A 57,421-nucleotide genomic window follows, 5' to 3' on the forward strand; every position below is an offset into this window, starting at 1 on the left:
CGCTCTCGGCGTGACGCATTATTTCGCCGTGCCGCAGATGGCCTCAGCATTGCGTGTGTCGCCCCATTGGAACCCCGCTGCCCTGAAAGCCCTGAGGGCCATCTTCATCGGCGGCGCGCCGCTTTCGCCTGCCCTGATCGAGGGATTTCTCCAGGATGATATTGCCCTCGTCAACGGCTACGGCATGAGCGAAGCGGGTACCGTCCTGCACATGCCGCTCGACAAGGACATGATCGCTGCCCATCGCGGCAGCGTCGGCTTTGCCGCGCCACTGACCGATGTGCGCCTCGTGTCGCCGGACGGCACGGATGTTACCGATGGCGAAGTAGGTGAGATCTGGCTGCAGGGACCGGCCGTGACACCGGGCTATTGGAACAAGCCAAAGGAGACGGCAGCCGCCTTCGTCGATGGATGGTATCGAACCGGCGATCTCGGCAGGCGTGACGAGACAGGCCTGATCTACATACCTGACCGATTGAAGGACATGTATATCAGCGGTGGCGAGAATGTCTTTCCGGCCGAGGTCGAGGCTGTCATCGCGACGCATCCAGCCGTGCGCGATGTCGCCGTCATTGGCCTTCCGGATGCGCGTTGGGGCGAGAGCGGCGTTGCTTTCGTCGTACCCGTTTCACCCCAGGCGCTCGCCGAAGACATCCTCAGCCACTGCGCCGCCTGCCTTGCTACCTTCAAGCGCCCGCTGCGCGTCGTCTTCGTTGAAACCATTCCGCGCACTGCATCCGGCAAGGCGCAGAAACACATCCTCAGGCAATCGCATGTCGACGCCGATCCACGGCCGCTCTGACAGCCGGGCAAAATTCCAGAAACAACGAACATGTGCAGGAGAAACAGATGACGGAAACTGAGAAGACAACGGCCGATCCGGTGCTCGTCGAATTCGACGGCGGCATCGCCTTCGTGACGCTCAATCGCCCCGATAAGCGCAATGCGATGAACCCCGCACTCAACAGGCGCATGCTCGAGGTGCTGGACGATCTCGAAGGTGACGAGCGTTGCGGCGTTCTGGTGCTGCGTGGTGCCGGCTCATCCTGGTCAGCCGGCATGGATCTCAAGGAATATTTCCGCGACAATGACGGCAAGCCACGCGATGCGACGCTGAAGAGCCGCAGACAATCCGGCGGCTGGTGGAGCCGGCTGATGTATTTCGAGAAGCCGACGATTGCCATGGTCAACGGCTGGTGCTTCGGCGGCGCCTTCACGCCGCTGGTCGCCTGCGACCTGGCAATCGCGGCCGACGAAGCCACCTTCGGTCTTTCAGAAATCAACTGGGGCATCCTGCCCGGCGGCAACGTCACACGCGCCGTTGCCGAAGTGATGAACCACCGCGACTCTCTTTACTACATCATGACCGGAGAAACCTTCGGCGGGCAGAAGGCCCGGGACATGGGCCTCGTCAATGAATCCGTGCCGCTCGATCAGCTCGAAAGCCGTGTCCGCACCATCTGCTCGACACTTCTGGAAAAGAACCCGGTCGTGCTCAAGGCCGCAAAGGACACATTCAAGCGCGTGCGCAACCTGCCCTGGGATCTGGCCGATGACTACATCTATGCCAAGCTCGAACAGATGCTGTTTCTCGACAAGACGAGAGGACGCGACGAGGGCCTCAAGCAGTTTCTCGACGACAAGGCCTATCGGCCGGGCCTTGGTGCCTACAAGCGCTAGCCGGTAAAGGTAGAATTCGCGGCGGCCAATCAGCCATTCGCCGCCGCAATTTCGTTCGATCAGAACGGATAGTGCTGAGCGGAATCCTCGATGGTGATCCATCGGAGATCGGTGAACTCGGCAATCGCCGCCTTGCCACCGAAGCGGCCATAGCCGCTGCCCTTGACGCCGCCGAACGGCATCTGCGCTTCATCGTTCAAAGTCGGGCCGTTAATATGGCAAATGCCGGACTGGATGCGTCCAGCGACGGCAAGAGCCCTCTGCACATCACGGCTGAAGACAGCCGACGAGAGGCCATATTCGGTGTCGTTGGCAACGCGCACCGCCTCGTCTTCATTGGCAACACGTATGATCGGCTTCACTGGTCCAAACGATTCCTCGGCATAGACGCGCATATCCGGCGTGACGAAATCCAGCAGCGTCGCTTCGACCACCGTGCCCGTGCGCTTGCCGCCGGCGACCAGCTTTGCACCCTTCGCCTGCGCGTCGGCGATCAGCTCCTCCATCTTCTTGGCCGCATCGAGGCTGATCAGCGAACCCAGCACCACATGGCCGCGCGGATCGCCGGCCGGCAGCGCACTGGCGCGCGCCGCAAGCTTGGCGACGAAGGTATCGGCAATCGCCTGATGTACGATGATGCGCTCGGTCGACATGCAGATCTGCCCCTGGTGCATGAAGGCGCCAAAGATCGCCGCGTTGACGGCACCGTCGATATCGGCATCCTCAAGCACCACCAGCGGCGCTTTGCCGCCAAGCTCCAGTAGCGCGGGCTTCAGATGTTTGCCGCTGAGTTCGGCGATGATCTTGCCCACCTTGGTCGAGCCGGTGAAATTGACGCGGCGCACCACCGGATGTGCGATCAACGCCTCGACGATTTGAGGCGCGTCCTCCGGCGCATTGGTGATGACGTTGATGACGCCCGCCGGCAGGCCGGCTTCCGTCAGGGCCGTCGCGATCAGCCGCTGTGTGCCGGGGCACTGTTCGGAAGCCTTCAGGATTACCGTGTTGCCGCAGGCAATCGGCATGGCGATGGCGCGTGTTGCCAGGATGACAGGCGCATTCCACGGCGCAATCGCCAGGCAGACGCCGGCCGCCTGGCGAATACCCATGGCAAGCGTGCCGGGCTTGTCGGACGGGATGATCTCGCCACCAATCTGCGTCGTCATGGCCGCCGCCTCGCGCAGGATATTGGCAGCGAGCATGACGTTGAAGCCGGCCCAGGGCGCGGTTGCCCCCGTCTCTTCCATCATCAGCGTCGTGAACTCGCCGACCTTGGCATCCATGATATCGGCCGCCTTTGCCAGGATCGTGCGGCGCTGGCCGGGGCCGGTGCTCGACCAGGCCGGAAAGGCGTTCGATGCAGCTTCGATTGCTGCCGCCACATCCTCAAGCCCGGCCGCCGGTGCCCGGCTTGCCAGCTTTTCTGTGAAGGGGTCCAGACGATCATAGGTTCGGCCGCTGGCGGCTGGTCTGTCGACGCCATTGATGAGAAGGGAAATATTCATCTCGTGTCTCCTGATGCGAAGGATGTCTAAAAGCCGAGCACATCGGCATTGATGGAGGCTTCAAGCCCGCCATCGGTGGGAAGATTGGCGCCATTGATCCAGCGCGCCCCGTCCGAGCACAAGAACAAAATGGCGGGTGCGATATCGGCAGAGGTACCCGCCCGGCCTACGCGCGTGATATCGCTATCGACGCGCGCATCGCCAAGCACGGCGCGGAACTGCTTGAGGATCGGCGTCTCCACTGGGCCGGGGCTGACGGCATTGACGCGAATTCCGCGATCCCTGAAAAGCGGCTGGTGCGCGGCCCGCATGGTCCAGAGCAGCAGAAGTTCCTTGGACAAGGGATAACCCTCCTCGTCCTTCAGCCCATGCTCGCGAACAACGGAGGCGACATCGGGAAATCCCTCAATTGCCGTCAGCGCCTTCGCCCGCTCCAGATTGGCCCGCCAGCCATAACCGGCGATCGAGGCGACATTGACGATCGCCCCACCCTCGCGCAAGCGGGGTGCGACCGCCTCGGATAGCGCGCGCAGGCCGTAGAAATTGACAGCGAGCGTCGCCGTGACGCCGGTACTTCCGGAAAGCCCTGCAACATTGGCCAGCGCATCGATGCGGTTGGGCAGTTGCCGGACGATGTCTGTGACACCGCCGGCGGTCGAGATATCGCCCTTGATGAACGAACTGATGCCCGAGGGCGGTTCACGGACGTCGACGCCGATGACATCGGCGCCCATTTGTCCCGCAAGTTCGGCGGTACGCGCACCGATGCCCGAAGCAACCCCGGTGACGAGGATGGTCTTGCCGAAAAGCATGATTTCACCTTTCTCATGAAATGCGACGACAGCTGTCGCCGCTATTGTTTGTCCTTGAACAGATCCGAAAATGTCAGCCGATATCCCACAGGCAGCAGTTGCAGATCGAACCGCCGCTCGATCGCGCCCCAAAGGCCCTGCGGCAGATAGAGGGAGAACAGCAGCGCTGCGGCGCCAAGGCCGACCAGATACCAGACACCCGTTCCGCCGAAGACGGTCTCGACGACAAAGAACAGCACGGCGCCCAGGATGGCGCCCTCGAACTTGCCGATGCCACCGACGAGGACCATGAAGATCATGTAGGCGGTCCACTGCACGCTGAAATAGGTCTTGGGTTGGAAGGTGACAGCGGTTGCCAACCAGAGACCGCCGGCAACGGCGATGCCGAAGGCGGCAAGCACGAAGAGCAGCCGCTTGGTGGCAGCCACCCGCACGCCGACGGAGGTTGCCGCGTCCTCATTGTCGCGGATCGCCTGCATCGCAGCGCCGGCGCGGCTGCGCATGAGGACAAAGAGCGCACCGAGCAAGGCAATCATGGCGGCAAGCGCCAGCCAGTAGATCACGACGCGCCGTGTGCCGCTCTCATAGGCGTTGAGTGCGATGAGCGAGGTGCCCGTTTCTCCTTGAATGAGCCGATCGAGATTGACGAGCAGATGGGCAAGCTCGGCGATCACCCACATGCCAATGGCAAACTCCCCGCCCTTTAGCCGCAGCATGAACCATGAAAGCGGAACGGAGAGAATGCCAGTGATAACAGCAGCGACGAACAGCGAGACGAAGGGATCGAGCCCTGCGTCCGCCAAACGGATGGTGAAATAGGCACCAAGGCCGAAGAAGACCTGCTGGCCGACGGAAACGAGGCCGCCAAAGCCTGCGAGCGCATTCCACATGGCGGCGAGGATCACGTAGATGAAGAGCGCAGTCATCCGATCGATGGCGCCGGCTCCCAAGAAGGCCGGCGATGCGGCCAGCAGGATTGCCGCGACTGTCATGGCAGCCAATGTCAGGCGGGACGATGCCGTCCAGCGTTCGACTGAAATTCCGGGTGCGATCACGGTCATGTCGGGCTCCGAAGAAGAGCACGGATCCTGCCAAGCCCGGGCATGCCGAACCGGTGGAGCCGAACGAAGAGGACGAGGAGAAAGGCGACATGGCCGCCGATCAGGAAGCCTTGCGGATGGATCTGTGCGCCGATCGATTGCGCCAAGCCGAGAACAATGCCGCCAACCAGAGTTCCCCACAGCGATCCCGCGCCGCCGATCACGGCCGCCTCGAAGGCGAACAACAATTGCGGGCCACCCGAATAGGGATTGAAAGTCGCACGCATCGCCAGGAAGGCGCCGGCAATACCGACCGTGACCATGGTGATCGCTGTCGCAACAGCGTTGACCTTGCGGGGATCGATACCGACCAGTCCCGCCGTATCCGGGTCCTCCGCCGTCGCGCGGATGGAACGGCCGAGCGCGAAACGGCTCAAAAAGAACTGAAGCCCGCCGAGGATAACGATCGCAATCACCATCGTCAGCGCGGCGAGTTTGCCGACGAAGATATGGCCCGGCAACTGCCATGAGGCGTAGGACAGATTGCCAATGAATGGCGCCAGCGAGCGCGTGTCGGCGCCGAATTGTTCGAACAGCAGATTGTCGATGACGATCGACAGGCCGAAGGTCGTCAGGATCGGCAGCAGCGTGCCTCCGCCAGCACTGCGCTCCAGCACGAAGCGCTGCAGCAGCCAGCCGAGCACGGCCATGACGGGCAAAACGATCAGCAGGCCGACAAAGGGCGGGACGCCGAGCTTCGCGGCGAGCAGCCAAAGGCCATAGGCGGCGACGACGGCAAGGCTGCCATGGGCGAGATTAATAATGCGCATGACCGAGAACATGAAGGACAGTCCGCAGGCAATGACGGCATAATAGCCGCCGAGCAGAATGCCTTGAATGAGGGTGTTGATCATGAGGCATTCCTTTCAGCGGCTTGCCTGTGGAGCCCGAAATAGGCCTGTGTGACCTCTTCGCGCGTCACGCCATTGGCCGGCCTGTCGAGCACGATGCGCCCTTCCAGCATGCAGATGACGCGGCTTGCGACGCCCATGGCGCGCGCCAGATCCTGCTCGACGAGAATGATCGTCGTGCCTGATGACAATAGGCTTTGCAGCTGCTGATAGACACGGTCGACCACCAGCGGCGACAGGCCGAGCGATACTTCGTCGAGCAACAGGATATCGGGATTGCTCATCAGTGCCCGGCTAATCGCCGTTGCCTGCTGTTCGCCGCCGGAGAGATGCCCGGTCTTGGCGTGGCGGCGCGGCTTCAGGTTCGGAAAGGCATCGAAGATCCGCTCGACAGTCCACTCCCCCTTGCGTCCGGCGCTTTTGCCGAGCAGTAGATTTTCCTCGACTGTCATTTGAGAAAACAGCCGCCTTCCCTCCGGCACCAGGGCAATGCCCCTGGCGATCCGCTTGTGCGAGGGAACGGCGGTAACATCCTCGCCATCGAGCAGGATCTGGCCGCCGACCGGAAGATGAGCGCCGGCGATGGAGCGCAGCAATGTCGTCTTGCCGGCGCCATTGGCACCGACGAGCGCCAGCACCTCGCCCTTGGCCAGATTGAAGCTGACGTCGCGCACGGCCTGCAACAGACCGTGGCGGACATCCAGATTGTGAATGGAAAGAATGCTCATGCGGGCGCTCCTCCAAGATAGGCGCGCACCACGTCGGCGTCACTCATCACTGCCTTTGGATCACCATCGGCAATGATCTTGCCGGCATCCATACAGATCAGCCGTTCGACGACCTGCAGCAGGATATGGACCATATGCTCGATCCAGACGATGCCGATGCCGCGGTGCCGCAATTCGAGAATGGTCTCCACCAGCTCGCTCGCCTCGCCATCAGTCAACCCGCCGCCGATTTCGTCGAGCAGCAGCAGCCGGGGGCCGGTCGCAAGCGCCCGGGCGAGCTCCAGCCGCTTGCGGTCGAGCAGGCCGAGCGTATCGGCACGGCGATTGGCAACGCCGAGCATGCCGCAGAGCCGCAGGGAATCGGCGACTCGCTCATAGGCCTCCTCGCGGCTTGATGTTTTGCCATGCGAGGCGGCAACAAAGACATTCTCGAAGGTCGTCATGCCGCTGAAGGGTTTCGGGATCTGATGGGTTCTGACAAGCCCGGAGCGGCAACGGTCAGCCGCCGTCAGCGCCGTGACGTTCTGGCCGCCAAAGGTGATGGTTCCCGCGTTCAATGGAAATGCACCGGCCAGCGCGCTCAGGAAAGTCGTCTTGCCGGCACCGTTCGGACCGACGATGCCGACGGCATCGCCTTCGCCCATCGAGAAGTCGAGGTTTTCCAGAACCACAAGCGCTCCGAAGCGCTTGTGGATCCCTTTGGCTGACAGGAAATCCTGTCCCGGCCGCTGTTGTTCTCTAACCTGCACGATGCGTTATCCGTTGTAAGCGATGAGTTTGGCGCCGACCGGCACGTTCGGATCGGTGGCGTGCTCGGTCACGACATAGTCGAGCGCGAATTTCGAGCCGGCCGGTGCCTTGACCCATTGCGTGCCGATGATCGGTCCCGGAGAGACGTTGGCGACCGGCCCGCTGGTGAAATCGACCTTGCCGGCGATCGTCGTGGTCTTCAGCGTGCTCATCGCCTTGGCGACGGCCTCCTTGCTCTTTGCGTCGGAAGCAGCCTTCAGCGCGTCGAAGCCGGCATCAAGCAGCGACAGGCTGGCACCGAGCTGCTGGGTCCATTGCTTGCCGCTTGCGGCCTCATAACCATCAGCCAGTTCGTTGCCGGAAACACCCGTCAGCGACGACTTGTAGGGGAAGGCCTTGTGCCAGTAGGCGGCGCTGGCGATGTTCATGCCGAGATCGCCCAGCGCTTCGATATCCGACGGGAAGAGGCCAGTCTTGGCGACCTGGCAGATCTTGATCTGCTGTGTCAGGCCCTGCTGCGCCGCCTGCCGCCAGAAGGCCGCGAAATCCGGCGGGATCGGGAAGCTGTTGAAGATTTCGACGCCTTCCTGCCGGAAGAGCGCGATCTGCGAGGAGAAGTCGGTCGTGCCCGTCTCATAGGCACCGGGGTCGACGATGGTGAAGCCGGCCTTGGCAAGTGCGGGCGCCAGATTGGCGCGGATCGCATTGCCATCGGCATCGTTCGGATACATGACACCGACCTTCTTGTTGGTCTCGATCAGATTCCATTGCGAAATATAGGTCTTCAGGAATTCACCGACGCCGAAGCCGAAATGGTAGGTCCACTTGAAAGGCGACGGCGCGCCGGGCTTGGCGCCGCGGCCGAAATACCAGGCCTCCCACGGCATGACTGTCGACAGGCAGGGCACGCCCGCCGCCTCGCAGGCATCTGCCACAGGATTGATCGTTTCAGGCGTCGAGACCACCAGCATCAAGTCGATGGCCTGATTGTTGATCAGGTCCTTCGCCAGTTGTCCGGCGCGGGACGGATCGGATTGCGTGTCGCGGTCGAGGATCTCCACCTTCCATGTCTTGCCGCCGGCCTGAATGCCACCTGCCAGCGCCTTGCGCGCCAACTCCAGAACATAGCCGTCCGTCTCGCCGAAGCCGCCAAGCGGGCCGGTGCGCGGGCTGATGAAGCCAACCTTTAGCGTGTCATCGGCGGCAAATGCCTGCCGGCCACCCAAAGCCATGGCGGCAGTGCCTGCTGCTGTGGCGGCCATAAAGCTGCGCCGTGTCAATCCACCGTTCAATATCGGCCTGTTGAAACTACCAGTCATGAAATAATCCTCCTTTGTTGTCGGAGCCCTCTTACTCCGCATGTCCCAGTCTTTTGCCGATCAGGCGCCCCGGAAGGCTCAGATCGGATATTCCCGTTTGCCCGACGCAAGTGTGATCCAGCGCAGCTCCGTGAACTCGTCGATGGCCCCTTTGCCGCCGAAGCGGCCATAGCCGCTCGATTTGACACCGCCGAACGGCATTTGCGGCTCGTCGGCAACTGTGGCTTCGTTGATGTGGCAGATGCCGGTCTCGATGCGCCTTGCAACCGAAAGCGCCTGGTTGATATCGCGGCTGAACACAGCCGAAGACAGGCCGTATTCGTTGTCGTTGGCGACGGTGATCGCCTCGTCAATGCTGTCGACCCGGATGATGGCGGCGAGTGGCCCAAAGCTCTCCTCGCGGTAGATCCGCATTGCCGGCGTCACCTGGTCGATGACAGTCGCATCGATCAGCGTGCCATGCGCCTGCCCTCCGCAAACCACGACCGCACCCTTCTGGGTCGCGTCCTCCACCAACGCACGTACGCGCCTTGCAGCCTCCGCGGTGATCATCGTTCCGAGCGGCGTATTGCCATCGCGCGGATTGCCAGCAACAAGCGTCATAGCCTTTGCCTTGAATTTCTCGACGAACTCGTCGGCGATCTCTTCCATGAGGATGATACGCTCGGTCGACATGCAGATCTGGCCCTGGTTCATGAAAGCGCCGAAAGCGGCAGCCCGCACCGCCTCATCGATATCGGCGTCGGCAAGCACAATGAACGGCGCCTTGCCGCCAAGCTCCAGCAGACAGCGTTTGAGATGGCGCGCCGACGCTTCCGCAATCAGCCGCCCGACGCGCGTCGAGCCGGTGAAGTTGATCCGGCGCACGGCCGGATGCGCGATCAAGGTCTCGACGATCGCGGCCGCATCCTTGGGCGCATTGGTGATGACATTGACGACGCCCGGCGGGAAGCCTGCCTCACGCATGACCTCGCCGATCAGGCAATGGGTTCGCGGGCAAAGTTCGGATGCTTTCAGGATGACGGTGTTGCCGCAGGCAAGTGGCAGGGCGATGGCACGTACGCCGAGGATGATCGGTGCATTCCACGGGGCGATGCCGAGGCAGACCCCGGCCGGCTGGCGCACCGCCATGGCGAGGCTGCCCGGCTCATTGGACGGAATGATCTCGCCAGCGACCTGTGTTGTCATGGCGGCCGCCTCGCGCAGGATATCAACGCCGAGATTGCAGTTGATCCCGGCCCAGAGCGCGGTCGCGCCGGTTTCACCGACCATCGCCTCGACAAAATCGGCCGTGCGGGCGGCGAGAATATCGGCAGCCTTGTTCAAGAGCGCCCGCCGTTCGCCCGGCCCTGTCTGCGACCAGGAAGGAAAGGCCGCCGCAGCGGCGCAGGCGGCGCGAGACGCGTCTGCAACGGAAGCGGCCGGCGCGATGGTTGCGACATCGCCGGTTGCCGGATCGAGGGATTCGAAGGTGGCGGCGTCGGACGCATCCAGCGCTTCATCATCGATTAGCAGTTTTGCCACGAACATGGCGCTCGTCCGCTGTTGGCAGGCTCTACCTGCAGTGATCTGAATGGGAGAAAGCGCGCACGGCCAAACACGGCCGGGATGCAGCCTTGCGTGACGAAATCTTTTGTGCGGAGGCCTCCTCCCAAAGGCTCATAAGAGAAGATTACGCTGTTGCTGCACGCTTTGAATGTGATTTTCTGGGTTAATATTGTAATTATCTGGCAATCATGTCACGTTCTCGTCATGCCATGCGGAGGAGGATGCATTGGTTTCCGACAGCGGCATCCATCTTCATGCGCGCGGGGAATGGCGCGAGCCCTCGTTGACGCCTCGCACGATCCGTTTCCAAAAGGGCCTCTACACCCAGTTCCATCACCTGTTCCTGCTGCAGGTGGGGACGGCAACGCTCATTCTCGAGGGGGAAGACCGAAGGGCCTTGCTTGGGCCGACCATCGCCTATCTGCCGCCGCAGTCACGCTGCGAGCTGCACATGGCGGCCGGTGCCGCCGGTTTCATCGTCGGCGCCTCCCCACAGATTGTGGTCGACGCGATCGGTGACCGGGCGGAATCCTACGCGCTCAGAATCTTCAGCGAAAAGCCCTGGTTCATGGCAGAGCCGGACGCCGCTGCCGTTGGCGAGGTGCAACCGCTCCTGGCCGGCTTCGTTCGTGAACTCGGCGATCCCGCGCGCGCATCATGGATGGCGATTGCAGCCTATATGCGGCTGATCCTGATGGCGCTTTGGCGGGCCGGCGGCGCGGAAACCGCCGAGCAGCGCGGACGCGGCGCAAGCGCATCGGTGCTGCAGAGATACCGGCAGTTGGTCGAAATCTGGTTCCGACAGCATCGACCGATGACGGATTATGCTCGCGAACTCGGCGTAACCACCGATCGCCTGCACTCCATCTGCCGTAGCGCGCTCGGTCGCTCGCCGGTGCAGCTGCTGCATGAAAGGCTCGTGCAGGAAGCGAAATTGCGGCTGGAGCGCTCGGCACGAACGGTCCAGGAGATTTCCGATGGGCTCGGCTTTCGCGACCCCACCTATTTCAGCCACTTCTTCAAGAAGAAGACGGGTTTTTCGCCGGCCACCTATCGAGACGTCGCCCGTAAGAGCGAGGTCTCGGAAGGCACCCTCTCTTCGGGCTATGCCGACTGGCCGTGACGGCGGCTATCATCAAGCGATCAGCCCCTTCATCGGCAGGACATGATCGGAGCCGGGGAAGACGTCGCGGGTCAATATCGCCGGCGAGGCACCGAGCAGATCGACGGCGATGCCCTTGATGACCGCGCGCAGATCGGTCGTGGCGGCAAGATCGCGGCCATCGCGCAGTTGCGCCGGCTTGAGGCCGGGCCAGTCGGCGATTACCCGACCACCCTTGATCGCACCACCAGCGAGGAATGCCGTCGTTCCGGTGCCATGATCCGTACCCTCGGTGCCGTTGACCTGTGCGGTACGGCCAAACTCCGTCGCAACCACGATGGCCGTGTCCTTCCAGGCGGGGCCGAGCTCCTGCTGGAACGCGGCAAATGAATTGTCGAGACCAACAAGCAATTTGTTCAGCCGATCGACCTCGCCGGCATGGGTGTCCCATCCTTCGAAGGCAAGTGCTGCCACGCGAGGACCGTCATCCTGCGCCAGCAGGCGCGCGGCACCCCTTGCCATCTGCTCCATCCCGGTGGGATCGCCGGGGCCGCCTCTTGCCTTGACATCAAGGCCGGCCGCAATTTTGCCGGTGGAAATGCCCTCGGCAAGGATCTTTGCAAACAGGGGGTCGGTGTGGTTGTAGAGATCCATCAGGCGCGGCGGCAGGTCGTCGCTGACGGGCTGCAGGTTGGACGGCGACCAGCCCAGCACCGGCGCCTTGCCGCGAATGACCAAAGGCGCATTGGCTCCGACAGACAATCCACGAATGCCGGAAGAGCCGGGCGAGACCTTGTCGCCCTTGGGCAAGCCCTCCAGCATGCGGTTCAGCCAACCGGAATCGACGCGACCGGGCATCTCATAACCGGATTCCAGCACATCCTGACCGTCGAAATGCGAACGATCGCGATAGGCTGTCGCGCTCGCATGAACGACGGCCGCCTCCCCTGCGCGGTAGAGACCATTGAAGTTCGGCATCGACGGATGCAGCGCGAAAAAGCTGTCGAGCGGCAGCGCCGCGTGAGGGCCGCTCGTCGTCATGGCAATCGCTTGGCGAAGCGCCTTATAGTCCGGATCGCCGACAGGTGGCACAGCCGTCAGGCCATCGAGCGCGCCGCGCAGGATGATCGTGATGAAACGCGGATCGCGGCCGCCTGCTGCATAGGCAAAGCGGGGAATGAACGCCCAGGCAAACAAGGCGCCGGAAGCGCCAAGAACGGCACGGCGAGTGGGAGTCATGAGTTCGCAAGTCATGGTCAGCGCCTTTGAAATTCGGGGGAAAGATAGGTGATTGCAAAGCCCTGGTTGCGGGTCTCCGCGCGAGATACGGCCTGCAGCGTCTCGTTCGAAAGAAGCGGGCCGAGACTGTCCGAGACGAAGCGCCTCGGGTCGATCTGCGGCGGCACGGCATTGGCGATCATGCTGGCGACATCCATCCGCATGCTGAGGCTTTCGCTGGACGCCCAGACATCGGCGGTGTCGGCAAAGCCGTTGGGACCGGCCGGAGCCCAAAATGGTTGGCCCATGGCGGTGAGCGTACCGAGGATGACATTCGGCTTCGGCGTCTCGCCACTCGCCCGCAACAGAGCCACCATGAATTCCAGCGGCGAACGAACCTTGACGAGAGCGGGGTTCCAGGATTCTTCCGAGGCGAGCAAGGCCCGATAGACCGCCGAAAGATCGCCGTCCGTCTTGGTGAAGGTCGCCGAAACCGTCTGCACGAGTGCCGGCGGCGGCACGTCGGCGATGAAATGCCGGACGAGCTTGGTGGCAATGTGCTGCGCGGTTGCGGGATGACGGGCAAGGTCGCGCAGCGCTTCCCGCCCCTGCCCGACGCCGTTGTCGCCATAAGTCAGGCCGAGCAAAGTCTGGTCGCCTGGCTCGTGAGCTCCCGCATTGAAGACGAAGGTGCCGGGAGCGCCGAGCTTTCCTTCCGCGCGCGCCACGGTCCAGCCGGTGATGATTTTCGCAAGCGTTGTTACGTCGGTCTGCGTGTAGCCGCCATTGACGCCGAGCGTGTGCAGCTCCAGCGTTTCGCGGGCAAGGTTTTCGTTGAGGCCGCGCTTCTTGTTGGCATTGGCTTTCGAGTTCGGCCCTATAGACTGCTGATTGTCGAGATAGCCGAGCATCGCAGGATGCGTCTCGACCGCAAGCAGCATATCCGCAAAGCGCCCGAAGACATGCGGCCGGATGGCTTCGCGCTCGAAAGCGCCGGCCAGAATGTGACATTCCTCGCTCTTCGAGGTCGCCACGGCAAAATGATTTGCCCAGAACATCGCCAATCGTTCGCCGAAGCCGATGAGCGGTTGACGAATGGTGCCGTTGAAGCGCGCATCCGCCTCTGCCATCAGGATCTGCTGGGGAAGATAGGGCACCGAGGGTTTTTCCAGCTTCTCGACCACCTTGGTAATCGCACCCGCCATTTCCTGAGCGGCAGGTTGTTTGGCGGCGAGCTGGGCGCGCATCGCGGCGGGGAGTTGCGGTCCCTGCTGCGGAGCTTGTCCCGGCTTGTCCGGCGGGGTGGCCGGAACTGCTGTCTGCTGGCGGGCTTCCTTGCGCTGATCCTGGAAAGCATAGAGGGCAACAAGCAGATCGGATGTCGACTGCAATTGCGGCCCGACCGGAACCGGGACGAAGCGCTCGGTGATTTCTTCAAGCAACGCACCGCGCGGATCCGACTGGATCGAAGCGATGCCGTTATGGTCCGCTCCTAATCCAAACCGGGAAAGAGCGAGCGCGGCATAAACATCATTCGACTGCTGAGCCATGTTCTTGCCACCTCCTGCATCAAACATGCTCCTTTAACGCAGGCGTCTTGCCGATCCGTCGGTCGGCAAGTGTGATCATTTTATGGCAGGGACCTTCGGCACATTGCGGCGGATCAGGCTTTCGGCAAGCGCGCGCCGCTCGTCATACGAGAGTGTGGCGGCAAAATCGACGGCGCGTTGCTCCACCTTCGTCCTCAAGGCAACATCGGCATTGCGGGCCCTCGCCAGCGCAGCTGACAGCGCTTGCGTATCCAGCACCGGCTGCCCGAGAAGAGAAGCCGCATCGATCTTGGCCTGCTGCGCCTCGAGAATGGTTTGGCGCTCCTCCCTGCGCGCCTCGTTAAGAGCCGCACGCAGGGCCTTTCTCTGGGAGGACGGCAGCTGCTCGCCACCCAGGGGCATGATGCCGGCACCTGGGCGCGAATTGCGTATCCATGTCAGCCCGCCACCGGCAAGCGCCCCGATCAGAAACGTATTCAGCACCAACAGGGATATGACCAATATTCGGAAGCTTCGATCTGTCATTGGCTTTCCTGCGTTATGGTCACATCGGGTCCGATATCGCCGAACATGGTGCTGGTCCCGTCCGACGCCATTGTTGTCTCCGATGTGAGGCTGGGCGCCAATACGGCGATGGCGACGCTACCGGCCAGAGCGCCGGCAATACCGATGCCAACAAGGCCAACGCCGGCCGAGCCAAAGCGGAACCAGTTACGGATTTTCGACCGGCGGGCAAGCTTCGTGGCTATCCGGGCACCCAGATCCTGATGCGCGGTTTTCAGCACATAGGTATCCAGCAGCGCATCCAGGTCGGCAGCGCGCCGCAACGCGCCGTCCAAATCGGAATTTTCCGCATATTCGCGCGCAGCCGCGCGCTCCGGCTGCGGCCATCGGCCGATATCGCCGCCATAGGCGTCGGCCAGTTCAGCAAACCGTTCAGCACTCATCGGACCTGCGACTTGTTCAGTCATCGCTCTGTTCCTTCAACAAAAGCATCTGCAGGGAACGCCTTCCACGCGCCAGCAGGCTTTCCAATGCATCCACGCTCACATCCATGATCGCAGCCGCTTCCGCATTCGACAGCGCCTGATAGTAAACCAGAATGATCGCCTCCCGCTGCCGGGGAGCAATCATCTGCATGGCCCGCTCCACCCGCCGAGATGGATCGTCTTCATTCAGCAGCCCGGCGTCCGGCGCCGGACCTTCGTACTCGATATCGGGCGGATGCTCGGCAAGCACATCCTTGCGTCGGCGCAGCCGGTCGTAGCAAAGGTTGATCGCCACGCGATGCACCCAGGTGCTGAAGCGGGCGTTGCGCTGGCGCCAGCCGCCGGCGTTTCGCCACACGCGCAGGAACGTCTCCTGAGCGATATCCTCGGCCTCGGCGGCATCGCCAAGCATGCGTGTCGCCACCGAAAGGATACGCGGCAACTGCCGTGTCACCATCATCCGCATCGCCGGCACGTCGCCAGCAGCAATGCGGCCCAGCAAATCTCCATCCGGGTCGCCATTCTCGGGCGTGCGATCCGTTTTCATCGACAATCGCCACCGTTCCAATTTCGTGCGACATCCGCATTGCACGCCCCTTGGCCGCCGTTGACAAGAGGTCTTTGCCTATTCGTCATTCCCGGCACATCGTACCAATCTGATCGCAGCGTCTCTTTCCTTCGACATCGAAGCATATGTTGTCGATGATTGAACGGGCCGTCGGCCGAAATCCGTCGCTTTCAGATTATCGATTTCTTCATTTTTATTCCGAGGCGAGGCGGTATTTGCGCGCACCTTGATCCTTTCAGCCGAATCGCGCGCCGCGCATAAGCGTAAAAAAGGCCGGCTCGCCTGGATGTGGAGGCCCCAACGTCTCTCGTCCAAGCTGCCGGCACATTCGCAAGGTCAGATGCGAAAGGTTTTTCTGTCAGAGTGAGAGCAGATCGCTCGTCGTCTGATCCTGATCGTTGAAAGCATAGAGATTGTTGAAATCGGGCATCTGCGGCTGCTGTGCCTTCATCGCCGATTCGAACTGGCTCTGCGTCAGCGACCCAGAACCGGACGTATCCAGGCTCTTGAACAGGGTCGTCGCCTGATCTTCGCTGACATCCGACGGACGTGCCGCTACGAATTCGGCCTCGCTCACATTGCCATCACCATCGGTATCCATGGAGGAAAACAGGCTGGAGAGCTGGTCGTCGTTCGATTGCCCGCCATGGTGTATGTGGTGACCCGATTGCATGGCGTTTGCCAATTGCGATTCGGTGAGCGAGCCGGTTTTGTCCTTGTCGAAGCTTTCGAACAGCTTCTGAGCCTGGTCCTCGCTGACATCCGACGGGCGAGCGGCAACGAATTCCGCCTCGCTGATATTGCCATCGCCATTTGTGTCCATGGCGCTGATTCTGTCGGTCAGCTTGCTGCTCTGCGTGGCGGTTGCCGAGGATTGCTGGGTGCTGGATGTCGAATCGACGGAATCACTATCGGAATTCGACGTTGAGCTATCGTCGCTGCTGCTGCTGCCACTGTTGGCCTGGAGATTCAGGATGATGTTCATCAGCTGGGCAATCAGCTGTTCAGCCGCGGTGATCTGCGACTGATCGTCAGACGATGACGAAGAACTCGTGGTGGAAGAACTGCCGGACGACGTGCCGGACAGTATCGAGGACGCTGAATCATCAGACGACGACGTCGCCGAACGAGAGGTCGGATACTGGTAGTAATTGTTTGATAAGACCGAGGTAATGCTCGTCATGGGGCCTCCGGATACGAGCGTTGAGAGGGACTCGGATGGTTTACACATACGCGACTTGAACACATGACAGTCATGCCCGACCGCACGCATGCGGAGCCATGACTTCGACTATCGATATGAGCTGATGGAATTGCCGAACGCCGGAGACCAAACCTCTGCCGCGACCCGGCATGGCGAATGCACCATTCCGGGATGACTGGATTTACGATCGTCCGTAGCGAGCTTTCGCCCTCATGGCGCTATCGGCATCTGCACATTTTCGATTTTGCACTTCCCAACGCGGGAAAATTGCACGAGGAAACTTGCGCGTGGCTTATAGGTGCTTGACGAATACATCGCGTTGCGATTTCCTCTATCGATTTTGAGGGAACATCCAAACGCTGCTATACTGCCGAATATTGCCGGCATGGGGATCCCGGCAATGAGGTCGCATAGACGAGGTAAAAATATAAAAAGGGGCACAGCTTGAGAATCTGTTTCTGTGGAGAGCTGAATGAGGCGGACTAAGGAGGAGGCGGCAGAAACGAGAAGCGAGATCTTGCAATCAGCAAAGGCTCTGTTTCTCGACAAAGGCTATGAGAATGTCAGTCTCGAGGAGATAGCTGCAGCCGCCGGCGTCACGCGCGGTGCCGTGCATTGGCACTTCAAGAACAAGCAGGGCCTGATGTTCGCGATACGCGACGAAGCCCAGCTGCCGTTTCAGGAATTGGCTGAGCGGATGTCGAGGGAGCTGCCTCCCAATCCGCTCGATCTGGTCGCCGACGCGATCGCCGCAATATTCGAGGATGTCCAGCACGACCCCCGCAAGCGCAGCATGCTGAAGGTGATGATGCATCTGGACATGGCGTTCTGCGATGGAACCACAAGCCGCGCGAGCTCCTTCCGGCAGGACATGCACGACAACTTCGAGCGGATATTCACCTTGATGGATGCGAAAACGAAGTTGCCGGCGCCCTGGACGCCGGATACCGCCGCCTCATCGCTCACCGCCGTCATCGGCGGTCTCATCACCGAGTGGACCCTCGACAGGGGCAATTTCCAGCTCGTGCCCTGCGGGCAGATGTTCATCAAAATGGTCTTGAAGACCTGGTTCCCGTCAGCCCAGACGCGCGAAATAGCGACTTCAGCGGCTTAAAACAAAAAAGCTCAAAATAAAAAGGATCCGGAGGGAAAGCCGGATCCTTTCTCTTTGATCGGAGGTCAACCGATCACTGAAAGAAGCCTGACGGATTGGAACATCAGGCTTCTCTTACCCGGCACGAGGCCGGGTAATTCTTTATTAGAAGCTACGCTCGAAGCGCATGATACCAGCCCACTGATCCTGGTTCACAGAATCGAAGTTGGTGTAGGAAACTTCCGGACGAAGCGTCAGGTTCTTAACCGGGTTCCAGGTGAGGTTCGTCGTAGCGGCGAAGATCTTGGAGTCGGTGTAAGCGAGCTGGATGTTCCACTTCAGCTTGTCGTTGATCGGAACGCTACCGCCGCCCCAGACAGCCCAATCACCCCAGCCGCACTTCGACGCATCGTCAACCGGGCAAGCGGAACGATCGAGGTTGGTGCCGGCGTACTTGTTGAGCTTGTCGCCGTTGGTGTTGTAGCCGCCCATCAAGAAGGCCGAGAATACGCCGAAGTCAGCGTCTACACGAACCTTGACAGCGCCTTCTTCAACGATCGAGTCGTAACCGCCGACAACCTTGACGCCCCATGCACCGGACTTGAAGCCGAGACCGGCGACAACGTCAGGAGCGTAATGGTTGGACCTGTCGTCCGTCCACCAGCCTGCACCGTAAGATGCCGAGTCGTCGGAAGCGGAGTTCGAGTCTTCCAGCGAGATCACAGCCGTGAAGCCGTTGCCGGCGTCGTAGTTGTAGGTCAACTGGTTGAGTTCGTACGGGCCGTCATAGATCACGTCGTCGTTGATGACGTCGCCAGCGTAGCCGACATACAGGTTGTACTGCGAGTCGAGCTTACCAACGGTGAAGCCACCGAGGCTGATGTTAGCAAACAGCAGCTTTGTGGAAGTCGAACCGCCGTCGTTCCAGTCCCAACGGAAAACCGTGTTGGTCTTCAGGGGGCCGTATTCAGTGTCGGTTGCGGTGTCGAGGCTCAGCTCAGCACGGGTGTGCCACAGCGTGCCAACCCGGCTGTTCGGGTTGTAAGCATCGTACCATTCGCCTTCAGAACGGACACGTCCGCCGATCTTGAGGCAGGTCTCGGTACCCGGGATGAAGAAGTAGCCAGCACCATATGCGTCGCAGATGCGAACGTATTCCAACGGCTCCGGCTCAGCAGCAACGATGGCGTCGGCTGCATGGGCACCGGATACTGCTGCCAGCGCGGCAGCGGAGCCGAGAAGAAGGCTCTTGATGTTCATTATAAACTCCTGGTTGTAATATGCATTTCCTGTCCGCAGCGAGTACTGAGCTGGAGTGTCAGCTCAGAAATCAGTTCGGTCTCAACACGAGCGGGTAGCCCGGCAAAGTACGCACCTAATGTTGGCTTGAGTCCCCCCGAACCTTCACGATATGCCCCGCGGCAAGGCCTTGAAATGCCTCTACCGATCCGGCCGAATACCCGACCGTAAGACAATTTATGTCCTGTATTTGACTTACAAACAGCCCGTATGTTTGTCAATTATGTGAAACCATCTCAAACGTTAGTCTTGAGCTCTGTTGCCTAAATGCAACTGCCGTCAGCACGGCATGGGACGCGTCTCCTGGCGATGGCGGAAAAGCGTCGTCTCATGCCTGCAAGGGGAGAATGACTGCGTTGGCTGGCCGCATAGCCGTCAAAACCGGTCCTCCTCTTCAGATTCCACAGCCGCAGGACGCTATCGGCACCAAGGGCGGTACCGGTCTGCGGGCCCTCTCCCGCAACAGCCGGCAAACTTTCAGAAACAAAATTCAACAATTCGGTACACACAGAAATGGTGAATCTCCCTAGATTCTGGCGAATCGCGCTTCCGGAAAGGAACCAACTGCGAATGACCGAGAATCGGCTGATCTTTATCGCAACTCCCTGTTTCGGCGGTCTCGTCACCAAGGATTATATGCAATCCATCTTCTCGCTCATGCAGAGGGGCGCGCAGGCAGGCATCCAGCTGACACTCGCCCTGCTTGGTAATGACGCGTTGATCACTCGCAGCCGCAACACGCTGGTATCATCCTTCCTCAACGATACTGCGGCGACTCACCTGCTCTTCGTCGATGCGGACATCAGTTTCGAGCCCGATCAGGTCATGCGCCTGCTGGATGCCGACAAGGATGTCGTTGCCGCCATGTACCCAATCAAGGATTACGATTGGGAAACCGCCGCCCGCATCAATTCGCAGGATGGCTCCTCACTTGCTGCTGCGGCTCTTCACTATGTCGGCACGCCCCTGGTCGGCCAGAACGCGGAGCGTGACGGCGATTTCGTCAGCGCCGTCTATGCCGGCACCGGCATGCTTCTCATCAAACGCGCTGTTTTGGAGCAGATGAGCGAATCCTATCCAGGGTTGCGCTATAATGCCATCCATGCCTACCCGAGCACGAAGGCCTCGCCGGGTACGCAATATGCGCTGTTCGAATGCATGATCGAGGAAGAAACCGGCCTCTATCTCAGTGAGGATTTCGCCTTCTGCCGCCGTTGGCGCGCCTTGGGCGGCAAAATTTGGCTCGATACGGCCAGCAAGCTGAACCATACCGGCCCTCATCGCTTCGTCGGCAATACCGCGCCCCGCTACTGATCCGACGCGAGATTACAGCCACCCTCGACCTTGTACTTGCTATGGGGCCGAAAAAGCACTGCGTGCGCGCTTGAGTTGCGAACGGCGAAAGAGGCTGTGAGGACGACAATGGCTGCGGGGTTGACAGCAGCCGAAGAGAGAGCATAGCCTTTCGATATTCACCAGGGGGGTCCCGGCAAGGGGCTGAGATACTGCTGGACAATACGACTTTGTCGATTGTGGCGCAGTGACCCGTTGAACCTGATCCAGTTCATACTGGCGTAGGGACGGTGCAAGCGCTCGATGGCTTCGGATTCACGCGTGGAATCCATGCCGGCGTCTTTTCATCATTCCGGCTGATTGACTGGGTCTCCAACAACCACTTGGAGCCTCAAACCATGACCATTGCCGCAAAAAACCTCACCCCCACCGTTACCACCGGGCCGCTGCCTGCATCGCGGAAAATCTACATTCCGGGGGAGATCCACACCGATATCCGCGTGCCGATGCGCGAGATCAGCGTCCATCCGACCGCGGGCGAGCCGCCTGTCGTCGTCTATGATTCCTCCGGCCCCTATACGATCGAAGGCGCTGATATCCGTATCGAGCAAGGCCTCACACAGTTGCGGCGCGACTGGGTGCTCGCCCGCGGCGATGTCGAAGCCTATGAGGGCCGTCACATCCGCCCCGAAGACAATGGCTTCGTCAGCGCCGATCGGCTGACGCCGGAATTTCCCGCCAAGCGCCAGCCCTTGCGCGCCACTGATGGCAAGGCCGTCACACAGCTGGCTTATGCCCGGGCCGGCATCATCACGCCGGAGATGGAATTCATCGCTATTCGCGAAAATCTCGGCCGCAAGGCAAAGGCTGAGGCCTTGATTCGCGATGGTGAGAGCTTCGGTGCCCATATCCCAGACCATGTGACGCCGGAGTTCGTCCGCCAGGAAGTCGCCGCCGGCCGCGCGATCATCCCCGCCAACATCAATCACCCCGAAGCCGAACCGATGATCATCGGCCGGAACTTCCTGGTGAAGATCAATGCCAATATCGGCAATTCCGCCGTCACTTCGTCGATGGCTGAGGAGGTCGAGAAGATGGTCTGGGCCGCCCGCTGGGGTGCCGATACCGTCATGGACCTCTCGACCGGCCGCAACATCCACAACATCCGCGAATGGATCATCCGCAACTCGCCGCTGCCGATTGGCACCGTGCCGCTGTACCAGGCGCTGGAAAAGGTCAGCGGCATCGCCGAAGACCTCACCTGGGAAGTCTATCGCGACACGCTGATCGAACAGGCCGAGCAGGGTGTCGATTACTTCACCATCCATGCGGGCGTGCGGTTGCATTACATCCCGCTGACGGTCAATCGTGTCACCGGCATCGTCTCACGCGGCGGCTCGATCATGGCGAAGTGGTGTCTCCATCACCACCGCGAGAGCTTCCTCTACGAGCATTTCGAGGAAATCTGCGACATCTGCCGCGCCTATGACGTCTCCTTCTCGCTTGGCGACGGCCTTCGTCCCGGGTCTATCGCCGATGCCAACGACGCCGCGCAATTCGCCGAACTGGAAACCCTCGGTGAATTGACCAAGATCGCCTGGGCCAAAGATTGCCAGGTGATGATCGAAGGCCCCGGCCATGTGCCGATGCACAAGATCAAGGAAAACATGGACAAGCAGTTGAAGGTTTGCGGCGAAGCCCCCTTCTACACGCTCGGGCCGCTGACGACCGATATCGCGCCGGGTTACGACCACATCACCTCCGGCATCGGCGCTGCGATGATCGGCTGGTTCGGCACCGCGATGCTCTGCTATGTCACGCCAAAGGAACATCTCGGCCTGCCCGATCGCAATGACGTCAAGACTGGCGTTATCACCTACAAGATCGCCGCCCACGCCGCCGATCTTGCCAAGGGACATCCGGCCGCCCAACTCCGCGACGATGCCCTGTCGCGGGCGCGATTCGAATTCCGCTGGGAAGATCAGTTCAACCTCTCGCTCGATCCCGATACGGCCCGCAGCTTCCATGACGAGACCTTGCCGAAGGAAGCGCACAAGGTCGCCCATTTCTGCTCGATGTGCGGCCCGAAATTCTGCTCGATGCGGATCTCGCACGACATTCGCGCCGAGGCCCAGAAGGAGGGCCTGGACGCGATGGCGGCAAAATATCGCGAGGGCGGCGATCTCTATATGCCCGTCGAAAACCTTGCTCATCCGGCCGAGTGAGATGCGCGTCCTGATCAAAGGGGCCGGCGTTGCCGGCCTCACTCTCGCACATGAACTGAATGTCCGCGGCGCCGAAGTCACGGTCTTCGACCCGCGTCCGGAGTTCGGCCATGCCGCCTCCTGGCTCGCCGGCGGCATGCTGGCGCCATGGTGCGAACGGGAAAGCGCCGATGCGGCGGTACTCTCGCTCGGCATCGACGCCGCCAATCAATGGGATGCGATGCTGCCGGGCGAAGTCGTGCGCAACGGCACTCTCGTTGTCGCGCCGACGCGCGATCAGGTGGAGCTGAAACGATTCGCCGGCCGCACGAGCGGCTATCGCTGGGTCGAGGAAAGCGAAATCGCCACCCTGGAGCCCGCTCTTGCGGGACGCTTCAGGCATGGGCTGTTCTTTCCCGAGGAAGCCCATCTTGATCCGCGCCGGATGTTGCTCGGGTTGAAGGAGAAGCTGGTGGCCAAGGGTGTCGCTTTTGCCACTAGCGATATCGACGAGAACGATTTCGCCGAAATCGCCGATTGCACGGGGGCTGCCCGAATCGGAAAAACCCATGGGCTGCGAGGGGTGCGCGGCGAAATGCTCTATCTGCAGACGGAGGAAATTGCGCTTGCACGGCCCATTCGTCTGCTGCATCCGCGCTTTCCGGTCTATATCGTGCCGCGCGGCAATGGCCTTTTCATGGCCGGCGCAACGATGATCGAAACCGAATTCGACGGGCCGATCACGGCGCGTTCGCTAATGGAGCTTCTGAACGCCGCTTACGCGCTGCACCCGGCTTTCGCCGATGCCGCCGTCGTAGAGACCGGCGCCGGCATTCGCCCTGCCTTTCCCGATAATCTCCCGAAGGTGACGCGGAAAGGCAATGTCACCATTCTCAACGGTTTCTACCGTCACGGTTTCCTGCTGGCACCGGCAATGGCGGCAGAAGCTGCCGATCTCATCCTTTCCGAACAGACGAAACAAGGGAGCTCCCGATGCGCCTGATCATCAACGGCGAAGCCCAGACGATCGCCGTTACCACGCTCACGCAGCTTCTCACCGCACTCGACTATGAGGGCGACTGGCTGGCCACCGCCGTCAACGGCGAACTCGTCCACCGCGAAGATCGCGACGACCATTTGCTTGATGACAATGACAGGATCGAGATCCTGACGCCGATGCAGGGAGGCTGAGCCATGCTTGATCTTTACGGAAGCCAAGTCGGATCGCGGCTGCTGCTTGGTACCGCGCGCTATCCCTCACCGGCCATCCTTGCCGAAGCGGTCAGGCGGTCCGGAACGGAGATCGTCACCGTCTCGCTGCGCCGTGAAACGTCCGGCGGACGCGGCGGCGGCGCATTCTTCGAGATGATCCGCGATCTCGGCGTTCGCGTTCTTCCCAATACCGCCGGTTGCCATGGTGTTTCGGAAGCGGTGCTGACGGCGAAGATGGCCCGCGAAGTGTTTCGAACCAACTGGATCAAGCTCGAGGTGATCGGCAATCACGATACGCTGCAGCCGGATGTCTTCGCGCTCGTGGAGGCGGCACGCATTCTCACCAAAGACGGCTTCGAGGTCTTTCCCTATACGACCGACGATCTTGTGGTCGCCGAACGCCTGGTCGAGGCCGGTTGCAAGGTGCTGATGCCCTGGTGTGCGCCGATCGGCACGGCGGCAGGGCCGCTCAATCTCTCGGCTCTTCGCTCGATGCGCGCCCATTTTCCCGAGGTGCCGCTGATCGTCGATGCGGGTATCGGCCGTCCCTCGCATGCGACCACGGTCATGGAGCTGGGTTTCGATGCCGTGTTGCTCAACACCGCCGTTGCCGGCGCGGCCGATCCCGCCACCATGGCCGAAGCCTTCGCAAAGGCGATCGATGCCGGCCGGCAAGCTTTCGGTGCCGGCATGCTGGAGCCGCGCGACATGGCGGTGCCATCGACGCCGGTCATTGGAAAGGCGGTTTTCGCGTGAAACTCGACCCTTTCTACCTGATCGTCGATAGCGCCGCATGGATCGAAAGGCTGGTGCCGCTCGGCGTAAAACTGGTGCAGCTGCGTATCAAGGATCGCCCCCTCGCCGAGATACGCACGGACATTCAAGCTGCAAAGGCGATTTGTGCGGCCCATGAGTGCCAGTTGATCATCAATGACTATTGGCAGCTTGCGATCGAAGAAGGCTGCGATTTCATCCATCTGGGACAGGAGGATCTGGCGGCGGCCGATCTCGACGTCATCCGCAAGGCCGGTTTGAAACTGGGGCTTTCGACGCATGACGAGACCGAGCTGGCGACGGCTCTTGCGGCAAGTCCCGATTATATCGCGCTCGGGCCGATCTACCCCACCATCCTCAAGGCCATGGCCTGGGCGCCGCAAGGTCTTGAGCGGATCGGTCAATGGAAGGCTAAGATGGGCAACATCCCGCTCGTCGCGATCGGCGGCCTCACCACTGCGCGCATCGCCGGCGTGTTCGATAATGGCGCCGACATTGCCGCCGTCGTGACCGATATCACCCGCAATTCCGACCCCGAATCACGCACACTCGAATGGATCAAGGCAACGCGTCCATGGCTTTCCAGCTGATCGACACAGCTGGAGATCATCGCGAAGAGATTGGTTTTCCGGGATTCGGCTCCGATGAACGGTACATTCATAAAATATTCAGCTGAACATAATCATGCTTAGAACGTTGAATAAATGACTCGCGCATTCGCTGAGCATGAAGACTGCTTTGGAGGTAGTCATGATAAAGAAAACAGTTCTAACGGTTTTGCTGGCCGCTACGGTCGTAGGTGGCGCTTTGGCGCCCGTCAGCAGCGCGCAGGCGCAATATTACGACGGCCGCCCGCCCTATCGCGGCGACTGGCGCGGCCATGACGACTGGCGTGGCCATCGTCACCATGGCAATGGCGGCGCGATTGCCGGCGGCGTCGCCGCAGGCCTCATCGGCGGCCTGATCGTCGGTGGCGCGCTTGCCAACCGCGGTCCGGTGTATGAAGCACCACCCCCGCCGCCGAGATGCTGGTTGGAGAACCGTCAGGTTGAAAACCAGTATGACGACGGTTGGCACTACGAACGCGTCCGCGTCTGCAACTAAGCAGTCAGCCAAGTGTCGGCGACAAGCCGATGCTTGATTGGACAGTCATCTCAAATCGCCGGCGGCCAGACCGCCGGCGATTTATTTATGTGACCTTACTAATGCGAAGCACTGCCAAACTTAAAGCCCATGCGTTCTCGGATACGGGCTGCGCTCCGGAAAGGCCCTACCCGCAAGACTTTCCGGATCAGGCTGCCAGATTTCCACGCGCAGCGGATAGCAGGGCGCTGCATCGCTCGAATGGCCGCTGCCGCAATCGCCGCCGGGGCAGGCCGAGAGAGCGCCGAGAAGATCGATCTCCGCGAAAAACTCGATGAAATCGCCGGGCCGCACCGGGCTTGCCTTCATGAAATACTGATGCGTGTCGCGCGTGAACCCGGTGCACATGAAGACGTTCAGCACGTCATGAACATGCATTTCCGCTTCCTGGACGGGAATGTTCATTTCGGACGCAAGCGCCCGCGACAGGTTCGAATGGCAACAATGATGGTAGTCGTCACCCTTCAGCAGCCGGTTGGTATAGGGGTCGCAGCGTGTGCCGATGACGTCATGGATGCCGGCCCCATCATCGTCCCAGCCATACCAGCCGAGCGTGTCGTGGGTGATCGTCGCCATCGGCCGCAGATATGGCAGGGTGCTCCACAGCCGATCGCCGAGGCCGACATGCGTGGCATGAAGGGCGCGCGTCTTGCCGCTGAAAAAGCGCTCCGAGAGATCATCGGCATTCCACAGATTGAGGTCGCCGACCTGAGATCCTTCCACGCTGACGATGCGAAAGAAATGCCCCTTGGGAACGCGGAAACTGCCCGCTTCTCGCGGCGGCACGATGATCTCGCTGACCTTGGTCAAGCTTTGCCTTGCGGAATGGAGCACATCCAGATCCGCCGGAGGCAGCGTTTCATTGGGATAGACGACCACCGGCGGCTTGCCGCGCCGCTCCTCGGCATCGGGGGGAACGGGAATATCCATGGTCCTATGCATCACGATCCCTAGTCCTTTGTCAGTTCACTTGCCGATTTCATTGTGCCAATGGGGCCGCACTCTAACGAGATTGGCCTATTGCACAACGCTCATTGTTCTTGCTCTATGGCCAAGTATGACTTAGCCTTGGCCTATGCGCCAGTTTCCCCTCGCCTCCCTTCGCGCCTTTGAGGCAGCCTTCCGCCATCAGAGCTTCGTCAAGGCTGCCGCGGAACTCAATATGACGGCTACGGGCATCAGCCAGCATGTGCGGGCAATGGAAAACTGGCTCGGTGTTTCGCTATTCGTCCGCCATGCCCGTGGCGTAACGCTGACGGCGGCCGGACGCGAATTCGGGACGGCGGTGGCAAATGGGCTCGGGCATATCGAGATCGCCGCCCGGCAATTGAAGCTCGAGAGCTCTGAGCGGCCGGTGAGCGTCGCATGCATCGCCTCCGTCGCCACCCGCTGGCTGATCCCGCAATTGCCGGCATTCAGGCAAGAGCATCCGGATATCCGCATCAACATCGTCTATGCGCTCGATGCGAGAACACCGGAAGCCGCGAGCGTCGATCTGCTCATTCGCCATGGGACACAACCCGGCACAAATGCCGTCGCTCTTTTGAGCGGCGAGACGCGACCCACCTGCTCGGCGGAATTCGCCCGACGCCATGGCCCGATCACCGCCCCCGCCGATCTGGTCGACGCCGATCTTCTACACGATGAGACCACCGCCGCCTGGGGCCGCTGGTTCGCACTCGCCGGCATTCGCCAGCCTCCGAAATCGGGACCGATCTTCGCCGATTTCAGCTTGATGATCGGATCCGTCATGGGCGGACAGGGCATCGGCCTCTGCCCGACCGCGCTGATCGGTGACGAACTGGCCAATGGGACATTGGTCACCCTGTTCGACATGCCTCTGGACACGGAGAAATCCTATTGGCTCATCGAAGCCGTCAGGCTTTCCGGTGAGGCGGAGATATTCCGCGACTGGCTTATCACGGCAAGCTCAACATCCCGAAACACCCAGGAGAGCTGATGCTCTTGCTCAGCCGAACCGGGCCATGAGGAAATCGATCGCGCTGCGCAGCATCGCTGTGGGACGGCGATCCGGCGCATAGACCAGATGCATCGGCGTCGGCTTGTAGGACCATTGCGGCAGCACCGGCTCCAGCCGCCCGGCATCAAGATCGGCGGCCAACAACAGCTCAGGCTGGAGCACTATGCCGGCTCCGTGGAGCGCGGCAACCCGCAAGGCCCCGCCCTGGTTCGTGGTGAACCTGCCCCTTATGGCGATTTCGCGTGTTTCCCCTTCCGGGCCGACAAGATGCCAGCGCCCCTGCAGACGCCAATAGGAGTGGCCAAGGCATACATGTTTCGTGAGGTCCTCGGGCGTCTCGGGCCGGCCTTGGCGGGCAAGATAGTCAGGCGAAGCAGCAAGCATGCGCCGATACGGTTTCAGAGGCCGAGCCACCAGATTTGTATCCGTCAGCTCGCCAATATGGATGCCGAGTTCATAACCCTCGCCAATCAGATCATGCGGATTGTTGTCGAGCGCCAGATCGACGCTGACGTCGAGATTCTCATGCAGATAATCGACAAGAGCCGGGACGAGACTTTGGGTGCCGAAGCTCACGGGTGCGACGAGCCGAAGCTTGCCGCGCGGCGCCGACTGCAATTCCGACGCCGACGCCTCGGCCAGATCAACCTCTGTCAGTACGGTCTTGCAGCGCTCATAATAGAGCTTGCCAACCTCGGTCAGCTGGTGGCGGCGGGTGGTGCGATGAAGCAATCGCGCGCCGAGCCGCTGTTCGATCGTCCGGATATGCTTGGCAACCATGGTGGCCGATACCTGACTGATCTCCGCCGCCGCGGCAAAGCTGCCTTCCTCGACGACCCTGACAAACATCGCCATGCCGGCCAACTTGTCCATGATTGCATACCCAGTGGTTCTGAATGAAGCAAATGGAAGGCTATTTATCAGCCTGAGGTTTTGCAAGATAGTCGGAACTGCCTAACATCAGGCTATGTTCTCTCAAGGAGTCGTCATGCCCATCTTGCGCTTGGAAATGCATCCCGGACGTACACAGGACCAGAAGCGTGCCTTCGTTCGTGAAGCCACCAAGGTCGTCGTCGAAACGCTGGTTTGCCCGCCGGAATCGGTGGAAATCATCATTACCGAGATTTCGAAGGATTCCTGGGCGACGGCGGGCAAACTGAAATCGGATAGCTGAGACGTTCCGATCGAAAATATCGAGCCTGACGGCGCTATACCGGCCGTCAGGCCGGGCTTGTCGTCAAGCTTTGACGGCCCCAGGCCTCGGCCCAATCCATCAGACGGGCCAATTCCTGCTTGAGGGCGTGGGATCGGATGATATCAGGGGCGTGATCACTATTGGTGCGCGGATTGTAAAATGCGCCGATCTCCTCGCCGCTTTCCCGTCTTGCCGCCTCAAGCCGGGCCTTTAGATCTTCCACTTCGGCCTTCACCGCAAAGTACCGCTTCATGACCTCAATGAGGTCGCGGTCGCTTGCATTCATTTCCATGCATACTCCACCTTACTAAACTTAGCCCTCGGCACTGATCCGATTCGAATGGCGAAATCTAGATCGTTGTTGAGCCGGCAACGTGGATTGCGACGAATACGCCAGAACACAAAAGGTGGTCGCCATCGGAATTGCGATGCGATTTTACGACCAGCTTTCCTTGACCGACTGCATCACTACATTGGTCGACGTGCTTGCCACGAAAGGCAGGCTGGAGATTTTTTCGCCCAGGACGATGCGGTAGCGCCGGATATCCGACGTGCGGACTTTCAGCAGATAATCGAAGCGCCCCGCGATCATATGGCACTCCTCAATTTCCTTGATTTTCTTGATGGCATTGTTGAAGCTGAGCAAGGCCTCCTCGCGGGTATCAGTCAGCTTCACTTCGGCGAAGGCGACGTGATCGAGGCCGAGCTTGACCGGATTGAGCACGGCCTTGAAGCCATCGATATAGCCGGAATCGATCAATTTCTTCAGTCGCGCCTGGCACGGCGTCTTTGAAAGACCGACACGCTCGGAAAGCTCCGTGATCGACATACGGCCGTCTTCGACCAGTGCATCGAGGATCTTTTGATCGAACTGGTCAATTTCACTGGATTTTATCATTTGCGTAGGCATTCCTATTTGAAATGGACATTATTGAAGTCCAATATGACTGAAAAGCCGCAGTTTCAAGGCGGAACGCCTTTCGGGAATGAAGTATGTTCCGCAGCGAAGCAACGGGAGGGCCGCAGGGAGCGAAATCGCTCGCGCCTATGTGGTCACAGGGACCCTTGCACCTTGAGGATATCATGACTGCTACTGTCGCACTCGCCGCCGAAGAACCGTCCCCGGACGCCGCCCCGTTTTCGCATTTCGCCCCCCCCATCCGTGAGCAAAGCCCGCTTCGAAAGGCGATTACTGCGGCCTATCGGCGTCCGGAGACCGAATGCCTCCCCATGCTGGTCGAGGCGGCTACTTTGCCGGCACCCGTTCGTGAAGCTGCGAAGAAAACGGCCAGGACGCTGATCGAGGCGCTGCGCGCCAAGCACAAGGGCACCGGCGTCGAAGGTCTGGTGCACGAATATTCGCTGTCGAGCCAGGAAGGCGTGGCGCTGATGTGCCTTGCCGAGGCACTGCTGCGCATTCCTGACACGGCAACGCGCGACGCGCTGATCCGCGACAAGATCGCCGGCGGCGACTGGAAGTCGCATCTGGGCGGCGGCCGCTCGATGTTCGTCAATGCCGCGACATGGGGACTGGTGGTTACCGGCAAGCTGACATCAACGGTCAGCGAAAGCGGGCTGTCGGCCTCACTGACGCGGCTGATCGCACGCGCTGGCGAGCCGGTGATCCGGCGCGGCGTCGACATGGCGATGCGGATGATGGGCGAGCAATTCGTCACGGGCGAGACGATCGACGAGGCACTGAAGCGTGCCCGCGCGCTCGAGGCCCAAGGCTTTCGCTATTCCTACGATATGCTCGGCGAGGCAGCGACGACACACGCCGATGCAGAACGCTACTATCGCGACTATGAGAACGCGATCCATGCTATCGGCAAGGCCTCGGCCGGCCGTGGCATCTATGAAGGCCCTGGCATCTCCATCAAGCTCTCCGCCTTGCATCCCCGCTATTCCCGCTCGCAGGTCGACAGGGTCATGGGCGAACTGCTGCCGAAGGTGAAAGCGCTCGCCCTTCTCTCCAAGAGTTACAATATCGGCCTGAACATCGACGCCGAGGAAGCTGACCGGCTGGAGCTGTCGCTCGACCTGCTGGAAGCACTTTGCCTCGATCCGGATCTCGACGGCTGGGATGGCATCGGCTTCGTCGTGCAGGCCTACGGCAAGCGCTGCCCCTTCGTCCTCGATTTCATCATCGATCTCGCCCGCCGCTCGGGCCACCGGCTGATGGTACGCCTCGTCAAGGGCGCCTATTGGGACGCCGAGATCAAGCGTGCCCAGGTGGACGGCCTCGAAGGTTTCCCGGTGTATACTCGCAAGATCTACACCGATGTCTCCTATATCGCCTGCGCCAAGAAGCTACTCGCGGCAACGGATGTGGTCTTCCCGCAATTCGCCACCCACAATGCTCAATCGCTGGCAACGATCTACCAGATGGCCGGAAGTGATTTTTCGGTCGGCAAGTATGAGTTCCAATGCCTGCACGGCATGGGCGAACCGCTTTACGAGGAAGTGGTCGGGGCCGAAAACCTGGATCGCCCTTGCCGGATCTATGCGCCTGTCGGTACGCATGAAACGCTGCTCGCCTATCTTGTCCGCCGCCTACTGGAAAACGGCGCCAACTCTTCCTTCGTCAACAAGATCGCCGACCCCGCCGTTCCCGTCTCCGAACTGATCGCCGATCCTGTCGAGGTGGTGCGTGCAATGCCTGTCATGGGCGCCCAGCACGACAAGATCGCTCTCCCAACCGATTTGTTCGAAGGTGCGCGGAAGAACTCCGTCGGTATCGATCTGTCGAATGAGACAGCGCTTTCCGATCTGTCCGAACAGTTGCATGCCTCCGCTGCCGGGGATTGGCTCGCAAAGCCAATACTCGCTGACGGCTCTGAACGCGGCGAAGCGCGTGCGATCCTCAATCCCGCCGACCACGCCGATATCGTCGGTCATGTTGCGGAACTCGCCCCGGAAGACGCGGCCGACGTGATCCGCCTTGCGGCCGGCGCTACTGCCTCATGGGCGGCCGTCAGCCCGGATGCGCGCGCAACGATCTTGGAGCGCGCCGCCGAACTAATGCAAAGCGAGATGCCCGCACTGGTCGGCTTGACTATCCGCGAAGCGGGCAAATCGGCTGCGAATGCCGTCGGCGAAGTCAGGGAAGCCATCGATTTCCTCCGCTATTACGCCGCTCAAGCGCGCAAGGTGTTGAAGCCCGATAGCGTTCCGCTCGGCCCCGTCGTCTGCATCAGCCCCTGGAATTTTCCGCTGGCGATCTTCACCGGCCAGGTTGCCGCAGCACTGGTTGCCGGCAATCCGGTTGTCGCCAAGCCGGCTGGCAACACGCCGCTGATTGCTGCCCAGGGCATTCGTATCCTGCATGAAGCGGGCATTCCGCTCGACGTGCTCCAATTTGCACCGGGCAGCGGCCGCATGGGTGCCGCCCTCGTCGGTGCGCCTGAAACCGCCGGCGTCATGTTCACCGGTTCGACAGAGGTAGCCCGCCTCATTCAGGCGCAGCTTGCCGAACGGCTGTCGAAATTCGGCAAACCTATCCCGCTGATCGCCGAGACCGGTGGCCAGAACGGCATGATCGTCGACTCCTCGGCGCTCGCCGAACAGGTCGTCGCTGACGTCATCGCCTCTGCCTTCGACAGCGCCGGCCAACGCTGCTCGGCACTGCGCGTGCTGTGCCTGCAGGACGAGGTCGCCGATCGCACGCTGACCATGCTGCGAGGCGCGCTTCGCGAATTGTCCGTCGGCCGGACCGACCGGCTTGCCATCGACATTGGGCCCGTCATCGACGACAACGCCAAGCGCGGCATCGATGAGCACATCGAACGCATGCGCAAGCTCGGCTGCGCCGTCGAACAGCTCGACCTTCCGACAAGCGCCGCCAAGGGCACCTTCGTCGCTCCGACGATCATCGAGCTGAAGAAGCTGAGCGATCTGAAGCGCGAGGTTTTCGGGCCGGTCCTCCATATCATCCGCTACAAGCGCAAGGGGCTGGACAGGCTGATTGATGATGTCAACGCGTCCGGCTACGGCTTGACCTTCGGCCTGCACACCCGGCTGGATGACACGATCGCCCATGTCACCAGCCGCGTGAAAGCAGGCAATCTTTACGTCAACCGCAACATTATCGGCGCTGTCGTCGGCGTTCAGCCCTTCGGCGGCCGCGGCCTCTCCGGCACCGGCCCGAAGGCAGGCGGCCCGATGTACCTGCGTCGTCTGACCGCCTCATCGACCGAGCCGCTGCGCGACGAAACCGTACAAGTCGATCCGGCCGCTCAGGAGTTTCTTGCCTGGCTCGACAGCAAGGGAGCACCGGCTGCAAAGCAGGCTCGCGCCGTTGCCGGCCAGTCGTCGCTGGGCTTCAATGCCGAACTGCCCGGCCCGGTCGGTGAGTTGAACCTCTATGCGCTGCATCCGCGTGGCAGGGTCCTGCTCGTTCCAAAGACGGCGCTTGGCCTGCATGTCCAGGTCGCCGCCGCCCTTGCGACGGGCAATTCGATCGTCATCGACGCTGCTTCGGGTCTGCAGGACGAACTCCAAAATCTGCCAGCGGTGGTTACGGCCCGCATCTCATGGTCGAAGGATTGGGCTGCGGATGGCCCATTCGCCGGCGCCCTCATCGAAGGAGATGCCGCCCGCGTCCAGCAGGCCATCAAGACGATATCAGCTCTTCCCGGCCCGCTGCTGCTCACGCAAGCCGCCTCTAGCGAGGAAATCGCCGGGAGCGCCGATGCCTACTGCTTGAACTGGCTGCTGGAAGAAGTGACGACGTCGATCAACACGGCAGCTGCCGGCGGCAATGCGAGCCTGATGACGATCGGCTAAGGCCACGATCTCGAATGAACATGGCGGCCGGGATAATCATGTCCCGGCCGCTTTTTTTTGTGACCGGATCTGTCGGATCCAATGACGCCGCCTCGCCCTCGCCGTTTGGCAACCACGTGCGTTCTCTTCCGAACGCTACTTTCGGCATTATCAAAAATTTTTGAGAAAAGCTTTTCTCATATTGACTCTGGCGTTGAGAAAAGCTTTTCTCAAGAAAATCGAGTGGGAGAAGACATCTGGAAAATCAGCGTGCGAAAAGCGGACGCGCAACGATTCACGACGTTGCGGCGGCTGCAGGTGTGAGCATTTCGACAGCATCGAAGGCCCTCAACAATACCGGCCGTATGGGCGACGAGACCCGCGAGCGGGTCAAGCGGGCCGCTGCCGAGATCGGCTTCCGACCGAATGCGCTCGCCAAGGGATTGCTCAGCAACCGCACCTTCACGATCGGTCTTCTGACCAACGACACATATGGCCGCTTCACGCTGCCGGTCATGGCCGGCATCACCGAAGCGCTCGTCGATCATGGGGTTTCGGTCTTCCTCTGCACCATCGAGGATGATCCGGTGCTCGGAAAGGTTCACGTCGACGCGCTGCTGGACAAGCATGTTGACGGCATCATCGCCTCGGGCAAGCGGATCGACCGCCGCCTGCCGGTGGATCTGTCGAACCTGCCCGTACCCGTGGTCTACGCCTTCACAGAGGGGGCACCCGACAGCGTCACCTTCTGCGCCGACGATTTTCAGGGAGCGGTGCTTGCCGTGGAATGGCTGCAGGGCCTAGGCCGACGCCAGATAGCCCATGTGACGGGGCCGGACAGCTTCGTCTCGGTGCGCGAGCGCGCCAAGGCCTATCGCGGCCTTATCGGCGACGCGCTGCCGGTCATGTACGGCACCTGGTCCGAGGCATGGGGTCACGAGGCGGTGGCGCAGCTATGGAATGCGGCCGGCGCAAAACCAGACGCGATCTTCTGCGGCAACGACCAGATCGCGCGGGCGGTCGTTGATGCGCTGCGCGAGCGCGGCGTGCGGGTGCCGGAGGATGTCTCGGTGGTTGGTTTCGACAATTGGGAGATCGTCGCCGCGCAAACAAGGCCGCCGCTGACGACGGTGGACATGAATCTGAAGGCGCTCGGAAGAGAGGCCGGACTAACGGTTCTGGCGCTGGCGGAGGGACGCAGCGTCGAACCGGGGATCAGGACATTGCCCTGCGAACTCGTCGTGCGGCAGTCGTGCGGGGGAGACCCCGAGCTTTAATCAAGAAAGGGCAATGGGAGTTGCCCCATGGGAGGAGAACATGATGAAGCGATTTCTGGCCGCAACCGGCCTCATATCCCTATGCCTGGCATCTGCCGCATCCGCTGAAAACATCTCCATGTGGGTGCGCAGCGGCATTGGCGATTCATTCAAAAAGGTCGTCGAGGCCTATAATGCCGGCCATGACGACAAGGTCACGCTGACGGAAGTGCCTTTCGGCGAACTCGTGCAGAAATACGCGACCGCCATCGCCGGTGGCCAGGCGCCGGATGCGCTATCGATGGATCTGATCTACACGCCGGCCTTTGCCGCCGCCGGCCAGCTTGCAGACCTGACCGACTGGGCAAAAAGCCTGCCCTATTTCAACTCGCTCTCGCCATCGCATGTGAAGCTCGGCACCTATGACGGCCATATCTACGGCCTGCCGCTCTCGGTCGAGACCTCCGTCTTTGCCTGGAACAAGGATCTCTACAAGAAGGCCGGCCTCGACCCGGAAAAGGCGCCGACCAGCTGGGAGGAGATCGAGCAGAATGCCGAGAAGATCCGCGCGCTTGGCGGCGATACCTACGGCTTCTATTTCTCCGGCGGCGGCTGTGGCGGCTGCATGATCTTCACCTTCACCCCGCTCGTCTGGGGTGCCGGCGCAGACATTCTCTCGGCCGACGGCAAGACAGCGACGCTCGACACGCCACAAATGCGCAAGGCAATCGGTATCTATCGCGACATGGTGAAAAAGGATCTGGTACCGGCAGGGGCGGCAAGCGATACCGGCGCCAATTTCCTGAGCATCAGCAATGGCAAGATCGGCCAGCAGAGCATCGGCGCCTTCTCGATCGGCACGCTGATCACGCAATATCCCGATATCCACTTCGGGGTGACTCTGATCCCCGGCGCTGACGGCAAGCCGTCGTCCTTTGCCGGCGGCGACAATTTCGTCATCTCCAAGGGCACCAAGAAGCTCGATGCAGTGAAGAAATTCCTCGAATACACCTATTCGCTCGAGGGGCAGAAGATCATGGCGAAATATGGCAGCCTGCCGACGCGCGGCGATATCGCTCAGCAGGTGCTTGAGGGCCTCGATCCGCGCATGCAGGTTGGCCTGAAAGCCATATCGATCGCCAAGACGCCCTATACGCTGCAGTTCAACGATCTGATCAACAGCGCCAACGGTCCCTGGGCAGGCTTTACCAATGCCGCGATCTTCGGAAGCGATGTCGATGGCGCCTTTGCCAATGCCCAATCGGAAATGCAGTCGATCATCGACACCGCCCAACAGCAATAAGCGCACGATTGCCGGGAGGCTTCACGCTTCCCGGTCCTTCCATCGCAACATCGGGAGCATTCCATGGCGGGTCCTGGAGCTATCGCAACCGCGCGGCTTCGCAAACGGCGAAGACGTGCCGGCTGGCACGGATTTCTCTACATCGCGCCGGCCATGGCGCTGGTCATCGTCTTCTTCATCCTGCCCGTTGTCTTCACCGTCTGGATGAGCCTGCATAACTGGCCGCTGCTCGGCAATCCGCGCTGGATCGGCTTCGGCAACTATATCCGCATGTTCTCCGACATACGCTTCATGGCGGCGCTCCGGTTTACCGCCTATTACACGGTCGTCGTCACCATCGTGATTTTCGCCGTCGCCTTCCCGCTGGCACTTTATGTGGAGAAGCAGCGGCCATTCGTCGGCTTCTATCGGACGATCATCTTCCTTCCCGTCGTCGTCGGGCTTGCCACGGCCTCACTGCTCTGGGTCTGGCTCGCCAATGTCGACAGCGGCTTCTTCGCCCCGGTGGCGCTGGCGCTCGGTCTGGTCGACAAGAGGCCGAACCTGCTTGCCGATTTCGACATGGCGTTTGCGACGATCGTCGTCATGGTGGTCTGGAAGATTGCCGGCTTCACCATGATCATCCTGCTTACCGGCCTGCAGGCGATCCCCTCGGAACTCACGGAAGCAGCCCGCATCGATGGTGCGAAGCGCTGGCAGCGCTTCCGGCATCTGACCTTGCCGCTGATGCGCCGCACCATCGCGCTGGCGCTGATCATCTCCATCACCGGCTCGGTGCTCGCCTTCGACCAATTCTACATTATGACATCAGGCGGCCCGCAGAACCGGATGATCTCGGTGGTTTACTACATCTTCAACCAGTCCTTCGTGTCCTTCAATCTCGGCTACGGCGCAGCATTGTCGATCGCGCTGCTCGTCATCCTCGTGCTGATCAGCATCGTCCAGCTCTGGCTGCTACGCGGTGGGGAGGGCCGGCCATGACCACAGCAAAAGAGCGCCGCGCAAGGCGCAAGCTCTGGGGCGGTATCGGCTATCACGGTATCGGCGTCATCATCGTCATTTTCTTCTTCGCGCCCTTTGCGATCGCGCTCCTTTCCTCATTCAGGCACGGTAGCGAAGCCAGCCTTCCGCCGCTGCCGCCCTGGCCGACGACCGGCTTCAGCTTCGACGCCTATCGCTCGCTCGATGGCTTCGGGGCAGGCGTTCTGCAACATACGCTGAATTCGCTGTTCGTCTCGGTCGGGACGGTAGTACTGACCGTCCTCGTCAGCCTGCTGGCCGGCTACGGTTTCTCGCGCTACCAATTCCCCTTCAAGGGCATCCTCTTCATTCTCGTCATCGCAACGCTGATGATCCCCTTCCAATCGATCCTGACGCCGCTCTTCATTATCCTCGCGAAGCTCGGCCTCAACAATTCGCTGATCGGGCTGACGCTGGTCTATGTGACGCTGCAGCTGCCCTTCTCGGTCTTCATGATGCGCAACGCCTTCGACGCGGTGCCCAAGGAAATCGAGGAAGCGGCCCGCATCGACGGCGCGCGCGATCTGAAACTCCTCTTCCGCGTGCTGTTTCCGCTGGTGCTGCCGGGCGTGGCGACAGTTGCGATCTTCGCCTTCCTGAATGCCTGGAACGAATTCCTGGCGGCGCTGATCCTTCTCTCCAGCAATGAGAAATTCACCCTGCCGGTTCTGATGATCGCCGTCAGGACCGGACGCCTCGGCGCCGTCAATTGGGGAGCGGTCCAGGCCGGTATTGCCGTCATGACCATCCCCTGCGTCATCGTCTTCCTGCTTTTGCAACGCTACTACATGCGCGGGCTGATGGCCGGCGCGGTGAAATGACCCCTTCAAACAAACGGATGAAAGCCATGTCAGACAAGCAAAGCCGCCAGTTCCGCCCCCTGCCCGTTCCGAATGTTGAGCTCGCCGGCCTTTTCGGCGACCGCCAGGATGCCATCTGCAATTCAACGGCGGCCACCCTGCTCGACCGCTGCGTCGAGGCCGGCATGATCCGCGCCATCGACGTCGGCCAGCCAAGCCCCGGCATCGTTATCCCCTTGCAGACTTGGTCGGGCTCGACGCAAATGTTCTGGGACAGTGATCTCGGCAAGTCGATCGAGACCATCGCCTATTCGCTCTATCGCCGCCCCAATCCGGAGCTGGAAGCACGCGCCGACGCCATCATCGACATGTATGAAAAGATGCAGGAGAAGGATGGCTATCTGAACGCCTGGTTCCAGCGCGTTCAACCCGGTCGCCGCTGGACCAACCTGCGCGACCACCATGAGCTTTATTGCGCCGGCCATCTGATCGAGGCGGCCGTCGCCTATTATCAGGCGACGGGCAAGCGCAAGCTGCTCGACATCATGAGCCGCTTTGCCGACTACATGCTGACCGTCTTCGGCCACGGCGAAGGACAGCTACGCGGCTATTGCGGCCATGAGGAGGTGGAACTCGCGCTCGTCAAGCTCGCCCGCGTCACGGGTGAGAATAAGTACTTGGATCTGGCCAAATACTTCATCGACGAGCGCGGTCAGCAGCCGCATTTCTTCACCGAGGAAGCGCTGCGCGATGGCCGCGACCCCAAGAACTTCGTGCAAAAGACCTATGAATACAGCCAGTCGCACCTGCCGGTGCGCGACCAGACCAAGGTGGTGGGGCATGCCGTGCGCGCCATGTACCTCTATTCCGGCATGGCCGACATCGCTACGGAATATAACGACGACACCTTGACCTCGGCGCTCGAAACACTGTGGGATGATCTCACGACCAAGCAGATGTATGTCACGGGCGGCATCGGGCCGGCGGCATCGAACGAAGGCTTCACCGACTATTACGACCTGCCGAACGAGAGCGCCTATGCCGAGACCTGTGCCTCTGTCGGCCTCGTCTTCTGGGCCAACCGCATGCTCGGTCGCGGCCCGAACCGCCGCTATGCCGATATCATGGAACAGGCGCTCTATAACGGCGCGATGGCCGGATTGTCTCTCGACGGCAAGACCTTCTTCTATGAAAACCCGCTGGAGAGCGCCGGCAAGCATCATCGCTGGACCTGGCATCATTGCCCCTGCTGCCCGCCCAACATCGCCCGCCTGCTCGCTTCGGTCGGCTCCTACATGTATGCCGCAGCGGACAACGAGATCGCCGTGCATCTCTATGGCGAGAGCAAGGCCCGCGTGCCGTTGGCGAGCGGCGTGACCGTTACGCTTGCCCAGGCGACGCGCTATCCTTGGGACGGTGCCATCCATTTCGAGGTCAACCCGGATCGCAATGCCGAATTCGCGCTGTCGCTGCGCATACCAGAATGGGCCGAGGGCGCAACGCTTGCGGTCAATGGCAAGAGCATCGATCTCTCGGCTGTCACCATCGACGGCTATGCCCGTATCGACCGCGAGTGGCAGGCGGGCGACAAGGTCGACCTCAATATTCCGCTGATCCCGCGCACCCTTTTCGCCAATCCCAGGGTCCGCCAGGACGCCGGGCGCGCCGCCCTGATGCGCGGCCCGCTCGTCTATTGCGTCGAGACCACGGATAACGGCCAAGACCTCAATGGCATTTCGTTCGCCGGCAAGCCCGCCTCGGCAAGGACTGCCGAAATCGCCGCCCTCGAAGGTGCCGTCGCGCTCGATATTCCGGTCACACGCGATGAGGCGGACTGGGGATCGGATCTTTACCGGACGACGCCCCCGAAGAGCCGAGCCGCCACCGCACGCTTCGTGCCCTATCATCTCTGGGACAACCGCGAGCCGGGCGAAATGCTGGTCTGGATCCGCACCGAGCAAAGCCGCGGAGCCTGACATGACGAAGAACGGCATGAAGCTCACCGGCGTCCGCAAGAGCTTCGGCGGGCTGGAGGTCATTCACGGCATCGATCTCGATGTGCCGGAGGGCGCTTTCGTCGTCTTCGTCGGCCCGTCCGGCTGCGGCAAATCCACCCTGCTGCGGATGATTGCCGGGCTGGAAGAGGTCACGGACGGCGAGATCGCCATCAAGGGCCGCGATGTTACCGATCTCGACCCATCCGAGCGCGGCATCGCCATGGTCTTTCAGTCCTATGCGCTCTATCCGCATATGAGCGTGCGCGACAATCTCGGTTTCGGGCTAAAAATGGCCCGAACCGATGCGGGCGAGATCGAGCAGCGCGTCGGCTCCACCGCCGCGATCCTTAAGATCGACCATCTGCTCGAGCGCCGGCCGGGCCAACTCTCGGGCGGTCAGCGCCAGCGCGTCGCCATCGGCCGGGCGATCGTGCGCAAGCCGGAGGTCTTCCTGTTCGATGAGCCGCTGTCCAATCTCGATGCCGAACTGCGCGTCTCCATGCGCATCGAAATTGCCCGACTGCACCGCGAACTCGGCAATACCATGATCTACGTCACCCATGATCAGACCGAGGCCATGACGCTCGCCGACAAGATCGTCGTGCTGAAGGACGGCCGGATCGAACAGGTGGGCAGTCCGCGGGCGATCTATGAGGATCCGGCCAACAGCTTCGTTGCTGGGTTCATCGGTTCGCCCCGCATGAACATGATTGACGCCATATGGTCCGGCGAAGGGACAGCCAAGGTCGGCAATGGCACTGTCAGGGTCGATCTGGCCCGCCACAAGCCATCAGCCGGCGAAAACCTGCTGCTTGGCATGCGCCCGGAACATTTGATCGTGGCCGCTGATCAGGAGGATGCCATCCGGGTCACGGTCGACGTCACCGAATATCTGGGCGGCACGCGCTATCTCTATTGCCAGACGGAGGATGGCCAATCACTGATCGCCGAATATCGCGAAGGGCCTGATGTAGGGCGCGGCGACACGCTCCATCTGCGCTGCCCGCCCGAGCGGCGGCGCTATTTCGACAAGCAAGGCGAGCGGCTTCGCTAAGCCGCGCATTTTCATCGCAACGACGCGCTAATCATTTGACGAACAAGGATGATTTGAGGAATGTTGCTGATGGAGATTGCATGCCACGCGCCGGCCCTATGCGGGACGATGCGCGATATCAAACCGGAGAGGCCTTGTGGCGAAGACATATGATTTCATCATCGCCGGCGGCGGTTCGGCTGCCTGCGTCGCGGCAATGCGGCTCGTGCGTGACTTCGGCTTTTCGGTGCTCATCATCGAACGCGGCCCGCGCAACACCGCCAAGCTAATGGCCTTTCCCGCCGGCTACATGAAATATCTCGCCCGCGACGACTTCCTCGAAATGCATCACACGGTCGCCCAGCCACAGCTTGGTGGCCGCGGCCCGATTGTCCCAGTCGCCAAGGCGCTCGGCGGCGGCAGCGCCGTCAACGCCATGGTCTACATGCGCGGCCAGAAGGAGGATTATGATCACTGGGCCGCCCATCTGGGCAACGGCACCGAGTGGTCCTATGAGGACATGCTGCCGCATTTCAAAGGCATCGAGGGCAATACCCGCTTCAACGACGACTATCACGGCATATCAGGCAATCTGCGCGTTTCAGAGCCGCGCCACACCTGCGATACGACACAGGATTTCCTGCTCGCAGCCCAGGGCCTCGGCCACGCCTACAATCCCGATTTCAACGGCATCAGGCAAAACGGTGTCGGCATCATGCAGCACACCTACGGATTATGGGGCGGCAAGACGGAGCGTTCCGACGCGAAGAAAGCCTTTCTCGATCCGCTTGCCGGCGATGAGCGCCTCGATATCATCACCGACGCCCGCATCGATCGCATCGTCATCGAAAGCGGCCGCGCAACCGGCGTCAGCTATGTGCAGAACGGGCAGACCCATACCGTCGGCGCCGCTCGCGAGGTTCTTGTTGCGGCAGGGACCTATAACAGCGCCAAGCTGATGATGCTCTCCGGCATCGGCCCGGCCGATCACCTCCGCGAGCACGGTATCGACGTCGTGCTTGATCTCCCCGGCGTCGGCACCAATCTGCAGGACCATCACGAGGTTCCGGTCATCGCCACCACCAAGGGCAAGTCCGGTTACTTCGGTGAGGACAAGGGTTGGCCGATGCTGCGAAACGGCCTGCAATATCTACTCTTCAACTCCGGTCCAGTGACGACCACGGGCATCGAATCCTGCCTGTTCTACGATCCCGATGGCGGCGAGCGGCCGACGATCCAGCTTTACTGCGCGCCGATCGTCTATCTCGACCGCGACGTCTCATCGGCAAAACCGACCCACGGCGTCACTTTCACCTCCTGCCTGCTACGGCCGAAGGCGCGCGGTAGCGTCAAGCTGCGCTCGGCAAACCCCGCAGACCAGCCCCTGGTCGACTGCAACTTCTTCGGCGATCCCGACGATCTGCGCCTGACGCTTGCCTCACTGAAAGTCGCCCGGCAGCTACTTGAAACCGAGCCGTTCAAATCAAAGATCGCGGATGAGATCCTGCCTGGTCGGGCGCTGCAGGACGAAGAGTCGTTGGCCAAATTCGCCGGCCAGACGGTCAAGACCAACTACCATCCCTCAGGCAGCCTGCGCATGGGGCCGGAGAGTGATCCGATGTCGGTGGTCGATGGCAGGCTGCGCGTGTGCGGCATCGAGGGGCTGAGGGTCATCGATTGCTCGATCATACCCTTCATCCCCTCGGGCAATACCAATGCACCGGCAATGGCGATCGGCTCCAAGGCGGCGGAGATGATCGCTCGGGATTATTGACGCGCCAGGATTTCCAAGGCGGCCACTTGAGTCAGTGGCCGCAGCGTCTAGCGACGTTTACGCAGCCTTGCTGATGCGCACCGGAATGGACTTATAGGAAGGCGTGCCGCTTTCCTTGTCCTGATAGTCGAGCGGGATCAGGCAGTTGGCTTCCGGATAGTAAGCGGCGACGGAGCCTTCGGAGATGTCATAGGAAATCGCCGTCAGCTGCAGCAACCGCTTGCCGCCGGAGGGGAGCGCCGTCTCGATCTCTACGAGATCGCCGTGCTCAAGCCCTTTCGCCGTGAGGTCCTTGTCGTTCATGAACAGTACATCTCGGCGGCCGAAGACACCGCGATAGCGGTCGTCGAGGCCGTAGATCGTCGTGTTGTACTGATCGTGGCTGCGGATGGTCGCGAGCTTGAGGATGCTGGCGTCGGAAAAGGAGATGTCCTCGTTGAGACCGGAGAAAAGCTTGAACTCGGCTTTGCCGGAGGGCGTCTTCCAGACGCGTTCGGTTGCCGCCAGCGGCAGGCGAAAGCCGCCTGGCACAGCGATGCGTTCGTTGTAGCGGGCAAAATCCGGGTAGACGATTTCGATCTTGTCGCGGATCAGAGCATAGTCGTTGATGAGCTCCATCCAAGCGACCCTGCTTTCCGGCAAGGTGGCATGCGCCATGGCGGCAACGATGGCCGGCTCGGAACGCAGCTGGTCGGAGGCCGGTTTCAGCCTGCCTTGTGAGGCATGCACCATCGACATAGAGTCCTCGATCGTCACCGACTGCGGCCCTGTGGCCTGGACATCCACTTCGGTGCGGCCAAGCACCGGCAGCAGGAAGGATTCCTTGCCGATCAGAAGATTGGAGCGATTGAGCTTGGTGTTCATGTGAACAGCGAGATCGAGCTTGCGCATACCTTCGGCACAGAGTTCGGGGTCAGGAAGCGCGATCGAAAAATTGCCGCCGAGGCTGAGCAATATCTTCGAACGCCCTTCCGCCATCGCCTGCATCGCTGCAACCGCGTCATGGCCATGATGAACCGGAGACTTGAAACCAAAGGCACGCTCGATGCCCTCGATCAGCGCCGCATTCGGCTTCTCGGTGATCCCGACGGTACGATTGCCCTGAACGTTGGAGTGACCGCGCAGCGGGCAGATGCCGGCGCCGGGCTTGCCGAAATTGCCGCGCAGCAGCAGGAGATTGGCGATCTGCTGCACATTGGCCGTGCCCTTCGCATGCTGCGTGATGCCCATGCCATAGGCGACGATCGTGGCCTTCGATTTGGCATAGGCGGCGGCGACCCGCTCCAGATCGGCGCGGACAAGGCCTGAAACCCGCTCGATATCCGCCCATTCCGTCTGATTGAGATCAGCGACTAGCGCATCGAAGCCGCTGGTGTGCTCGGCGATGAACGCGTGATCCAGCACATCTTCCGAAGTCTCGGCAAGCGCCAGAACGCCCTTCATGATGCCCTTGAGCGCCGCCGCATCGCCGCCGATCTTCACCTGATAATAGGAAGACGCGATCCGGGTCGATCCGAAGGTTCCCATTTCGATCGGGCTCTGCGGGTCGGCGAAGCGTTCGAGCGCGCGCTCCTTTAGCGGATTGAACACGATGATCGGAACGCCGCGGCGCGAACACTCGTGCAGCGTGCCCATCATGCGCGGGTGATTGGTGCCGGGATTGTGCCCCATGGAAATGATCAGGTCGCACTCGTCAAAGTCATCGAGCGAGACCGTGCCCTTGCCGATGCCGATCGATTGCGGCAGGCCGACGCTGGTTGCCTCATGGCACATGTTCGAGCAATCGGGGAAATTGTTGGTGCCGTATTCGCGCGCAAAGATCTGGAAGAGGAAAGCCGCCTCGTTTGAGGCGCGGCCCGAGGTGTAGAACTCGACCATATCCGGATCGGGCATGCTGCGCATGACCTCGCCGATGCGGGCAAAAGCGTCTACCCAGGCAATCGGCTTATAGGTGTCGGTTGCGGGATCATAGACCATCGGATGCGTCAGCCGACCGGAATTCTCCAGATCATAGTCGCTCCAGGTCAGCAGTTCGCTGACGGTATGTTCCGCGAAGAAATCCGGCGTCACGCGCTTGTTCGTCGCCTCCCAGGTGACGGCCTTGGCGCCATTTTCGCAGAACTGGAAGGTTGAGGTGTGTTCCTTGTCGGGCCAGGCGCAGCCGGGGCAGTCAAAGCCTGTGGGCTTGTTGGTACGCAGGAGCAGGCCGGGTGCCTCGGTGACATCCATCTGGTCGCGAACTGCTTTCGCAGTGGCTTTCAGCGCTCCCCAGCCGCCGGCCGGGCTATTGTAGGGACGGATACCAGGGACTTCGCGTTTCTGCGCCATCATACGCTCCTTTGACTGACCCAACGGCTTCCTCCCAAAGGCCGGTCTTTAACGAATAAGCGTGCGGCAAGAGGGAGTAAAGCACTACCAATAGGCACTTGACAAAACAATCGATACGCGCCGGTGTCCAAGGACATGGATATTGGGATATTCAAGCTCAATTCTTGAAGACGAGGCAGCTGCCGCCCTGCTGCCGAACCTGGGTGCAAACGGCATCCGCCTCCGCCCGCGTTTGACGTCCGATGCGGGCCGCATAGCGAATGCGCCGGCCGAAATCGGCATTGCGCTGCCGCACGATCAATGGCTTTTCGGCGTTCAGGGGAGAAGGCAACTTCTGCACGTTCATTGCAAAGAGGCGACGAGCGGCATCGACCTGGAAATGCTCAGCCAATTGGACACCCCAGGGCGCCCATGGCCGCTCCTGTTCGAAGGGAACTTGCTTCAACCGCCGACTTCCAGCGAGTGCCACGCAGGACTGAATAAAGGGCTTGCCCTTGTCCAGTGCCGGCGCGGCGACATCGGGCGGCCCATCCCGCCACTCTTCGACCGAGTGCGCGGTTATTGCGCTCACATAGCTGCGCGTCTCATAGGGAAGATCACCGGAGTTGAGGAAGTTCGCAAGGCCAGCCTCGCCGGCATTATAGGCAGCAGCGGCCAGCCCGAGATTACCGAAGCGGTTGCGCAGCTCATCAAGATAAGCAGCCGCCTTGCCAAGCGCCTCCAGCGCATCATAGCTGTCGCGGACGCCACGAAGCTTTGCCGTTCCCGGCATGAACTGCGCAATACCGCGTGCGCCTTTGGGGCTGATGGCATCCGAGCGAAAGGTGCTCTCACGCCAGACCAGTCGGGCCAGATAATCAGGCGGCAGGTGATTGATACTGGCGAAATAGTCGATGGCGGCGCAGAGATCGCGATTGTAGCTCTCTTTGCGGAGGCAAAGCCTCTCGCCGGTCTCTGTGATCATCGGGCCGGAGACGCAGGTAGGCGGCGGTGCAACGCTCCATTCCGGCTGCGCGCCGGCAGGGCGAAAGGCTGAAATAGTCGCGACGCACAAAATGGCGAAGGCGACCACACCGCCGACAAAGCCTGCTCGCTGCTGCCTGCCTGCCATCCGTGCGATACCCGTCCAAGCCAGTTCGATCGCAAAATTGCGATCTCTTCATAGCATCGATGGACTGTGGCGAAAACCTTTGACGGCGCGATGATGCCGCCGGCAGCTATTCAACCAGACGCCCACCACGCATCGGCTCGGGCGCTCCCGTCGTGCCAGGGAAGCTGATCGGCAAGCCGCGCAGCACGCGAACCGCCAGAAATGCGAAGCATTCCGCTTCGACGGCATCGCCGCGCCACCCCAAGTCCTCGGCAAAGATCGGCTCGACGCCGGCGCGGCTTTGCAGCATGGACATGATCGTCGGGTTGTGACGCCCGCCGCCGCTGACGACAACCTTCTTCGGCCGGCGCGGCAACAGATCGAGCGCCTTGCCGACGGCGCCGGCAGTAAAGGCAGACAGCGTTGCTGCACCATCTTCGGGACTCAGACCATCTGCCATCGAGGCACCGAAATCGAAGCGGTCCAGCGACTTTGGATAGGGTGCGCTCAGATAGCGATGCTGCAGCAGCTTTTCGAGTCTGACCTCATCAACCGTGCCGGCCCGCCCGAGCGCGCCGTCGCGGTCCATTTCGCCAAGACCATGTGATTTGATGAAATCATTGAGCGGGGCATTGGCCGGACCGGTGTCGAAGGCGATGAAATTGCCCTCTCCGTCCCACCAGGTGATATTGGCGACGCCGCCGAGATTGAGGATTGCGGTCTCGCCGGCCGCACCCGCGCCGCGCAGCAAGGCAGTGTGATAGACCGCTGCGAGCGGCGCACCCTGGCCGCCAGCGCGCATGTCGGCCGAGCGGAAATCATAGGCAACCTTGGTGCCGAGGATGGAGCGCATCAGCTCGCCATCGCCAAGCTGGCGCGTCTGCCCCAGCCGATCCTTCTGCGGCGCACGATGCAGCACGGTCTGGCCGTGAAAGCCGACGATGCCGATGTCGGCCATGGTCATGCCCTGACTCTCGACCAGCAGCCTGACAGCCTCCGACTGTGCTCGCGTCAGGGCCTCCTCAGCTTCCTTGAAGATTGCCGGCTCGGGGCCATCAAAATTCCAGACCCGCGCCTGTCGCAGCGTTTCTTCCAGAAGCGCCCGGATCCAATCGGGATAAGGAGCGAGAACATAGGGGCCGAATTCTTCGATCCGCTCGCCATCCGTCTTCAGCATGGCAACATCGATATTGCCGTCGAGGACGGTTCCGGTCATCAGACCGACTGCCCAGATTGGTTCCATGGTCAGGCTCCTATGCTGCGTTGACGAGATCGCCGACCGTTTGTCGAAGCGCGAGAATGCCGCTGTCGAAATGGCGTGTCGGATGAATGCGGTTGGTGAGCAAGGTCCAGGCCCTGCCCTTGGCGAAATCGATCCACAGGCCGGTGCCCGTGAACCCGGTATGACCGATCGTCTCCGGCGAGCACAGGGCGCCACCGGACCAGCCGTCATGGGGCCGCTCCCAGCCGTGCGTACGCGTGGCCGAAAGCGGTGTCCGCATAAGCGCGATCAAATTGGCGGAAGCGCCACTGCCATTGAGCAAGCCCTTGGCAAAACCGAGAACAGACGCCGCCGTTCCGAAAAGCCCGGCATGGCCCGCACCCTGAAGAGCGGAGCAATTGTCATCATGAACTTCACCCGACAGGATGCGATGGCGCCAGGTGCAGTCTTCCGTCGCGGCTGCCTCATCAGGCGCGGCGGAAAAGGCGAAGCCCTGCCCCGGGTCCATGGCGCGGATCGTCTGGCCGGTCAGGCGCTCCAGCGCAAAGCCCAGCAGAATGAAGTTGATGTCGGAATAAACGGGCGGTCCTGCTCGCCATTCGCGCTGCAGGATGAAAGCGCGCAAAAGCTCCGGGTCACGGCCATAGGTGTAGATGGGCTCCACTGCCGGAAAAGGCGTCTGATGACCCAGGCACTGACGGAACGTCACCTTTCGCTCCCAGGCCTCGGCGCTGTACTGGCGCAGATCCGGCAGCAGTGTGATCAGCGGCGCATCGAGATCGATGGTGCCAGCCTCCGCCAGCGCCAAGATGCGCGGCGTCGTGAAAATGACCTTGGTGAGCGAGGCAAGATCGAACCATGTGTCTGCCAGCATCGGCCTGACACTCGGAATCTTCTGCGCCGAACCGATCGCACGCACCAGCTGATTGCCGTCGATATCGACCATGCCAAGCACGCCGCCTGGAATGCGTGCGGACCTTACAGCCTCTTCAAGCGGCGCAAAGGCCCTGTCGAAACGCTCTTCAAACTGCATGCTCCCCCCAGATGCCATGCTTGCCTCTCCACGCCCTTGCTTCAGGCTTCCGCCAGAGCGATGTGATCCGGCGCGAACCGGCGCCATTCAGGCGCGGCAGGCTCGAAACCGAGCGGACGCACCAGCGACGGCACCTGCCGCGTATCGAGTGTGAAATGTTCCTTTCGCCGCGCGACTGTCGGCACCGCCGAGATCAACCGCCTGGTATAGGAATGCTTCGGCTGCGACAAGATCGAGGCTGCGTCGCCGATCTCGACGATCTGCCCGGCATAGAGCACGGCGATGCGGTGGGCGATCCGCTCCACAACAGCCATGTCATGCGAGATGAACAGGTAGGCAAGGCCATATTCCCGCTGAAGCTCGATCAGAAGGTTCAGAACCTGCGCCTGAACGGAGACATCGAGTGCGGAAACCGCCTCGTCCAGCACCAGCACGGACGGGTTCAGCATCAGGGCGCGGGCGATGCACAGCCTCTGGCGCTGGCCGCCCGAAAACTCATGCGGATAGCGCTCAAGGACGTTTTCCGGCAATCCGACGCGCTTCAGCAGCATGGCCATCCGCTCGCGTGTCTCGGCCGAGACGCGACCGCCGGCCGCGATCACCGGTTCGGCAAGAATGCTGTCCACCCGCAGCCGCGGATTGAGCGAGGCGTAGGGGTTCTGGAAGACCATCTGCACCGCGCTGGTGCGATCGGCAGCCTTGCCACCACTGGTCGTGAACGTGCCGCGTGTCGATTTGACCAGCCCGAGGATCGCCCGTGCGGTCGTGGATTTGCCCGAGCCGCTCTCGCCGACGATCGCCAGCGTCTCGCCCGGCATTAGATCGAAGCCGACCCCTTCGACGGCGTGGACGGCGCCTGTCGTGCGGCAGAAGAAGCTGCCCGACACCGCAAAACGGACGGTCAAGCCATCCACTTTCAGCGCCGGTTTGGCCTGTGATTCATCGCGCTGGAAATCCGTGCGCGCGGCACTCCCGGCTGCGAAATGCGGAACGGAATGCAGCAGATGCTGCGTATAGGGATGGGTGGGGTTGTCGAGGATCTGGTTGAGTTCGCCCTGCTCGACCGCCTCCCCGGCCTGCATCACCATCACCTTATCGGCGATGCCGGCGACAAGGCCGATATCGTGGGTGATGAAGATCATCGACATGCCGGTCTCGCGTTTCAGCTCGGCGAGCAACGCCATGATCTGCGCCTGCACGGTGACATCGAGCGCCGTTGTCGGCTCATCGGCGATCAGCAGGCGTGGATTGCAGGCAAGCGCCGTCGCGATCATCACCCGTTGCAGCATGCCGCCGGAAAGCTGGTTCGGGCAATAGGTCAGCCGTCGCGCCGCATCGGGAATGCGTACGCGATCGAGCGCATCCTTGGCGGCGGCCTTTGCCTGACTCCCGGTCAAGCCGCGATGCAGTCGGAAGGATTCCTCGATCTGCGTGCCGATGGTCAGTACCGGATTGAGCGAGGTCATCGGCTCCTGGAAGATCATGCCGATCTCGCCGCCGCGGATCTTCGTCAACTGAGCTTCGCTGGCTTCGGTCAGGTCGAGGATGCTGTTGTCGGCACGCTTCAAGCGGATCGAGCCGCCGACGATACGGCCGCCGCCGAAATCGACGAGGCGATTGATGGAGAGCGCCGTGACGGATTTGCCCGAACCGCTTTCACCGACGATTGCCAGCGTCTCGCCGGCTTCGACATCGAAACTGACACCGCGAACGATGGGATTGGCCTCTGGATTGCGTCCGAAACCGACGCGAAGATCAGAGACCGACAGCAGAGGGCTCATGCCGTCGCCCTCCGCATTTTCGGATCTAGAATATCGCGCAGGGCATCGCCGAGCAGGTTGAAGCCGAGAATGGAGATCATGATGGTCACGCCGGGGAAGATCAGCAGCCAGGGCGCCGTCTCCATGAGGTTGCGGCTGTCGCTCAGCATCAAGCCCAATGAGGAGGCGGGCGGCTGGGTTCCAAGCCCGAGAAAACTCAAGCCGGCTTCCGTCAAGAGCGACCAGGCAAGCGCCAGCGTCACCTGCACGGTCAGCGGTGCCACGAGATTGAGCAGCAGATGTCGCGTCAGGATATAAGATCGGCTGCTGCCAAAGGTGCGGGCGGCGTCGACAAAATCGCGTCCCTTCAACGACAGCGCCGGACCGCGCACGACGCGGGTAAAGATCGGGGTGTAGACGATGGCGATCGCCGCAACGCTGGTCCAGGTCCCCGGCCCGACGATGGAGATGATCAGAAGCGCGAGAAGGATGGCGGGGAAGGCCAGAAGTACATCCATCATGCGCATGATCACGCCATCCCACCGCTTGCCCGACCAGGCGGCGGTCAGGCCGAGTACAGTGCCGATCAGGGTCGCGGTGGCCACCGAAAGGAAGGCTACGGTGAAAGATTCGCCGATGCCGCGCATCAGACGGCTCGCCACGTCGCGGCCGAAGAGATCGGTGCCCATCCAATAGGTAAGGCTCGGGGCATGCAGGCGGTCGATGCGGTTCTGCATCAAGGGATCGTGCGGCGTCACGCCCAGCGTGCCGAGAATGGCAAGCACGATATAGATGAGCACGATAACGCCGCCGATACGGCCGCTCATGTGTCCGAAAATCGCTTTGACGATCCGCATCAGCCTTCTCCCAGCCGCACGCGCGGATCGAGTGCGACATAGGCAAGATCGACGAGCAGATTGACGATCATGAAGTTGAAGGCGATGAACAGCACACTGCCCTGTACCAGCGCATAGTCGCGCTGCAGGATGGCGTCGAGCACCATGCGTCCGAGGCCCGGCAGAGCATAGATCTGCTCCACCAGCACCGCGCCGCCGAGCAGATAGCCGAATTCGACACCGCTCAGCGTCACCACCGGGATCAAAGCATTCGGCAAGACATGCCGCCAGATGACACCACGCGCCGGCACGCCGCGACTGCGCGCCGTGCGGACATAATCATCGCTCAGAACATCGAGCATGGCCGAGCGCACGACGCGCGTGACCGAAGCTGCGAAGGCAAAGCCGAGTGTCAGCGCCGGCAGGATCATCTGGCCGAGATTACCGAGCGGATCCTGCCAGATGGGCGTAAACTCACCCATGGTCGGCAGGACGCCGAAGCCGGCCGACAAGGCATAGATCAGTAGAAGCCCGAGAACGAAATTCGGCGTGGACTGCCCGATCATGGCGACGATACGCACAAGAAGATCGGACAGCTTTTCGTTTCGTGTCGCGGCAAAGACGCCCGCCGGCAGGCCGATGGCAAGCGCGATCACCATGGAGAGCAAGGCAAGCTCAAGCGTCAGCGGAAAACGCTCGAGGATGATATCGAGCACCGGCTTGCCGTAAGTGACGGAGATGCCGAGATTGCCCTGGAACAGACCCAGCAGCCAATGCCAGTACTGAACAGGCCAGGACTGATCGATGCCGAAATAGGCGGCCAGGGCCTGCCGCTGCTCCGGCGTCAGCAGGCCCGCATTGGTTCCGAGCATCGCCGTGATCGCATCGCCCGGCACCAGCCGGATGGCGACGAAGACGAAGATGGATACACCCAGCATGATCAGCGGGAATATCATCAGCCGGCGCGTCAGGTATGCCATGGAACTTCCCTTAAATCTCGACTGCCGTCACTTGATCGAGACTTTGGCGAGGCCGAACAGCGAGCCCGTCGGCGTCGGCACGAAGCCTTCGACGTTTTTCTGCTCCGCCGTGTAGCCATAGGCCGTGTAGAGCCAGATCCAGGGCGAGACTTCGGCGATATGCTTCTCGAATTCGGCAAAAATCGCCTTGCGCTTGGCCGGATCGGTTTCGGCGCGGCCCTTCTGCATCAGGCTGTCGAGCGTATCGTCGATGTAGTTGGCGACCTTCTGCAGATTGCCGGTTTTCGTCCAATAACGGTTATACATCGAATAGGGATCGGCACTGCCGCCGTTGAGCGCGACCGCCATGTCGAAGTTGCCCTTGAGCCAGGTATCGACGTAGACATTGAGCTCCATCACCTTGATATCGAGCTTGATGCCGATTTCGGCGAGCTGCGATTGGATGACCTGCGCTTCGGCGGTGGCGGTTGGCGGTTCGCCGGTAGCGGCGATCACGGTCGCCGAGAAACCATTGGCAAGACCTGCATCGGCCATCAGCTTCTTGGCCTTGGCCACATCGCGCGTATAGCAGAACAGTTGGCTAGGGTCGGTCGCATAGAGCGGCATCGTCAACGGCCCGGTCACCTTGCCCTCTCCGAGAGCGGCGGTATCCATCACATCCTTGCGGTCGATGGCGCAGGAGATCGCCTGGCGTACGGCAAGCTGATCCATCGGCTTGCGCGAAGGATTGAGCTGCAGAACATTGTAGGAGAGGACCGGCGTGCGAGTGAGCTGCAGCTTCGGCTCCTTGGGAACTAATGTTGCCACGAGCGGATCATTCAGAAGCGCAAAATCGATCTGGCCGGTGCGCAACGAGGCGAGGATTGCGGTCTCGTCCGGCAATACGCTGATATTGATGCCATCGACGCCGACAGCGCCGCCTGCCCAATCCTTGTTGGCGCTCAGCACTTCCTTCGAGTTCGGAACCCAGCCGTCGAGTTTGAAGGGGCCGGAGCCGATCGCCTTGGTACCGATGGTGCCGGCGGTGATTTCACTTGCCGGAACGATTGCCGCGTTGAGGCTCGTCATCGCTGTCAGGAGAGGAACGTCGGGCTGAGACAGGTTGAAAACCACGGTAGCGGCATCGGGCGTATCGATACTCGCGATCGACAGGAAGTTGGCACGAGCAACGGCGCCGGTCGCCTGATCGAGAACACGCTGGAAGGAGGCCTTCACGTCAGCCGAAGTGACCGGGGCACCGTTCTGGAATTTTGCCTTGGCGTTGAGCTTGAAAGTTAGTTGCTTGCCGTCGGCTGAAAACTGCCAGCTGTCGGCGATGCCGGGTACGATCTGCAGATTGCCGTCGAGGCGAACGAGCGGCTCGTAGATCAACTCCAGAAGGCGGATGGAGGAGAAGGCAGTCTGCTTGTGTGGGTCGAGCCCGGTCGCATCCTGCGACCACGCCATGCGCAGCGTCGCTGCTTCCACCGGCATCGCGACCGTCGCCAGGCCAATCCCCACGGCCAGCGCCATTCCCGAAATCAGCGTCTTTCCAAAATTCCCCTTCATTCCCATTCCTCCAAATTTTTTTAAATGTCCCCGGCCGATTTTGGCCCATTGATTGCCACCGCGGCTTGCCGCGATGTTCGTTTAAGCAGTTTTCGCATTGATGGCCTTGCGCAGGAATCCATCAGCGTTTTGCAATGCCGCGCGGGCTTCTTCAATGCCCATTCCGGTTATTTCCATGAGAATGGCAAGCTTGACGTCATTTCCCGTCAGGTCGAGAACGCGACGCGCCTCCTGCTGCGAAGAACCGGTCGCCTGCATGACGATGCGCGCGGCGCGCGCCACCAGCTTCTTGTTGCTGGCGCTGACATCAACCATCAGATTCTGGTAGCTTTTGCCGATGCGGATCATGCTGGCCGTCGTCAGCATGTTGAGGATGAGCTTCTGTGCCGTGCCGGACTTCAGGCGCGTCGAACCCGTCAGGATTTCCGGCCCGACAACCGGGGAAATGGCCAGATCGGCAATGCCGGCGATGATGGAATTGGGATTGCAGGACAGGGCGACCGTAAAGGCGCCGATGCTTTTCGCATAATTCAAGCCGCCGATGACATAGGGGGTGCGGCCGCTGACGGCGATGCCGACGACGACATCAGCCTTCGTCAGCATGATCTCTTCCAGCGCCTGGCGGCCCTGCTCCGGATCGTCCTCTGCCCCTTCGATCGAGCGCCGCAGCGCATCCGGACCGCCGGCAATCAGACCGACAACCATATCCGGAGGCACACTAAAGGTCGGCGGGCATTCGGAAGCATCGAGCACGCCAAGCCGGCCGCTGGTGCCCGCTCCCATGTAGATCAACCGGCCACCCTTCTGAAAGGCGGCGACGATCTGGTTGACGGCAGCGGCGATCGCCGGGATGACCTTTTCGACGGCGATCGGCACCGTCTGGTCCTCATAATTCATCTCGCGCAGGATATCGAAGGTCGGCAGCAGATCGATATGCATCGTATTCGGATTGCGGCCTTCGGAAACCAACTGCTCCAGTTCGGATATCAACTTCTGCTCTGTCATGGGACTGCTCTCGAAATGACGCTTCGATACCAATAGGTCAGGGATAGCGAGCTCGACCAATGGGGCGTCGGGCCTGCCGCGGCAAAATTCGGTTCTCAACACATCGGAAGGCTGACATCAGCCAGGCGCAGCAGCCCTTTTCGGCTTTGTTCCGCGCCCACTCCCTGTTTACCTTCGTTAACATTATGGCCGTTTATTCCTTTCGTCAATCCAGAAAGGAATAAAATATTCCATATCGGTCGTGCGAAAATTCCAGCCTCGATCGTATCGTTCAATGTTGGCAAATCGCCCTTCTGGCGAGGATGATGGCACCCGATACGGCATCGCCGTCGATCGGCTTGAGACTGCGGCGTACATCCGGCGCAAGCCAAGGCTCCAATGGGCTTGCAAGCCCGCCAAGCAGGCAGACGCGCGGCGCGCCCTTCTCGAACAGGGTGCGCACCAATGTATCGATATGCCCAGCCGCATTCTGCACGATGCGCCGCGCCACTGAATCTCCCTGGTCTGCATGACGCAGAACCATGGGTGCGAGTGCGGCATAATCGGTGGCGGAAGCGCGATCCATCCAGGCGACAGCCTCCGCCGGATCATTCTGGAACCGCTGCATGATCTCGGCCAGCAACGCCGTCTTCTGCTCGCGACCGTCGTGCGCGCGGAGCGCAAGCTGCACTGCCTTCAGCCCGAGATAAGCGCCACTGCCCTCGTCCGAAATCGGAAAGCCGTAGCCGCCAACGCGCAATTGCCGACCCTCGACGAGACCGAGCCCGATGGACCCCGTGCCGGCAATGACGATCGCGCCATCGCGGCCGGAATGAGCGCCGAGGCAAGCCCCCTCGCCATCGCTGACAAAATCTATGCTGGCGAAGGGATGTTCTATGGCTCGAAGGGCAGCCAGAGCACCTTTGCGGCTGATCCCAGCCAGGCCGACGCCTGCATGGATATGCCTGATATCCGCTGCACTCAGACCTGCCTCCTCGATTGCCGCATCGAAAGCCCTCGTGATCGAAGCCCATGCCTGCTCGATGCCGAGCCGGGTCGTCGCGGGGCCGGACAATCCCTGCCCCAATACCGTACCGTCAGCATCCTCAATGCGGGCGCGGCAACCGGTACCGCCGCCATCGAGGCCAAGGAAATAATGGGCGCTTTTGGCTATATCGCTCATGACGTCAATCGCTCGATATCGGCGCCGCAGAGGCGCAGCTTGCGATCGAGCTGCTCGTAGCCGCGATCGAGATGATAGACGCGATTGACGATGGTTTCGCCTTCAGAGACGAGCGCCGCCAGCACCAGCGAAACCGAGGCGCGAAGGTCCGTCGCCATCACCTGCGCGCCCTTGAGCGGTGCACCACCCCGCACGAGAGCGGTCGTGCCCTGAAGGGTTATATTCGCGCCAAGGCGCATCAACTCCGGCACATGCATGAAGCGGTTTTCAAACACGGTCTCGCGGATCAGCGACGCGCCCTCGGCGCAGCAGGCAAGAGCCATGAACTGCGCTTGCACATCCGTCGGGAAACCCGGATAGGGCTCCGTCGTGAGGTCAGTGCCCTTGAGTGGCCGGTCGCTGGAAACAACAAGGCCGCGGTCGCTCGGCCAGACGCTGACGCCCATGGCTTCCAGCGCCTGCACGACCGAGGCCAGGTTTTCAAGGCGGGCATGGATAAGCTCCAGCTGTCCGCCGGTAATGGCCGCCGCCACGGCATAGGTGCCGGCCTCGATACGATCCGGGATGCCGTGGTGTTTGGCAGCACGCCAGCTGATATCGCCCTCGATCAGGATGCGATGCGTACCCGCCCCCTCGATCCGCGCTCCCATGGCGCTGAGGCAGGCGGCGAGATCCGCAACCTCCGGCTCGCGCGCGGCATTCAGGATTTCCGTCTCGCCCTTGGCGGCGCAAGCGGCCATCATGGCGGTCTCCGTCGCGCCGACCGATGGCGAGCTCAGCACGATGCGGGCGCCCTTGAGCCCATTCGTGGCAGAGGCGACGATCACGCCGCCTTCGATCGCAATATCGGCGCCGAGGGTTGCGAGCGCCTTGATATGCATATCGACAGGCCGGGCGCCGATGGCGCAGCCACCGGGAAGGGAGACACGAGCCTGACCGAAACGGGCAAGCAGCGGCGCCAGCACCAGAACCGTTGCCCGCATACGCCGAACCGTATCGTATGACGTCTCCTTCGAGACGATGGCGCTCGAATCGATCGTCGTGCCATGTGCCGCTCGGGTGATCTTCGCGCCATGAAGCGCGATGACGCCAAGCATGTTCTCGACATCGCTGACGACAGGCAAGTTGGTGAGTTCCAGCGGATGCGGGCTCAAAAGTGCGGCAGCGATCTGCGGCAGGGCGGCATTCTTGGCGCCGGAAATCGTCACGGCACCCTGCAACCTTTTGCCGCCAGAGATACGAAGTCTATCCATGATCAGAAACCCGTTGGGGAGAGGTGCGAAATCCCAAAGATAGCCGCCGCCTGCTTCCCCACAAAGACTATTCACCCATTCCATCTTGTCAACGCGAATTGGAATTTTTTATTCCAATTCTCTGTGATAATGTTCATTG

52 protein-coding genes and 1 riboswitch (1 of these 53 only partly in view) are annotated in these 57,421 nt (G+C 61.2%); of the genes, 21 read left to right on the plus strand and 31 right to left on the minus strand.

Annotated elements, in window-relative coordinates; genetic code table 11:
* Both A6U86_RS17620 and A6U86_RS17625 read left to right on the plus strand, forming a co-directional pair.
* On the plus strand, positions 1 to 802 hold the 3' portion of the coding sequence (locus A6U86_RS17620) for an AMP-binding protein (protein WP_068394081.1). It extends 770 nt beyond the left edge of the window; 802 of the gene's 1,572 nt are visible here — the last part of the coding sequence; the start codon falls outside the window, past its left edge; the stop codon is at positions 800 to 802.
* A gap of 47 nt (positions 803 to 849) precedes the next feature.
* Entirely contained in the window at positions 850 to 1,680 is an 831-nt protein-coding gene (locus tag A6U86_RS17625; RefSeq protein WP_068393678.1) for a p-hydroxycinnamoyl CoA hydratase/lyase, read from the plus strand.
* 59 nt (positions 1,681 to 1,739) lie between these two features.
* Here A6U86_RS17625 and A6U86_RS17630 read toward each other — a convergent pair whose 3' ends face one another.
* The 8 genes from A6U86_RS17630 to A6U86_RS17665 form a co-directional block, all read right to left on the minus strand.
* Positions 1,740 to 3,185: an aldehyde dehydrogenase gene (locus tag A6U86_RS17630; RefSeq protein ID WP_068393679.1), complete on the minus strand. Its 1,446-nt coding sequence runs from the start codon at positions 3,183 to 3,185 to the stop codon at positions 1,740 to 1,742.
* Between the two features lie 26 nt (positions 3,186 to 3,211).
* Positions 3,212 to 3,997 carry a coniferyl-alcohol dehydrogenase gene (locus A6U86_RS17635; protein ID WP_068393681.1) on the minus strand — a complete coding sequence of 262 codons (786 nt, stop codon included), beginning with the start codon at positions 3,995 to 3,997 and terminating at the stop codon, positions 3,212 to 3,214.
* Positions 3,998 to 4,038: 41 nt separating this feature from the next.
* Entirely contained in the window at positions 4,039 to 5,058 is a 1,020-nt protein-coding gene (locus A6U86_RS17640) for a branched-chain amino acid ABC transporter permease (protein WP_068393683.1), read from the minus strand.
* Positions 5,055 to 5,951, minus strand: a complete 897-nt coding sequence (locus tag A6U86_RS17645; protein ID WP_068393688.1) for a branched-chain amino acid ABC transporter permease — start codon at positions 5,949 to 5,951, stop codon at positions 5,055 to 5,057. The genes A6U86_RS17640 and A6U86_RS17645 overlap by 4 nt, the downstream gene beginning before the upstream one ends.
* Positions 5,948 to 6,676 carry an ABC transporter ATP-binding protein gene (locus A6U86_RS17650; RefSeq protein WP_068393690.1) on the minus strand — a complete coding sequence of 243 codons (729 nt, stop codon included), beginning with the start codon at positions 6,674 to 6,676 and terminating at the stop codon, positions 5,948 to 5,950. The genes A6U86_RS17645 and A6U86_RS17650 overlap by 4 nt, the downstream gene beginning before the upstream one ends.
* Complete coding sequence (locus A6U86_RS17655) at positions 6,673 to 7,425, minus strand: ABC transporter ATP-binding protein (RefSeq protein WP_068393692.1); 753 nt, start codon at positions 7,423 to 7,425, stop codon at positions 6,673 to 6,675. Before A6U86_RS17655 ends, A6U86_RS17650 begins: the two co-directional genes overlap by 4 nt.
* Positions 7,426 to 7,431: 6 nt before the next feature.
* A complete protein-coding gene (locus A6U86_RS17660; protein ID WP_068393694.1) occupies positions 7,432 to 8,745 on the minus strand; it encodes an ABC transporter substrate-binding protein in 1,314 nt (437 codons plus the stop codon).
* Positions 8,746 to 8,823: 78 nt separating this feature from the next.
* Positions 8,824 to 10,275: an aldehyde dehydrogenase gene (locus A6U86_RS17665; RefSeq protein ID WP_068393695.1), complete on the minus strand. Its 1,452-nt coding sequence runs from the start codon at positions 10,273 to 10,275 to the stop codon at positions 8,824 to 8,826.
* Between the two features lie 244 nt (positions 10,276 to 10,519).
* Here A6U86_RS17665 and A6U86_RS17670 point away from each other — a divergent pair, with 244 nt between their 5' ends.
* The gene (locus tag A6U86_RS17670) at positions 10,520 to 11,416 is read left to right on the plus strand and encodes a helix-turn-helix transcriptional regulator (RefSeq protein WP_068393697.1); all 897 of its coding nucleotides are present in this window, start codon (positions 10,520 to 10,522) and stop codon (positions 11,414 to 11,416) included.
* 12 nt (positions 11,417 to 11,428) lie between these two features.
* Here the strand turns inward: A6U86_RS17670 and A6U86_RS17675 are convergent, their stop codons facing one another.
* The 6 genes from A6U86_RS17675 to A6U86_RS17700 form a co-directional block, all read right to left on the minus strand.
* Complete coding sequence (locus tag A6U86_RS17675) at positions 11,429 to 12,649, minus strand: DUF1501 domain-containing protein (RefSeq protein WP_068393699.1); 1,221 nt, start codon at positions 12,647 to 12,649, stop codon at positions 11,429 to 11,431.
* Between the two features lie 2 nt (positions 12,650 to 12,651).
* Positions 12,652 to 14,163, minus strand: coding sequence for a DUF1800 family protein (locus A6U86_RS17680; protein ID WP_068394082.1), 1,512 nt, complete (start codon positions 14,161 to 14,163; stop codon positions 12,652 to 12,654).
* Positions 14,164 to 14,238: 75 nt separating this feature from the next.
* A complete protein-coding gene (locus A6U86_RS17685; RefSeq protein WP_068393701.1) occupies positions 14,239 to 14,688 on the minus strand; it encodes a periplasmic heavy metal sensor in 450 nt (149 codons plus the stop codon).
* Complete coding sequence (locus A6U86_RS17690; RefSeq protein WP_068393703.1) at positions 14,685 to 15,134, minus strand: hypothetical protein; 450 nt, start codon at positions 15,132 to 15,134, stop codon at positions 14,685 to 14,687. The genes A6U86_RS17685 and A6U86_RS17690 overlap by 4 nt, the downstream gene beginning before the upstream one ends.
* Positions 15,127 to 15,699, minus strand: a complete 573-nt coding sequence (locus A6U86_RS17695) for an RNA polymerase sigma factor (RefSeq protein ID WP_068393705.1) — start codon at positions 15,697 to 15,699, stop codon at positions 15,127 to 15,129. Before A6U86_RS17695 ends, A6U86_RS17690 begins: the two co-directional genes overlap by 8 nt.
* Positions 15,700 to 16,078: 379 nt before the next feature.
* Positions 16,079 to 16,903, minus strand: a complete 825-nt coding sequence (locus A6U86_RS17700) for an EF-hand domain-containing protein (protein ID WP_068393707.1) — start codon at positions 16,901 to 16,903, stop codon at positions 16,079 to 16,081.
* 493 nt (positions 16,904 to 17,396) lie between these two features.
* On the opposite strand from A6U86_RS17700, the gene A6U86_RS17705 reads away from it, so the two are divergent.
* The gene (locus A6U86_RS17705) at positions 17,397 to 18,038 is read left to right on the plus strand and encodes a TetR family transcriptional regulator (protein ID WP_068393709.1); all 642 of its coding nucleotides are present in this window, start codon (positions 17,397 to 17,399) and stop codon (positions 18,036 to 18,038) included.
* A 144-nt stretch (positions 18,039 to 18,182) separates the two neighbouring features.
* On the opposite strand, the gene A6U86_RS17710 is transcribed toward A6U86_RS17705, so the two are convergent.
* Positions 18,183 to 19,277, minus strand: a complete 1,095-nt coding sequence (locus tag A6U86_RS17710) for a porin (RefSeq protein ID WP_068393711.1) — start codon at positions 19,275 to 19,277, stop codon at positions 18,183 to 18,185.
* 609 nt (positions 19,278 to 19,886) lie between these two features.
* Between A6U86_RS17710 and A6U86_RS17715 the strand changes: the two genes are divergently transcribed.
* From A6U86_RS17715 to A6U86_RS17745, 7 genes are all read left to right on the plus strand, one after another.
* On the plus strand, positions 19,887 to 20,630 hold the full coding sequence (locus tag A6U86_RS17715) for a hypothetical protein (RefSeq protein WP_068393713.1): 744 nt from the start codon (positions 19,887 to 19,889) through the stop codon (positions 20,628 to 20,630).
* A 153-nt stretch (positions 20,631 to 20,783) separates the two neighbouring features.
* A riboswitch (TPP riboswitch) is annotated at positions 20,784 to 20,915 on the plus strand.
* A gap of 92 nt (positions 20,916 to 21,007) precedes the next feature.
* Positions 21,008 to 22,834, plus strand: coding sequence for a phosphomethylpyrimidine synthase ThiC (thiC, locus tag A6U86_RS17720; protein WP_068394083.1), 1,827 nt, complete (start codon positions 21,008 to 21,010; stop codon positions 22,832 to 22,834).
* A gap of 1 nt (position 22,835) precedes the next feature.
* Positions 22,836 to 23,816 (plus strand): glycine oxidase ThiO, encoded by a 981-nt coding sequence (thiO, locus tag A6U86_RS17725; protein WP_068393715.1) that lies wholly within the window; start codon positions 22,836 to 22,838, stop codon positions 23,814 to 23,816.
* On the plus strand, positions 23,807 to 24,004 hold the full coding sequence (gene thiS / locus A6U86_RS17730; protein WP_068393717.1) for a sulfur carrier protein ThiS: 198 nt from the start codon (positions 23,807 to 23,809) through the stop codon (positions 24,002 to 24,004). Before thiO ends, thiS begins: the two co-directional genes overlap by 10 nt.
* 3 nt (positions 24,005 to 24,007) lie before the next feature.
* A complete protein-coding gene (locus tag A6U86_RS17735; protein ID WP_068393719.1) occupies positions 24,008 to 24,781 on the plus strand; it encodes a thiazole synthase in 774 nt (257 codons plus the stop codon).
* Positions 24,778 to 25,389, plus strand: coding sequence for a thiamine phosphate synthase (locus A6U86_RS17740; RefSeq protein WP_068393721.1), 612 nt, complete (start codon positions 24,778 to 24,780; stop codon positions 25,387 to 25,389). Before A6U86_RS17735 ends, A6U86_RS17740 begins: the two co-directional genes overlap by 4 nt.
* 160 nt (positions 25,390 to 25,549) lie before the next feature.
* Positions 25,550 to 25,903 (plus strand): hypothetical protein, encoded by a 354-nt coding sequence (locus A6U86_RS17745; protein WP_083196870.1) that lies wholly within the window; start codon positions 25,550 to 25,552, stop codon positions 25,901 to 25,903.
* Positions 25,904 to 26,023: 120 nt separating this feature from the next.
* Here A6U86_RS17745 and A6U86_RS17750 read toward each other — a convergent pair whose 3' ends face one another.
* On the minus strand, positions 26,024 to 26,884 hold the full coding sequence (locus A6U86_RS17750) for a DUF1989 domain-containing protein (protein ID WP_068393723.1): 861 nt from the start codon (positions 26,882 to 26,884) through the stop codon (positions 26,024 to 26,026).
* Positions 26,885 to 27,017: 133 nt separating this feature from the next.
* Between A6U86_RS17750 and A6U86_RS17755 the strand changes: the two genes are divergently transcribed.
* A complete protein-coding gene (locus tag A6U86_RS17755; protein ID WP_068393725.1) occupies positions 27,018 to 27,902 on the plus strand; it encodes a LysR substrate-binding domain-containing protein in 885 nt (294 codons plus the stop codon).
* Between the two features lie 9 nt (positions 27,903 to 27,911).
* Here A6U86_RS17755 and A6U86_RS17760 read toward each other — a convergent pair whose 3' ends face one another.
* Entirely contained in the window at positions 27,912 to 28,796 is an 885-nt protein-coding gene (locus A6U86_RS17760) for a LysR family transcriptional regulator (RefSeq protein WP_068393727.1), read from the minus strand.
* A 115-nt stretch (positions 28,797 to 28,911) separates the two neighbouring features.
* Between A6U86_RS17760 and A6U86_RS17765 the strand changes: the two genes are divergently transcribed.
* On the plus strand, positions 28,912 to 29,097 hold the full coding sequence (locus A6U86_RS17765) for a 4-oxalocrotonate tautomerase (protein ID WP_068393729.1): 186 nt from the start codon (positions 28,912 to 28,914) through the stop codon (positions 29,095 to 29,097).
* Positions 29,098 to 29,143: 46 nt separating this feature from the next.
* Here A6U86_RS17765 and A6U86_RS17770 read toward each other — a convergent pair whose 3' ends face one another.
* Together A6U86_RS17770 and A6U86_RS17775 are read right to left on the minus strand one after the other, a co-directional pair.
* Positions 29,144 to 29,410 carry a hypothetical protein gene (locus tag A6U86_RS17770; RefSeq protein WP_068393731.1) on the minus strand — a complete coding sequence of 89 codons (267 nt, stop codon included), beginning with the start codon at positions 29,408 to 29,410 and terminating at the stop codon, positions 29,144 to 29,146.
* A gap of 144 nt (positions 29,411 to 29,554) precedes the next feature.
* Complete coding sequence (locus tag A6U86_RS17775) at positions 29,555 to 30,016, minus strand: Lrp/AsnC family transcriptional regulator (RefSeq protein ID WP_068393733.1); 462 nt, start codon at positions 30,014 to 30,016, stop codon at positions 29,555 to 29,557.
* A 185-nt stretch (positions 30,017 to 30,201) separates the two neighbouring features.
* Here A6U86_RS17775 and putA point away from each other — a divergent pair, with 185 nt between their 5' ends.
* The 8 genes from putA (at position 30,202) to A6U86_RS17815 (ending at position 43,065) form a co-directional block, all read left to right on the plus strand.
* Positions 30,202 to 33,903, plus strand: a complete 3,702-nt coding sequence (gene putA, locus A6U86_RS17780; RefSeq protein WP_068394086.1) for a trifunctional transcriptional regulator/proline dehydrogenase/L-glutamate gamma-semialdehyde dehydrogenase — start codon at positions 30,202 to 30,204, stop codon at positions 33,901 to 33,903.
* Positions 33,904 to 34,202: 299 nt separating this feature from the next.
* Positions 34,203 to 35,159: a LacI family DNA-binding transcriptional regulator gene (locus tag A6U86_RS17785; RefSeq protein ID WP_244509966.1), complete on the plus strand. Its 957-nt coding sequence runs from the start codon at positions 34,203 to 34,205 to the stop codon at positions 35,157 to 35,159.
* A gap of 40 nt (positions 35,160 to 35,199) precedes the next feature.
* Complete coding sequence (locus A6U86_RS17790; RefSeq protein ID WP_068393737.1) at positions 35,200 to 36,441, plus strand: sugar ABC transporter substrate-binding protein; 1,242 nt, start codon at positions 35,200 to 35,202, stop codon at positions 36,439 to 36,441.
* A 63-nt stretch (positions 36,442 to 36,504) separates the two neighbouring features.
* Positions 36,505 to 37,422, plus strand: a complete 918-nt coding sequence (locus A6U86_RS17795; RefSeq protein WP_068393739.1) for a carbohydrate ABC transporter permease — start codon at positions 36,505 to 36,507, stop codon at positions 37,420 to 37,422.
* A complete protein-coding gene (locus A6U86_RS17800; protein ID WP_068393741.1) occupies positions 37,419 to 38,282 on the plus strand; it encodes a carbohydrate ABC transporter permease in 864 nt (287 codons plus the stop codon). The genes A6U86_RS17795 and A6U86_RS17800 overlap by 4 nt, the downstream gene beginning before the upstream one ends.
* A gap of 26 nt (positions 38,283 to 38,308) precedes the next feature.
* The gene (locus tag A6U86_RS17805) at positions 38,309 to 40,237 is read left to right on the plus strand and encodes a glycoside hydrolase family 127 protein (protein ID WP_068394087.1); all 1,929 of its coding nucleotides are present in this window, start codon (positions 38,309 to 38,311) and stop codon (positions 40,235 to 40,237) included.
* 1 nt (position 40,238) lies between these two features.
* Positions 40,239 to 41,312, plus strand: a complete 1,074-nt coding sequence (locus A6U86_RS17810; protein WP_068393743.1) for an ABC transporter ATP-binding protein — start codon at positions 40,239 to 40,241, stop codon at positions 41,310 to 41,312.
* Between the two features lie 136 nt (positions 41,313 to 41,448).
* Complete coding sequence (locus A6U86_RS17815; RefSeq protein WP_068393745.1) at positions 41,449 to 43,065, plus strand: GMC family oxidoreductase; 1,617 nt, start codon at positions 41,449 to 41,451, stop codon at positions 43,063 to 43,065.
* A 57-nt stretch (positions 43,066 to 43,122) separates the two neighbouring features.
* Here the strand turns inward: A6U86_RS17815 and A6U86_RS17820 are convergent, their stop codons facing one another.
* From A6U86_RS17820 to murA, 12 genes are all read right to left on the minus strand, one after another.
* The gene (locus tag A6U86_RS17820) at positions 43,123 to 45,393 is read right to left on the minus strand and encodes an FdhF/YdeP family oxidoreductase (protein ID WP_068394088.1); all 2,271 of its coding nucleotides are present in this window, start codon (positions 45,391 to 45,393) and stop codon (positions 43,123 to 43,125) included.
* Positions 45,394 to 45,550: 157 nt separating this feature from the next.
* Positions 45,551 to 46,504, minus strand: a complete 954-nt coding sequence (locus A6U86_RS17825) for a transglycosylase SLT domain-containing protein (protein WP_068393746.1) — start codon at positions 46,502 to 46,504, stop codon at positions 45,551 to 45,553.
* Between the two features lie 106 nt (positions 46,505 to 46,610).
* Positions 46,611 to 47,726: an anhydro-N-acetylmuramic acid kinase gene (locus A6U86_RS17830; RefSeq protein WP_068393748.1), complete on the minus strand. Its 1,116-nt coding sequence runs from the start codon at positions 47,724 to 47,726 to the stop codon at positions 46,611 to 46,613.
* A 10-nt stretch (positions 47,727 to 47,736) separates the two neighbouring features.
* A complete protein-coding gene (locus A6U86_RS17835) occupies positions 47,737 to 48,756 on the minus strand; it encodes a serine hydrolase (RefSeq protein ID WP_068394089.1) in 1,020 nt (339 codons plus the stop codon).
* A gap of 23 nt (positions 48,757 to 48,779) precedes the next feature.
* Positions 48,780 to 50,519: an ABC transporter ATP-binding protein gene (locus tag A6U86_RS17840; protein ID WP_068393750.1), complete on the minus strand. Its 1,740-nt coding sequence runs from the start codon at positions 50,517 to 50,519 to the stop codon at positions 48,780 to 48,782.
* Positions 50,516 to 51,355: an ABC transporter permease gene (locus A6U86_RS17845; protein ID WP_068393752.1), complete on the minus strand. Its 840-nt coding sequence runs from the start codon at positions 51,353 to 51,355 to the stop codon at positions 50,516 to 50,518. Before A6U86_RS17845 ends, A6U86_RS17840 begins: the two co-directional genes overlap by 4 nt.
* A complete protein-coding gene (locus A6U86_RS17850) occupies positions 51,355 to 52,314 on the minus strand; it encodes an ABC transporter permease (protein WP_068393754.1) in 960 nt (319 codons plus the stop codon). Before A6U86_RS17850 ends, A6U86_RS17845 begins: the two co-directional genes overlap by 1 nt.
* Positions 52,315 to 52,341: 27 nt before the next feature.
* The gene (locus tag A6U86_RS17855) at positions 52,342 to 53,862 is read right to left on the minus strand and encodes an ABC transporter substrate-binding protein (RefSeq protein WP_068393755.1); all 1,521 of its coding nucleotides are present in this window, start codon (positions 53,860 to 53,862) and stop codon (positions 52,342 to 52,344) included.
* Between the two features lie 81 nt (positions 53,863 to 53,943).
* Entirely contained in the window at positions 53,944 to 54,867 is a 924-nt protein-coding gene (gene murQ / locus A6U86_RS17860) for an N-acetylmuramic acid 6-phosphate etherase (protein WP_068393758.1), read from the minus strand.
* A gap of 95 nt (positions 54,868 to 54,962) precedes the next feature.
* Positions 54,963 to 55,142: a hypothetical protein gene (locus A6U86_RS35215; protein ID WP_141683728.1), complete on the minus strand. Its 180-nt coding sequence runs from the start codon at positions 55,140 to 55,142 to the stop codon at positions 54,963 to 54,965.
* Positions 55,139 to 56,029: an N-acetylglucosamine kinase gene (locus tag A6U86_RS17865; RefSeq protein ID WP_068393760.1), complete on the minus strand. Its 891-nt coding sequence runs from the start codon at positions 56,027 to 56,029 to the stop codon at positions 55,139 to 55,141. The genes A6U86_RS35215 and A6U86_RS17865 overlap by 4 nt, the downstream gene beginning before the upstream one ends.
* Positions 56,026 to 57,282: a UDP-N-acetylglucosamine 1-carboxyvinyltransferase gene (gene murA / locus A6U86_RS17870; RefSeq protein ID WP_068394091.1), complete on the minus strand. Its 1,257-nt coding sequence runs from the start codon at positions 57,280 to 57,282 to the stop codon at positions 56,026 to 56,028. Before murA ends, A6U86_RS17865 begins: the two co-directional genes overlap by 4 nt.
* Positions 57,283 to 57,421 lie beyond the last annotated feature (139 nt).

Origin of the sequence: Rhizobium sp. AC27/96 (assembly GCF_001692325.1) — a bacterium.
Classification (GTDB): Bacteria; Pseudomonadota; Alphaproteobacteria; order Rhizobiales; family Rhizobiaceae; genus Rhizobium.

Bases quoted from the DNA above. Each gene is read 5' to 3' on its own strand.
- thiS (WP_068393717.1), top strand. From the start codon at position 23,807: ATGCGCCTGATCATCAACGGCGAAGCCCAGACGATCGCCGTTACCACG.
- thiC (WP_068394083.1), top strand. From the start codon at position 21,008: ATGACCATTGCCGCAAAAAACCTCACCCCCACCGTTACCACCGGGCCG.
- A6U86_RS17755 (WP_068393725.1), top strand. From the start codon at position 27,018: ATGCGCCAGTTTCCCCTCGCCTCCCTTCGCGCCTTTGAGGCAGCCTTC.
- A6U86_RS17735 (WP_068393719.1), top strand. From the start codon at position 24,008: ATGCTTGATCTTTACGGAAGCCAAGTCGGATCGCGGCTGCTGCTTGGT.
- putA (WP_068394086.1), top strand. From the start codon at position 30,202: ATGACTGCTACTGTCGCACTCGCCGCCGAAGAACCGTCCCCGGACGCC.
- A6U86_RS17775 (WP_068393733.1), bottom strand. From the start codon at position 30,016: ATGATAAAATCCAGTGAAATTGACCAGTTCGATCAAAAGATCCTCGAT.
- A6U86_RS17745 (WP_083196870.1), top strand. From the start codon at position 25,550: ATGATAAAGAAAACAGTTCTAACGGTTTTGCTGGCCGCTACGGTCGTA.
- A6U86_RS17845 (WP_068393752.1), bottom strand. From the start codon at position 51,355: ATGCGGATCGTCAAAGCGATTTTCGGACACATGAGCGGCCGTATCGGC.
- murQ (WP_068393758.1), bottom strand. From the start codon at position 54,867: ATGACAGAGCAGAAGTTGATATCCGAACTGGAGCAGTTGGTTTCCGAA.
- A6U86_RS17690 (WP_068393703.1), bottom strand. From the start codon at position 15,134: ATGACTGAACAAGTCGCAGGTCCGATGAGTGCTGAACGGTTTGCTGAA.
- A6U86_RS17795 (WP_068393739.1), top strand. From the start codon at position 36,505: ATGGCGGGTCCTGGAGCTATCGCAACCGCGCGGCTTCGCAAACGGCGA.
- A6U86_RS17675 (WP_068393699.1), bottom strand. From the start codon at position 12,649: ATGACTTGCGAACTCATGACTCCCACTCGCCGTGCCGTTCTTGGCGCT.
- A6U86_RS17830 (WP_068393748.1), bottom strand. From the start codon at position 47,726: ATGGAACCAATCTGGGCAGTCGGTCTGATGACCGGAACCGTCCTCGAC.
- A6U86_RS17760 (WP_068393727.1), bottom strand. From the start codon at position 28,796: ATGGACAAGTTGGCCGGCATGGCGATGTTTGTCAGGGTCGTCGAGGAA.
- A6U86_RS17640 (WP_068393683.1), bottom strand. From the start codon at position 5,058: ATGACCGTGATCGCACCCGGAATTTCAGTCGAACGCTGGACGGCATCG.
- A6U86_RS17750 (WP_068393723.1), bottom strand. From the start codon at position 26,884: ATGCATAGGACCATGGATATTCCCGTTCCCCCCGATGCCGAGGAGCGG.
- A6U86_RS17715 (WP_068393713.1), top strand. From the start codon at position 19,887: ATGACCGAGAATCGGCTGATCTTTATCGCAACTCCCTGTTTCGGCGGT.
- A6U86_RS17800 (WP_068393741.1), top strand. From the start codon at position 37,419: ATGACCACAGCAAAAGAGCGCCGCGCAAGGCGCAAGCTCTGGGGCGGT.
- A6U86_RS17865 (WP_068393760.1), bottom strand. From the start codon at position 56,029: ATGAGCGATATAGCCAAAAGCGCCCATTATTTCCTTGGCCTCGATGGC.
- A6U86_RS17820 (WP_068394088.1), bottom strand. From the start codon at position 45,393: ATGGCGCAGAAACGCGAAGTCCCTGGTATCCGTCCCTACAATAGCCCG.
- A6U86_RS17645 (WP_068393688.1), bottom strand. From the start codon at position 5,951: ATGATCAACACCCTCATTCAAGGCATTCTGCTCGGCGGCTATTATGCC.
- A6U86_RS17705 (WP_068393709.1), top strand. From the start codon at position 17,397: ATGAGGCGGACTAAGGAGGAGGCGGCAGAAACGAGAAGCGAGATCTTG.
- A6U86_RS17855 (WP_068393755.1), bottom strand. From the start codon at position 53,862: ATGAAGGGGAATTTTGGAAAGACGCTGATTTCGGGAATGGCGCTGGCC.
- A6U86_RS17650 (WP_068393690.1), bottom strand. From the start codon at position 6,676: ATGAGCATTCTTTCCATTCACAATCTGGATGTCCGCCACGGTCTGTTG.
- A6U86_RS17765 (WP_068393729.1), top strand. From the start codon at position 28,912: ATGCCCATCTTGCGCTTGGAAATGCATCCCGGACGTACACAGGACCAG.
- A6U86_RS17660 (WP_068393694.1), bottom strand. From the start codon at position 8,745: ATGACTGGTAGTTTCAACAGGCCGATATTGAACGGTGGATTGACACGG.
- thiO (WP_068393715.1), top strand. From the start codon at position 22,836: ATGCGCGTCCTGATCAAAGGGGCCGGCGTTGCCGGCCTCACTCTCGCA.
- A6U86_RS17770 (WP_068393731.1), bottom strand. From the start codon at position 29,410: ATGGAAATGAATGCAAGCGACCGCGACCTCATTGAGGTCATGAAGCGG.
- A6U86_RS17625 (WP_068393678.1), top strand. From the start codon at position 850: ATGACGGAAACTGAGAAGACAACGGCCGATCCGGTGCTCGTCGAATTC.
- A6U86_RS17810 (WP_068393743.1), top strand. From the start codon at position 40,239: ATGACGAAGAACGGCATGAAGCTCACCGGCGTCCGCAAGAGCTTCGGC.
- A6U86_RS17805 (WP_068394087.1), top strand. From the start codon at position 38,309: ATGTCAGACAAGCAAAGCCGCCAGTTCCGCCCCCTGCCCGTTCCGAAT.
- A6U86_RS17790 (WP_068393737.1), top strand. From the start codon at position 35,200: ATGATGAAGCGATTTCTGGCCGCAACCGGCCTCATATCCCTATGCCTG.
- A6U86_RS17850 (WP_068393754.1), bottom strand. From the start codon at position 52,314: ATGGCATACCTGACGCGCCGGCTGATGATATTCCCGCTGATCATGCTG.
- A6U86_RS17710 (WP_068393711.1), bottom strand. From the start codon at position 19,277: ATGAACATCAAGAGCCTTCTTCTCGGCTCCGCTGCCGCGCTGGCAGCA.
- A6U86_RS17635 (WP_068393681.1), bottom strand. From the start codon at position 3,997: ATGCTTTTCGGCAAGACCATCCTCGTCACCGGGGTTGCTTCGGGCATC.
- A6U86_RS17630 (WP_068393679.1), bottom strand. From the start codon at position 3,185: ATGAATATTTCCCTTCTCATCAATGGCGTCGACAGACCAGCCGCCAGC.
- A6U86_RS17825 (WP_068393746.1), bottom strand. From the start codon at position 46,504: ATGGCAGGCAGGCAGCAGCGAGCAGGCTTTGTCGGCGGTGTGGTCGCC.
- A6U86_RS17665 (WP_068393695.1), bottom strand. From the start codon at position 10,275: ATGTTCGTGGCAAAACTGCTAATCGATGATGAAGCGCTGGATGCGTCC.
- A6U86_RS17685 (WP_068393701.1), bottom strand. From the start codon at position 14,688: ATGACAGATCGAAGCTTCCGAATATTGGTCATATCCCTGTTGGTGCTG.
- murA (WP_068394091.1), bottom strand. From the start codon at position 57,282: ATGGATAGACTTCGTATCTCTGGCGGCAAAAGGTTGCAGGGTGCCGTG.
- A6U86_RS17835 (WP_068394089.1), bottom strand. From the start codon at position 48,756: ATGGCATCTGGGGGGAGCATGCAGTTTGAAGAGCGTTTCGACAGGGCC.
- A6U86_RS17695 (WP_068393705.1), bottom strand. From the start codon at position 15,699: ATGAAAACGGATCGCACGCCCGAGAATGGCGACCCGGATGGAGATTTG.
- A6U86_RS17700 (WP_068393707.1), bottom strand. From the start codon at position 16,903: ATGACGAGCATTACCTCGGTCTTATCAAACAATTACTACCAGTATCCG.
- A6U86_RS17840 (WP_068393750.1), bottom strand. From the start codon at position 50,519: ATGAGCCCTCTGCTGTCGGTCTCTGATCTTCGCGTCGGTTTCGGACGC.
- A6U86_RS17680 (WP_068394082.1), bottom strand. From the start codon at position 14,163: ATGGCTCAGCAGTCGAATGATGTTTATGCCGCGCTCGCTCTTTCCCGG.